This window comes from Bradyrhizobium sp. BR 10261 (assembly GCF_019455395.1).
In the GTDB taxonomy this organism is placed as follows: domain Bacteria; phylum Pseudomonadota; class Alphaproteobacteria; order Rhizobiales; family Xanthobacteraceae; genus Bradyrhizobium; species Bradyrhizobium manausense.
Genome location: NZ_JACOFQ010000044.1, coordinates 1 through 48,441, shown reverse-complemented (window position 1 = coordinate 48,441; position 48,441 = coordinate 1). Strand labels below are relative to the sequence as shown.

49 protein-coding genes, 1 pseudogene and 1 riboswitch are annotated in these 48,441 nt (G+C 64.9%); of the genes and pseudogenes, 35 read left to right on the top strand and 15 right to left on the bottom strand.

Going from position 1 to position 48,441, the window contains the following annotated elements; genetic code table 11:
* The 6 genes and pseudogenes from HYH07_RS33560 to HYH07_RS33535 all read left to right on the top strand — a co-directional run.
* Positions 1–261: pseudogene (locus HYH07_RS33560) on the top strand (class I SAM-dependent methyltransferase); the annotation flags it as partial.
* Positions 261–1,028 carry a peptidoglycan editing factor PgeF gene (gene pgeF / locus HYH07_RS33555; RefSeq protein WP_220006474.1) on the top strand — a complete coding sequence of 256 codons (768 nt, stop codon included), beginning with the start codon at positions 261–263 and terminating at the stop codon, positions 1,026–1,028. The pseudogene HYH07_RS33560 and the gene pgeF, both read left to right, overlap by 1 nt.
* A 162-nt stretch (positions 1,029–1,190) precedes the next feature.
* Positions 1,191–1,820, top strand: coding sequence for a hypothetical protein (locus HYH07_RS33550; protein WP_220006473.1), 630 nt, complete (start codon positions 1,191–1,193; stop codon positions 1,818–1,820).
* Between the two features lie 204 nt (positions 1,821–2,024).
* Positions 2,025–2,978 (top strand): ribose-phosphate pyrophosphokinase, encoded by a 954-nt coding sequence (locus tag HYH07_RS33545; RefSeq protein ID WP_057741970.1) that lies wholly within the window; start codon positions 2,025–2,027, stop codon positions 2,976–2,978.
* A 193-nt stretch (positions 2,979–3,171) separates the two neighbouring features.
* A complete protein-coding gene (locus HYH07_RS33540) occupies positions 3,172–4,200 on the top strand; it encodes a putative zinc-binding metallopeptidase (RefSeq protein WP_220006472.1) in 1,029 nt (342 codons plus the stop codon).
* Positions 4,197–5,231: an ATP-grasp domain-containing protein gene (locus tag HYH07_RS33535; protein WP_220006471.1), complete on the top strand. Its 1,035-nt coding sequence runs from the start codon at positions 4,197–4,199 to the stop codon at positions 5,229–5,231. Before HYH07_RS33540 ends, HYH07_RS33535 begins: the two co-directional genes overlap by 4 nt.
* A gap of 263 nt (positions 5,232–5,494) precedes the next feature.
* On the opposite strand, the gene HYH07_RS33530 is transcribed toward HYH07_RS33535, so the two are convergent.
* Positions 5,495–6,043 (bottom strand): 6,7-dimethyl-8-ribityllumazine synthase, encoded by a 549-nt coding sequence (locus HYH07_RS33530; RefSeq protein ID WP_220006470.1) that lies wholly within the window; start codon positions 6,041–6,043, stop codon positions 5,495–5,497.
* A 74-nt stretch (positions 6,044–6,117) separates the two neighbouring features.
* Positions 6,118–6,276, bottom strand: a riboswitch (FMN riboswitch).
* A gap of 411 nt (positions 6,277–6,687) precedes the next feature.
* On the opposite strand from HYH07_RS33530, the gene HYH07_RS33525 reads away from it, so the two are divergent.
* Together HYH07_RS33525 and proC are read left to right on the top strand one after the other, a co-directional pair.
* On the top strand, positions 6,688–7,188 hold the full coding sequence (locus HYH07_RS33525) for a YbjN domain-containing protein (RefSeq protein ID WP_220006469.1): 501 nt from the start codon (positions 6,688–6,690) through the stop codon (positions 7,186–7,188).
* 204 nt (positions 7,189–7,392) lie between these two features.
* The gene (proC, locus tag HYH07_RS33520; protein WP_220006468.1) at positions 7,393–8,217 is read left to right on the top strand and encodes a pyrroline-5-carboxylate reductase; all 825 of its coding nucleotides are present in this window, start codon (positions 7,393–7,395) and stop codon (positions 8,215–8,217) included.
* Between the two features lie 146 nt (positions 8,218–8,363).
* Here proC and HYH07_RS33515 read toward each other — a convergent pair whose 3' ends face one another.
* The 4 genes from HYH07_RS33515 to HYH07_RS33500 all read right to left on the bottom strand — a co-directional run bounded on the left by HYH07_RS33515 (position 8,364) and on the right by HYH07_RS33500 (position 11,978).
* Positions 8,364–8,756 (bottom strand): thioesterase family protein, encoded by a 393-nt coding sequence (locus HYH07_RS33515; protein ID WP_220006467.1) that lies wholly within the window; start codon positions 8,754–8,756, stop codon positions 8,364–8,366.
* A gap of 113 nt (positions 8,757–8,869) precedes the next feature.
* Positions 8,870–9,136: a tautomerase family protein gene (locus HYH07_RS33510; RefSeq protein WP_228749940.1), complete on the bottom strand. Its 267-nt coding sequence runs from the start codon at positions 9,134–9,136 to the stop codon at positions 8,870–8,872.
* Between the two features lie 55 nt (positions 9,137–9,191).
* A complete protein-coding gene (gene hisS / locus HYH07_RS33505) occupies positions 9,192–10,712 on the bottom strand; it encodes a histidine--tRNA ligase (RefSeq protein ID WP_220006476.1) in 1,521 nt (506 codons plus the stop codon).
* 183 nt (positions 10,713–10,895) lie between these two features.
* Entirely contained in the window at positions 10,896–11,978 is a 1,083-nt protein-coding gene (locus HYH07_RS33500) for a branched-chain amino acid aminotransferase (RefSeq protein WP_220006466.1), read from the bottom strand.
* 340 nt (positions 11,979–12,318) lie between these two features.
* Between HYH07_RS33500 and HYH07_RS33495 the strand changes: the two genes are divergently transcribed.
* The 3 genes from HYH07_RS33495 to HYH07_RS33485 are packed head-to-tail and all read left to right on the top strand — an operon-like array spanning position 12,319 to position 14,993.
* A complete protein-coding gene (locus tag HYH07_RS33495; protein ID WP_220006465.1) occupies positions 12,319–12,858 on the top strand; it encodes a MarR family winged helix-turn-helix transcriptional regulator in 540 nt (179 codons plus the stop codon).
* Positions 12,855–13,586, top strand: a complete 732-nt coding sequence (locus tag HYH07_RS33490; RefSeq protein ID WP_220006464.1) for a response regulator — start codon at positions 12,855–12,857, stop codon at positions 13,584–13,586. The genes HYH07_RS33495 and HYH07_RS33490 overlap by 4 nt, the downstream gene beginning before the upstream one ends.
* Before the next feature lie 18 nt (positions 13,587–13,604).
* Positions 13,605–14,993, top strand: coding sequence for an ATP-binding protein (locus tag HYH07_RS33485; RefSeq protein WP_057741618.1), 1,389 nt, complete (start codon positions 13,605–13,607; stop codon positions 14,991–14,993).
* A gap of 96 nt (positions 14,994–15,089) precedes the next feature.
* Here the strand turns inward: HYH07_RS33485 and HYH07_RS33480 are convergent, their stop codons facing one another.
* On the bottom strand, positions 15,090–15,620 hold the full coding sequence (locus HYH07_RS33480) for a DUF3617 family protein (RefSeq protein WP_220006463.1): 531 nt from the start codon (positions 15,618–15,620) through the stop codon (positions 15,090–15,092).
* Positions 15,621–15,668: 48 nt separating this feature from the next.
* Positions 15,669–15,974 carry a hypothetical protein gene (locus HYH07_RS33475; protein ID WP_220006462.1) on the bottom strand — a complete coding sequence of 102 codons (306 nt, stop codon included), beginning with the start codon at positions 15,972–15,974 and terminating at the stop codon, positions 15,669–15,671.
* Positions 15,975–16,156: 182 nt separating this feature from the next.
* On the opposite strand from HYH07_RS33475, the gene HYH07_RS33470 reads away from it, so the two are divergent.
* The 4 genes from HYH07_RS33470 (at position 16,157) to HYH07_RS33455 (ending at position 18,940) form a co-directional block, all read left to right on the top strand.
* Positions 16,157–16,618: a hypothetical protein gene (locus tag HYH07_RS33470; protein ID WP_220006461.1), complete on the top strand. Its 462-nt coding sequence runs from the start codon at positions 16,157–16,159 to the stop codon at positions 16,616–16,618.
* A gap of 134 nt (positions 16,619–16,752) precedes the next feature.
* Positions 16,753–17,454, top strand: a complete 702-nt coding sequence (locus HYH07_RS33465) for a ribonuclease T2 family protein (protein WP_220006460.1) — start codon at positions 16,753–16,755, stop codon at positions 17,452–17,454.
* A 156-nt stretch (positions 17,455–17,610) separates the two neighbouring features.
* Positions 17,611–18,471: a 23S rRNA (adenine(2030)-N(6))-methyltransferase RlmJ gene (locus tag HYH07_RS33460; protein ID WP_220006459.1), complete on the top strand. Its 861-nt coding sequence runs from the start codon at positions 17,611–17,613 to the stop codon at positions 18,469–18,471.
* 253 nt (positions 18,472–18,724) lie between these two features.
* Positions 18,725–18,940 carry a cold-shock protein gene (locus tag HYH07_RS33455; RefSeq protein WP_027534220.1) on the top strand — a complete coding sequence of 72 codons (216 nt, stop codon included), beginning with the start codon at positions 18,725–18,727 and terminating at the stop codon, positions 18,938–18,940.
* Positions 18,941–19,026: 86 nt separating this feature from the next.
* Here the strand turns inward: HYH07_RS33455 and HYH07_RS33450 are convergent, their stop codons facing one another.
* Positions 19,027–19,650, bottom strand: a complete 624-nt coding sequence (locus HYH07_RS33450; protein WP_220006458.1) for an outer membrane protein — start codon at positions 19,648–19,650, stop codon at positions 19,027–19,029.
* A gap of 244 nt (positions 19,651–19,894) precedes the next feature.
* Here HYH07_RS33450 and uvrC point away from each other — a divergent pair, with 244 nt between their 5' ends.
* From uvrC to HYH07_RS33405, 9 genes are all read left to right on the top strand, one after another.
* A complete protein-coding gene (gene uvrC / locus HYH07_RS33445; protein ID WP_220006457.1) occupies positions 19,895–21,967 on the top strand; it encodes an excinuclease ABC subunit UvrC in 2,073 nt (690 codons plus the stop codon).
* Positions 21,968–22,059: 92 nt separating this feature from the next.
* A complete protein-coding gene (pgsA, locus tag HYH07_RS33440) occupies positions 22,060–22,677 on the top strand; it encodes a CDP-diacylglycerol--glycerol-3-phosphate 3-phosphatidyltransferase (protein ID WP_057741644.1) in 618 nt (205 codons plus the stop codon).
* Entirely contained in the window at positions 22,674–22,925 is a 252-nt protein-coding gene (gene moaD, locus HYH07_RS33435; RefSeq protein WP_220006456.1) for a molybdopterin converting factor subunit 1, read from the top strand. The genes pgsA and moaD overlap by 4 nt, the downstream gene beginning before the upstream one ends.
* Positions 22,926–22,928: 3 nt before the next feature.
* Positions 22,929–23,411, top strand: coding sequence for a molybdenum cofactor biosynthesis protein MoaE (locus HYH07_RS33430; protein ID WP_057741652.1), 483 nt, complete (start codon positions 22,929–22,931; stop codon positions 23,409–23,411).
* A complete protein-coding gene (prmB, locus tag HYH07_RS33425; RefSeq protein WP_220006455.1) occupies positions 23,411–24,370 on the top strand; it encodes a 50S ribosomal protein L3 N(5)-glutamine methyltransferase in 960 nt (319 codons plus the stop codon). Before HYH07_RS33430 ends, prmB begins: the two co-directional genes overlap by 1 nt.
* 79 nt (positions 24,371–24,449) lie before the next feature.
* Positions 24,450–25,037, top strand: a complete 588-nt coding sequence (locus tag HYH07_RS33420) for a phage holin family protein (RefSeq protein WP_220006454.1) — start codon at positions 24,450–24,452, stop codon at positions 25,035–25,037.
* Complete coding sequence (locus HYH07_RS33415) at positions 25,037–26,167, top strand: YihY/virulence factor BrkB family protein (RefSeq protein ID WP_220006475.1); 1,131 nt, start codon at positions 25,037–25,039, stop codon at positions 26,165–26,167. Before HYH07_RS33420 ends, HYH07_RS33415 begins: the two co-directional genes overlap by 1 nt.
* 153 nt (positions 26,168–26,320) lie before the next feature.
* Positions 26,321–27,814, top strand: a complete 1,494-nt coding sequence (locus HYH07_RS33410) for an EAL domain-containing protein (RefSeq protein WP_220006453.1) — start codon at positions 26,321–26,323, stop codon at positions 27,812–27,814.
* Positions 27,815–27,829: 15 nt separating this feature from the next.
* Entirely contained in the window at positions 27,830–28,684 is an 855-nt protein-coding gene (locus HYH07_RS33405; protein ID WP_220006452.1) for a TIGR01459 family HAD-type hydrolase, read from the top strand.
* A 138-nt stretch (positions 28,685–28,822) separates the two neighbouring features.
* Here the strand turns inward: HYH07_RS33405 and HYH07_RS33400 are convergent, their stop codons facing one another.
* The gene (locus HYH07_RS33400; protein WP_027551917.1) at positions 28,823–29,218 is read right to left on the bottom strand and encodes a response regulator; all 396 of its coding nucleotides are present in this window, start codon (positions 29,216–29,218) and stop codon (positions 28,823–28,825) included.
* A 229-nt stretch (positions 29,219–29,447) separates the two neighbouring features.
* Here HYH07_RS33400 and HYH07_RS33395 point away from each other — a divergent pair, with 229 nt between their 5' ends.
* The 7 genes from HYH07_RS33395 to arfB all read left to right on the top strand — a co-directional run bounded on the left by HYH07_RS33395 (position 29,448) and on the right by arfB (position 38,489).
* Entirely contained in the window at positions 29,448–30,419 is a 972-nt protein-coding gene (locus HYH07_RS33395) for a bifunctional riboflavin kinase/FAD synthetase (protein WP_220006451.1), read from the top strand.
* A gap of 218 nt (positions 30,420–30,637) precedes the next feature.
* Positions 30,638–33,646 (top strand): isoleucine--tRNA ligase, encoded by a 3,009-nt coding sequence (gene ileS / locus HYH07_RS33390; RefSeq protein ID WP_220006450.1) that lies wholly within the window; start codon positions 30,638–30,640, stop codon positions 33,644–33,646.
* Positions 33,647–33,654: 8 nt separating this feature from the next.
* Positions 33,655–34,149, top strand: coding sequence for a signal peptidase II (gene lspA / locus HYH07_RS33385; protein WP_220006449.1), 495 nt, complete (start codon positions 33,655–33,657; stop codon positions 34,147–34,149).
* Positions 34,150–34,259: 110 nt separating this feature from the next.
* Positions 34,260–34,988: a hypothetical protein gene (locus HYH07_RS33380; protein WP_220006448.1), complete on the top strand. Its 729-nt coding sequence runs from the start codon at positions 34,260–34,262 to the stop codon at positions 34,986–34,988.
* A 196-nt stretch (positions 34,989–35,184) separates the two neighbouring features.
* On the top strand, positions 35,185–36,579 hold the full coding sequence (locus HYH07_RS33375) for a pitrilysin family protein (RefSeq protein ID WP_220006447.1): 1,395 nt from the start codon (positions 35,185–35,187) through the stop codon (positions 36,577–36,579).
* Positions 36,576–37,952 carry a pitrilysin family protein gene (locus HYH07_RS33370; protein WP_220006446.1) on the top strand — a complete coding sequence of 459 codons (1,377 nt, stop codon included), beginning with the start codon at positions 36,576–36,578 and terminating at the stop codon, positions 37,950–37,952. Before HYH07_RS33375 ends, HYH07_RS33370 begins: the two co-directional genes overlap by 4 nt.
* A 120-nt stretch (positions 37,953–38,072) precedes the next feature.
* Complete coding sequence (gene arfB, locus HYH07_RS33365; protein WP_220006445.1) at positions 38,073–38,489, top strand: alternative ribosome rescue aminoacyl-tRNA hydrolase ArfB; 417 nt, start codon at positions 38,073–38,075, stop codon at positions 38,487–38,489.
* A gap of 57 nt (positions 38,490–38,546) precedes the next feature.
* Here the strand turns inward: arfB and HYH07_RS33360 are convergent, their stop codons facing one another.
* Entirely contained in the window at positions 38,547–38,855 is a 309-nt protein-coding gene (locus tag HYH07_RS33360; RefSeq protein WP_220006444.1) for a hypothetical protein, read from the bottom strand.
* A 292-nt stretch (positions 38,856–39,147) separates the two neighbouring features.
* Between HYH07_RS33360 and mutL the strand changes: the two genes are divergently transcribed.
* Positions 39,148–40,962: a DNA mismatch repair endonuclease MutL gene (gene mutL, locus HYH07_RS33355; protein WP_220006443.1), complete on the top strand. Its 1,815-nt coding sequence runs from the start codon at positions 39,148–39,150 to the stop codon at positions 40,960–40,962.
* Positions 40,963–41,147: 185 nt separating this feature from the next.
* Here mutL and rsmD read toward each other — a convergent pair whose 3' ends face one another.
* Both rsmD and HYH07_RS33345 read right to left on the bottom strand, forming a co-directional pair.
* Complete coding sequence (rsmD, locus tag HYH07_RS33350; RefSeq protein WP_220006442.1) at positions 41,148–41,705, bottom strand: 16S rRNA (guanine(966)-N(2))-methyltransferase RsmD; 558 nt, start codon at positions 41,703–41,705, stop codon at positions 41,148–41,150.
* A gap of 1 nt (position 41,706) precedes the next feature.
* Positions 41,707–43,626: a pseudouridine synthase gene (locus tag HYH07_RS33345; RefSeq protein WP_220006441.1), complete on the bottom strand. Its 1,920-nt coding sequence runs from the start codon at positions 43,624–43,626 to the stop codon at positions 41,707–41,709.
* A 121-nt stretch (positions 43,627–43,747) separates the two neighbouring features.
* Between HYH07_RS33345 and HYH07_RS33340 the strand changes: the two genes are divergently transcribed.
* Positions 43,748–44,206, top strand: coding sequence for a nucleoside deaminase (locus HYH07_RS33340; protein ID WP_220006440.1), 459 nt, complete (start codon positions 43,748–43,750; stop codon positions 44,204–44,206).
* 145 nt (positions 44,207–44,351) lie between these two features.
* Here the strand turns inward: HYH07_RS33340 and HYH07_RS33335 are convergent, their stop codons facing one another.
* Positions 44,352–45,254 (bottom strand): alpha/beta fold hydrolase, encoded by a 903-nt coding sequence (locus tag HYH07_RS33335; RefSeq protein ID WP_220006439.1) that lies wholly within the window; start codon positions 45,252–45,254, stop codon positions 44,352–44,354.
* 199 nt (positions 45,255–45,453) lie between these two features.
* On the bottom strand, positions 45,454–46,737 hold the full coding sequence (purD, locus tag HYH07_RS33330; RefSeq protein ID WP_220006438.1) for a phosphoribosylamine--glycine ligase: 1,284 nt from the start codon (positions 46,735–46,737) through the stop codon (positions 45,454–45,456).
* 218 nt (positions 46,738–46,955) lie between these two features.
* Here purD and HYH07_RS33325 point away from each other — a divergent pair, with 218 nt between their 5' ends.
* Positions 46,956–47,174 carry a hypothetical protein gene (locus HYH07_RS33325; RefSeq protein ID WP_220006437.1) on the top strand — a complete coding sequence of 73 codons (219 nt, stop codon included), beginning with the start codon at positions 46,956–46,958 and terminating at the stop codon, positions 47,172–47,174.
* Between the two features lie 87 nt (positions 47,175–47,261).
* Complete coding sequence (locus HYH07_RS33320) at positions 47,262–47,996, top strand: hypothetical protein (RefSeq protein ID WP_220006436.1); 735 nt, start codon at positions 47,262–47,264, stop codon at positions 47,994–47,996.
* A 12-nt stretch (positions 47,997–48,008) separates the two neighbouring features.
* On the opposite strand, the gene HYH07_RS33315 is transcribed toward HYH07_RS33320, so the two are convergent.
* Positions 48,009–48,441, bottom strand: a 433-nt coding sequence (locus HYH07_RS33315) for a DUF5131 family protein (RefSeq protein ID WP_220006435.1), incomplete at its 5' end; no start/stop codon positions are given.

Genomic DNA, 48,441 nt, shown 5'->3' with positions numbered 1-48,441 from the left:
GCCGAGAACGTCGGCGCGCGTGTGCACGGGCCGGTGACGCAGAGCGACTTCCTCAAGCGGGTCGGCATCGACACCCGCGCGGCCGCGCTGATGCAGAAGGCGACACCTGAAGTTGCGACCGACATTTCCGTGGCGCTGAAGCGGCTGACCGATACCGGGCGCGGCGGCATGGGCTCGATGTTCAAGGTGCTCGGCATCTCCGAACCAAGATTGACGGGCCTTGCCGGCCTCAGCGATCTCGAACAGGCCGGAGGCAATTGATGACCCTGACTTCGTCACTGCTGTCGGCAGTGCCCGGCCTGCGCCATTCCTTCTTCACGCGCGAGGGCGGCGTCTCCAGCGGCATCTATTCCGCGCTGAACGGCGGGCTCGGCTCCAACGACGATCAGGCCCTTGTCGCCGAGAACCGCCGCCGCATGGCCGAGCATGTCGGCGTCGCCGCCGACCGCTTCATCAGCCTGCATCAGATCCATTCGCCCGACGTGATCGTCGCCGACGCACCCTGGCCGAGCGGACCGCGGCCGAAGGGCGATGCGCTGGTCACCAAAACGCCGGGCATCGCACTCGGCGTCTCCACCGCCGATTGCGGTCCGGTGCTGTTCGTCGATCCCAACGCGCGCGTCATCGGCGGCGCTCATGCGGGCTGGAAGGGTGCGCTGACCGGCGTGCTGGAATCCACTGTTGCAGCGATGGAGAAGCTCGGTGCCACGCGCGGGGGCATCATCGCCGCGATCGGGCCCTTGATCCGACAGGAGAGCTACGAGGTCGGCAACGAGTTCGTCGCCCGCTTCATCGAGGCGGATGCGGAGAATGCGATGTTCTTCGTTCCGTCGGTGCGCGAGGGCCATGCGATGTTCGATCTCGCCGGCTTCATCCGCAAGCGGCTCGAAGCCGCCGGCATCCTGATGATCGACGACCTGGGTCTCGACACCTACGCCGACGAACGCTTCTTCAGCTATCGCCGCTCGGTGCACCGCAAGGAGCCGGATTACGGCCGGCACATTCACGCGATCGCGCTGGAGGGGTGAACACACAGGCAACCTCGTGTCATTCCGGGGCGATGCGAAGCATCGAACCCGGAATCTCGAGATTCCGGGTTCGCGCCAAGTGGCGCGCCCCGGAATGACAGCGGTGATCTGTGTCTCCCCCGCCCTAGACCTTAATCGATTTTAACGATATCGCTGCCCTCAATGAGGGAAGCGTCATCCAACTTGCGTCGTGCCGGCTCGCGCGTGCTGGCGGCCATGCTGCTGGCAGCAGCGACCGCGCTGGCCGGCTGTGCCGGTGGCAACGCGCCCGCCAATTCCTATGCGATGGCAACACCGAGCGCCGGCTCCGGGGCGACGGTGGCCTTCGAATCCATCGACGGGCCGCCGCCGCAGGTGTTCGATCGCATGGTCGGCGTGCTCGACAGCGAATCCAAGCTGCGCAGCCTCTCGATCGTTTCCCGCGAAGGGACGGCTGCCTACCGCGTGCGCAGCTACCTCTCCGCCCAAATCGTGCGCGGCAAGACCGTGATCGCCTGGGTCTGGGACGTTTACGACGCCAACCAGCAGCGGGCGCTGCGCCTCTCCGGCGAGGAACCGACCGCGGCCAAGGGCGGCAAGGATACGACCCGTGATCCTTGGACCGCGGCCGACGACCTCGTGCTGCGGAAGATCGCCCAAGCCGGATTCAGCGGACTTTCCAATATGATCAACGGGACGCCGGATGCCCCTGGCTCGGTTCCGGGCCTGCGCGGCCCCGCGATAGCAAGGGTGACGCCTGGGGCTCCGGCGCCGGACATGCCGGCCACGGCGCTCGGCTACGCCCAGCAATAACCATCGCGAAACCACGACCTCAAGTCTTGACCAAGTCTTGGCCAAACCGTTGGCCCGACTCAGGATTTCAGAGGGAAAACGTAGCATCCCGGGTTGCCATTGCGGCCTCTCGCCTGATATTTCCTCGCCCGTCGTAACCGTGCTGCCAGTGGGTATTCTCAGATGTTGAACGTCGTATCCAGCAAAGCGCGGGAGGAAGCGTCCATGTCGGCCAAGAACGGCTCCATCAAGCTTGTCGCCGGCAACTCCAATCCGGCCCTCGCCCAGGCCATCGCGCAGGGCCTCGACGTGCCGCTGACCAAAGCGGTGGTCCGGCGCTTCGCAGACATGGAGATCTTCGTCGAGGTCCAGGAGAACATCCGCGGCTCGGATGCCTTCATCATCCAGTCGACCTCGTTTCCGGCGAACGACAATCTGATGGAGCTCTTGATCATCACCGACGCGCTGCGCCGCTCATCGGCGCGCCGCATCACCGCAGTGATCCCCTATTTCGGCTATGCCAGGCAGGACCGCCGCTCCGGCTCGCGCACGCCGATCTCGGCGAAGCTCGTTGCCAATCTGATCACCCATGCCGGCGTCGACCGCGTCATGACGCTCGACCTGCATGCCGGCCAGATCCAGGGCTTCTTCGATATCCCGACCGACAATTTGTTCGCGGCCCCCGTGATGGTGCGCGACATCCGCGAGCGCTTCGACCTTGGCAAGGTGATGGTGGTCTCGCCGGACGTCGGCGGCGTGGCCCGCGCCCGCGGGCTTGCCAAGCGTATCAACACCCCGCTCGCGATCGTCGACAAACGCCGTGAACGTCCGGGTGAGTCCGAAGTCATGAACGTGATCGGCGACGTCTCCGGCTACAGCTGCATCCTGGTCGACGACATCGTCGATTCCGGCGGCACGCTGGTGAACGCAGCCGATGCGCTGATCGCCAAGGGTGCCAAGGAGGTCTACGCCTACATCACCCACGGCGTGCTCTCTGGCGGCGCGGCCGCCCGTATCGCCGGCTCGAAGCTGAAAGAGCTCGTCATCACCGACTCGATCCTGGCGACGGAAGCGGTGACCAAGGCGCCGAACATCCGCACGCTGCCGATCGCCAGCCTGATCTCCGACGCGATCGCGCGCACCGCCGCGGAAGAGTCGGTGTCGAGCCTGTTCGACTGAACACTCGATCTTGTAGGGTGGGTTAGCGTAGCGTAACCCACCAAGTCTGGCTCCTCGTAAACCAAAGAGGTGGGTTACGCCTTCGGCTAACCCACCCTACGGTCTCGCGTTCTGACTCTCAGCGCGGGTTGTTGCCGGCTGCCGGGCATGACATCATCATGACGCCGAGTCATCTCTGCGCTCTGGATACAAGATGCCCCACCGGAAATTCGCTTGGGAAAAACTGTCGGATGACGAGTTGCTACAGCAGCGCCTCTCCAGCCTGAGGGTTACGGTCGAAGGCACCTGGCTCGAGGATTGTGTCGCCACACTGCACGAAGAGCTCGACGAGCGCGGCATCCGGCTGCGGCCGCACACATGGATCTCGAGCGAATGGTTCAGTCCGGGAGACGTGCCCGGCATCGCGATTCCCTTCTATCTCGCTCATCCGCGCCTGATGAAGCTCGAGAAGAAGATGATGTTCGACGTCGAGGGCGGCACCTGGCGCGAGTGCATGGCTATCCTCCGCCACGAGGCCGGCCATGCCATCCAGCACGGCTTCCAATTGCAGCGGCGCCGGCGCTGGCAGCAACTGTTCGGGCCGTCGTCGAAGCACTATCCGCGCTACTACCGGCCCAATCCGGCGAGCCGGCGCTACGTCCAGCATTTGCGGCTGTGGTACGCGCAGAGCCACCCGGACGAAGATTTCGCCGAGACATTTGCGGTGTGGCTGCGCCCGCGCTCGAACTGGCGGACGCGATATGAGGGCTGGCCGGCGCTGAAGAAGCTCGAATATGTCGACGAGCTGATGGGCGAGATCGCTGGAAAACGTCCGCTGATCACGACGCGCGAGCGCGTCGATCCCCTCAGCCAGCTCAGCCAGACGCTCGAGGAGCACTACAAGAAGAAGCAGGCGTTCTACGCTTTCACGCCGCCGAAGACCTACGACCGCGACCTGTCGCGGCTGTTTTCCACCGATCCACGGCATCATCGCTCGAAGCCTGCTTCGAGCCTGATCAGGCGGCACCGCGCCCAGATCAGACGGCTGGTCGCGCGATGGACCGGCGAGAACCAGCTCACGCTCGATGCCGTGCTCGACGACATGATCTCCCGCTGCCGCGAGCTGGACCTGCGCGCGGTGGGATCCGAACAGAAGCTCGTTCTCGATTTCACTGTCCTCGTGACCGCCAAGACGATGCACGCGCTGTTCGGCCCGTCTCGGCGCAAATGGATCGCGCTATGAGACGACTCCGTATTCTCGTGCTGATGCATCCGGATTTCATGCCTCCGGACTCCTCCGATGGATACACGCCGCAGGAAATCAACAACTGGAAAACGGAATACGACGTCGTCAGCACATTGCGCGCGGCCGGTCATGAGGTCCGTCCGCTCGGCGCGCAGGAGGAAATCAGGCCGGTCCGTGTAGCAATCGAGGAGTTCAAGCCGCACGTGGTCTTCACGCTGCTGGAGGAATTCCACTACAACGTCGCCTACGACCAGCACATCGCCAGCTACCTCGAACTGATGAAGGTGCCTTATACCGGCTGCAATCCGCGCGGCCTGATCCTGGCGCGCGGCAAGGACCTGTCCAAGACGCTGGTGCATCACCGCCGCATCGCCGCACCCGCCTTCGCCGTCTTCCCGATGCGCCGCAAGGTGAAACGACCAAAACATCTTGCGCTGCCGCTGATCGTCAAGGCGCTCAACATGGATGGGTCCGTCGGCATCTCGCAGGCCTCGATCGTCGACACCGACGAGAAGCTCGCCGAACGCGTCGCCTTCATCCACGAGCGGGTCGAGACCGCCGCGATCGCCGAGCAATTCATCGAGGGGCGCGAGCTCTATGTCGGCGTGCTCGGCAACAATCGGCTACGCGTGTTGCCGGTGTGGGAATTGAAATTCGGCAGCATGGGCGGGCGCAGCTCACGGCATATCGCCACCGAAAAGGCCAAGCACGACACCGACTATCAGGAACGCCTCGGCATCGTCGACGGGCCGGCGAAAGACCTTGCGCCCGAAGTCACCGCGCGGATCCAGCGCGCCGCGAAACGCATCTACCGGGCGCTTGGCCTCGATGGCTATGCCCGCATCGATTTCCGTCTCGCCGCCGACGGCACGCCGTATTTCATCGAAGCCAATCCCAACCCCGAGATCGCCAAGAGCCAGGAATTCGCCACCGCGGCCCAGCACGACGGGCTGAAATACGGGGATCTGCTCCATCGCATCCTGGCGCTCGGAATCAGCCGGGCGAAGGCGGGCGTGTCGCTGGGGTGAGGGCTTAGCACGGTTGGTCGCTCCTGCCGCCGCCGGCTTTGCGGACGGCGGCAGGATTGACAACCGGCTACGTGTGACGAGCTGTTTCATCCGTCATCCTGAGGCGCGAGGGGCGCGATGCGGAGCATCGTGCCGGGAGCCTCGAAGGATGTACGGGCGAGATGCAGCGGGGCCGTCGCCCTTCGAGGCTCGCCGAAGAGGCGAGCACCTCAGGGTGACGGATTGCGCTCCTCGGGATGAGAAGCGCGACCCGTTGTGCCGCGTCACACGATCCCCGCCGCGACCTGGCCGCGCAGGCGCTCGAGACCGAGCAACGTCTCGGCACAGGCGGCCGCGACCTCGACGCCCTTGATGGCAAAGTGCCTGCGGAAGAAATCGTAATGCACCTCGGTCTCGTGGAATTGCTGCGGCGTCAGCACGGCCGAGAACACCGGCACCTCGGTGCGGAGCTGCACGTCCATCAGCGCCTTGATCACGGTGTCGGCGACGAATTCGTGGCGATAGATGCCACCGTCAACGACGAGGCCAGCGGCGACGATCGCGGTGTAGCGCCGCGTCTTGGCGAGCACCTGGGCATGCAGCGGGATCTCGAACGAGCCCGGCACCTCGAACACGTCGACATGGGTGAGATGGCGCGCCTCCGCTTCCTTCATGAAGGCGATGCGGGCTTCCGCGACCACGTCGCGGTGCCAGCAGGCCTGCACGAAGGCCACCCGCTGCGGTTTTGCAAAACGCGGATGCTCGGTCGCCGTTGGAACCGGCGGCTGGGTCTGGGAAGTGCCTGTCTGGGGATCTTGCAACATCTGATTCATGGCTTTCCTTCAAGGGACCAGAATCAGGGCACACGGAACGACAAACAGCCGCACCTTGCGATGCGTCTGCCACCGACCGTTCTCTTTCATCCGGACTTTAACCGTCGGCTTCGGAGTTGCACCGAATCTGCTGACCCTTCCCTTCAGCAAAGACCTAGGGGAAGGCGCTCGCGGGCTTAGGCCTTTCGGCCCTTACCGCCGGTGGGGACTTTCACCCCGCCCTGAGAACATCGGCCGCCCGGGATTGAGCGACCTGGGCGGAAATATGCCGCCGGTCCGGGGCCGCAGGCAAGCCTGTTCCCTAGCCAAAACCGCATGGTCCCATGCCGCCAGGGCGGTGCAGCCCTCGCGCCGCGGAATTAACGGCTGGCGATTTTCGGGAATCCGATTCCGGTTTGTTCTCAATCGTTAACAATTATGGCCGAGATGAGCTGTGGACGAACGAGTCATGGCTTGTGGACGGACTCGCGACCCAGTTGCGCAGATTCCGCAAATCACATCAGTTGATCCGCGACAAGCCCGCGCTGATCCCGGGATCTCAACAGCGGCTCCCAGGGATCGCCTTCAGCGAAAATTGAGGGAGCGCGCGCCGGACCAACCGCGTGCGTATCAAAGACAACAAGAAGGCAAGAGGTCGAGACGGCATGTCCCTGCTCGAAGGTACCATCGATTCCCGAAATCACCCGCTTGCGGTGGTCGAGGATATCGCTGCCAGCAACAACTGGCCGTTCGAACGCTCCGGCGAGGACGAGCTGACCATTGTCTCAAAGGGACAATGGACCGACTACCAGATCTCCTTCACCTGGATGGGTGAGATCGAGGCGCTGCATCTGGCCTGCGCGTTCGACATGAAGATTCCTGCCGCGCGACGCGGCGAGGTGCAGAAGCTCGTTGCCGCCGTCAACGAGCAATTGTGGATCGGCCATTTCGACCTCTGGACCAACACCGGCATGATCATGCACCGCCAGGCCCTGGTGCTGCCGGGCGGCCTCACCGCCTCGACGGCGCAATGCGAAGCCATGCTCGCCGGCGCCATCCACGCCTGCGAGCGTTACTTCCCGGCGTTCCAGTTCGTGGTGTGGGCCGGCAAGACCACCGCGCAAGCCATGGATGCGGCGATGTTCGATACTGTGGGCGAGGCGTAGGGGCCTCCAAGACGTGAGATGGGCCCCCTGACAAGCGCGCCCAAAGCGCGCGCAGATCCGGGATCCATACCGCGTGATCTCGCTTGTGGCACGCGGCTTGTTGCTCGGCTCTCCATCCACTAGAACCAGTCGTGGTTATGGGTCCCGGCCCCCGTGCGCAATTGCGCACTAGGCCGGGACGACACCGAATTTGTGGTGACCACAATGGCAAACAGCACTCTCCAGAACATCACCGGCACCATCCTGCTTGCCGGCGCCGGCAAGATGGGCGGCGCGATGCTGACCGGATGGCTGGCCGGCGGGCTCGATCCGCGCCGCGTCGCGGTGGTCGATCCGCATCTCTCGCCGGAGATCACCGCGCTCGCCGCCAGGGGCGTTGCGCTCAATCCTGATGCGAAGGCGGCGGGTTTTGTCGAGACGATGGTCGTCGCGGTGAAGCCGCAGATGTTTCGCGAGGCCGGCGCCAAGCTGAGGGCGTTCGTCTCGGACAAGACCTCCGTGGTCTCGATCATGGCGGGAACCACGATTCTCTCGCTCGAAGAGGTCTGCGGCGGCGCTGTGGTGCGCGCGATGCCGAACACGCCGGCCGCGATCGGCCGCGGCATCACGGTCGCGGTTGCTGCGAAGAATGTCAGCGCGGGTCAGCGCGCCGTCGCCGATGCGCTGCTGCGGTCCACCGGCTCGGTCGAGTGGGTCGAGGATGAAGGCCTGATGGATGCGGTGACCGCCGTCTCAGGCTCAGGGCCCGCCTATGTGTTCCTGCTCGCCGAAGAGCTCGCGCGCGCCGGTGTGGAAGCGGGATTGCCCGAAGCGCTGGCAACCAAGCTCGCGTGCGAGACGGTCGCCGGCTCCGGCGAGCTGCTGCACCAGTCGGATCTTCCCTCCGCGACGCTGCGCCAGAACGTCACTTCGCCCGGCGGCACCACGGCCGCCGCCCTCGGCGTGCTGATGGGCGAGCCGGGCCTGCGCGACCTGATGATCCGCGCCATCGCGGCGGCGACGAAGCGATCGAAGGAATTGGCGAAGTAAACAGGTGCCGTAGCTGCGTAGGGTGGGTTAGGCGAAGCCGTAACCCACCTCTTCTGTTTCTGGGGCGACAGAAGTGGTGGGTTACGCTAGCGGACCGCGCTTCGCGCGACCGCGAGCTAACCCACCCTACGGCATCGCGCCCCTGGCTAGGCGCCGAGGCGCTTGTTGAACAGCTCGACATTGACGAGACCGCGCGCGTGGCGGCCTTCGCCCAGCTTGCGCGCGCCTTCGAATGCCTCGACCTCGAAGCGGATCACGCGGCGCTCCACGGCGATCACTTTCGCAATGGTCCGCACCGTCGCGCCGACCAGCGCAGCGGCGAGATGGCGGATGTCGACCTCGGTGCCGACGGTGACCCAGCCCGGCTGGAGCGCCGAGCGAATCGCATCGCCCGAGGTCATCTCCATTTCCAGGATCATCATCGGGGTCGCGTAGACCATGGGCATGCCCGGCACGAAATGCCCGACTGTGCGCTCGGCCGGCACGACCAGCGTGCGCTCGGCGCTCATGCCGATCTTGATGAGATCGCGTGCGTCCATGGCTGCCTGCTCGTCATTCCGGGGCGCGCGACGCGCGAACCCGGAATCCAGAGATTGTCGATCGAGATTCCGGGTTCAGCCCTGACGGGCTGCCCCGGAATGACGCTAACGCGTTACTTTTTCGCCGCCGCCGCGCGCTCCACGAATGTCTTGCCACCCTTCATCTTGTGGCGGAGCGGGGCTTCGTTGATCTGGATGACGACGGCCTCGGCATCGACGCCGAGATTCTTCACCAGCGCCTGGGTTATGTCGCGCATCATGCCAGCCTTCTGCTCGTCGGTGCGGCCTTCGGCCATGCTGACGGTGATCTCAGGCATTGTTGTCTCCCTGCTGCTTCGAATTGCCGTTTCGTCATTGCCGGGCTTGACCCGGCAATCCATCATTTTGAAGATGGATGCGCGGGTCAAGCCCGCGCAATGACGAATAGGCGAATGGCTAGCCCCAGCTCACGTCATGGCGCGCGAGGACCTCGCGCACTTTTGCAACGAGATCGGCCTCGCTGCACGAGAACTGCGCCGGCCGCGTCTCGCGCCATTCCTGGTTGGAGGCGATCGCGGCCGCGGCCTTGGCGCCTTCGATCAGATCCTTGATCTGGAGCTCACCGCGCGCCTTTTCATCCGAGCCCTGGATGATCACGCAAGGAGAATTGCGGCGGTCGGCATATTTGAGCTGGTTGCCCATGTTCTTGGGATTGCCGAGATAGAGCTCGGCGCGGATGCCGGCGCCGCGAAGGCTCGCCACCATCTTCTGGTAGTCGGCGACGCGGTCGCGGTCGAACACGGTGACGACGACGGGGCCGACTTCCGGCCGCGTGTCGAGCTTGCCGAGCAGCGTCAGCGCGGCCTGCAAACGCGAAACGCCGATCGAGAAACCAGTCGCCGGTACCGGCTCGCCGCGGAAGCGCGAGACCAGGCCGTCATAACGACCGCCGCCGCCGACCGAGCCGAAGCGCACGGGGCGGCCCTTCTCGTCCTTGGTGTCGAGCAGGAGTTCGACCTCGTAGACGGGGCCCGTGTAATATTCGAGGCCGCGCACGACGGAGGGATCGATCTTGATGCGGTCGGCGCCGTAACCCGACGCCGTCACCAGTTTTGCAATTTCTTCCAGCTCGCTCACGCCAGCCTGACCCACCTCGCTCTTGGCGAGGTAGGTCTCCGCGGCGGCGATCGCCTCTTTCCAGTCCTCGCGCGGCCTGGTGATGGCGAGAACGACGTCAGCCTCGGCCGCACTCAAATTAGCGCCCTTCGTGAAGTCGCCCTTGCCTTCCTCACCGCCATCCCACCGGCCGGGACCGAGCAGCTTGCGCACTTCGTCAGCGGAAAACTTGTCGAGCTTGTCGATCGCGCGCAGCACGGTCAGGCGGCGCGCCGCATTCTCCTCACCCGCAAGCCCGATGGCCTCGAGAACGCCGTCGAGCACCTTGCGGTTATTGACCTTCACCACGTATTGGCCGCGCGCGACGCCGAGCGCTTCCATCGTGTCCGCGGCCATCATGCAGATCTCGGCATCCGCCGCCGGCGTTGCCGAGCCGACCGTGTCGGCATCGAACTGCATGAACTGGCGGAAACGGCCGGGGCCGGGCTTCTCGTTGCGGAAGACGTAGCCGACGCGGTAGCTGCGATAGGGCAGGACCAGACCGTCGGTGCCGTAGCGCTCGCCGACATAGCGGGCGAGCGGCGCAGTCAGGTCGTAGCGCAGCGATATCCACTGCTCGTCATCGTCCTGAAACGAGAACACGCCCTCGTTCGGACGATCCTGGTCGGGCAGGAACTTGCCGAGCGCATCGGTATATTCCATCGCCGGCGTCTCCACCGGCTCGAAGCCGTAGAGCTCGTAGACGGCGCGGATCTTCTCGACCATCTCGCGCGTCGCCCGGATCGCGGCGGGGTCGCGATCCTCGAGCCCGCGCGGCAGCCGCGCCTTCAGTTTCTGGGGTTTTTTGGGTTTTTCGGCCATGCGGGCGTTTACCAGCCGACGCGCGAGGCGGCAACTGCGGGCTTTCACCTCTTCCTCGACCGGCGTTCCCCGGATGCCGCGCAGCGCGCCGCCTCTTGGCGGCGTGGTGCGCTGCTGATCCGGGGCCCAGCAACTCGCATTCTGCGCCCCGGCTCGCGCTTCGCGCGTCCGGGACACGAGGTCTCAAAACACCTTGCGGATCCAATTGTGCGGATCGTTGGTGCGGCCGTACTGGATGTCGACGAGCTGTTTGCGCAGGCCCATGGCGACGGGACCTGCGGCGCCGCCCGAGATCTCGAAATCGCCGCTGACCGAGCGCACCTTGCCGATCGGCGAGATCACCGCCGCGGTGCCGCAGGCAAACGCTTCCTTCAGCCTGCCTGAGGCCGCATCCTTGCGCCACTGGTCCAGCGAGTACGGCTCCTCGCGCACGGTCTTTCCGGCATCGCGGGCGAGCGCGATGATGGAATCGCGGGTGATGCCGGGCAGGATGGTGCCGAGCGGCGGCGTCGAGAGCGAGCCGTCGTCGAACACGAAGAACACGTTCATGCCGCCGAGCTCCTCGATGTAGCGGCGCTCGACCGCATCCAGGAACACGACCTGATCGCAGCCGTGCTGGATCGCCTCGGCCTGCGCGCGCAGGCTCGCCGCATAATTGCCGCCGCATTTGACCGCGCCGGTGCCGCCGATCGCGGCGCGCGTGTAGTTCTCCGAAACCCAGATCGAAACAGGCGCTGGGCCGCCCTTGAAATAGGAGCCGACGGGCGAGGCGATCACCGCAAAGATATATTCGGACGACGGCTTGACGCCGAGGAAGGTCTCGCTCGCGATCATGAACGGCCGCAGATAAAGGCTGCCCTCGCCGCCCGGCATCCAGGCGCGATCGATGCGCACGACCTGCTCGACCGCCTCGATGAAGACGTCCTCCGGCAATTGCGCCATTGCCATGCGATCAGCGGAATCCTTGAAGCGGCGCGCATTGGCGTCGGGGCGGAACAGGTTCACGCCGCCGTCGTCGCGCTTGTAGGCCTTGAGGCCTTCGAAAATTTCCTGGGCGTAGTGCAGCACCGCGCCGGCCGGATCGATCTGGAAGTTGGCGCGCGCCTCGATCTTCGCCTCGTACCAGCCGCCCTTGGCCTGGTTGTAGCGGACCACCGCCATGTGATCGGTGAAGACGCGTCCGAAGCCGGGATCCACCAGCTTGGCGACCCGGTCCTTCTCGGGCGTCGGATTGGATGCGGGCTGGATGTCGAATTTCATGCTCATGTCCTTGCCTCCCGCTGCCGGTGGCGGCGCTGCTCTGGCGCCGGCCGCCCCTGTTTGGGCCCGGCTGGCTTGATGTGGTTTCTGGCCGAACCACCGCCAGCCTTGTTACGGCCGGTTTCCGTGGCCAGCATGTCCTCGGCAGGACATGCTTTTGCGGAAGGCGGAAGTCCAGTATGTTTTGCCGAAATGCCGCTCGACAATCGCACGGTAGATCTGATCCGGCCGTCGCCGCCTGTCCGGCTTCTCTCCGGCCACTGTCAGGAATGCCGCCCGATGCGAAACGATCTAAAATTTCGTGCGGGCTGATCGTTTTGTAACATTGAACCCAAGATACGTCAATATGCCTGACATAAATTTCGCTACTCCCTCACAAGACGTTGCCGCGCCGCGGCCGGCAGCAGGCGATGGAGGCAATTTGCGCTGGGATATCATCGAGCTGCTGTTCTTCGCCTATCGCGACTTCGTCGGCGACCCCGACCAGGAGCTGGAGGCGTTCGGCTTCGGCCGGGCCCATCACCGCGTCATGCACTTCGTCTACCGCTACCCGGGCCTGAAGGTCGCCGACCTGCTCGACGTCCTGCGCATCACAAAACAGTCGCTCGGCCGGGTGCTCAAGCAGCTGCTGGACGAGGGCTACATCCTGCAGAAGACCGGCGACAACGACCGCCGCCAGCGCCTGCTCTACGCGACGCCGAAGGGCGAGGCGCTGGTGCAGAAGCTCGCCGGCCTCCAGACCACGCGGATCACCAGGGCGCTTGCCGAGATGGCACCTGATGATGCCGAGACGGTCAAGCGCTTCCTGCGCGCGATGATCGACCGCGACGATCCGGACAAGGTGCTGGAGACCATCTTCGCCACCAATCAAGACGCAAAGGAGTGACCGTGCCGCTCGCTGCCACGCTCGCCCGCCCGCCGGCGCAACCGGCCGACGACGCCCCGCATCTGTTGCTGGTCGACGACGACCGCCGCATCCGCGATCTGCTCTCGCGCTTTCTCGCGGCCGAAGGTTATCGCGTCACCACCGCCGCCAGCGCGGGCGATGCCCGCGCCAAACTGCTCGGGCTGCATTTCGACCTGCTGATCCTCGACGTGATGATGCCGGGCGAGACCGGCTTCGATCTCGCCCGCTTCATCCGCACATCGTCCTCGGTGCCGATCGTGATGCTGACCGCGCGGCATGAGGCCGAGGCCCGCATCGAGGGCCTGCAGATCGGCGCCGACGATTATGTCGCAAAGCCGTTCGAGCCGCGCGAGCTGGCGCTGCGCATCAACAACATCCTCAAGCGCGCCGCGCCGCCGGTCCAGGTCGCGGCAGTGGAGAAGATCGCCTTCGGCCCGTACGTCTATCACCTCGATCGCGGCGAGTTGCGCCAGGGCGAGGAGGTCATTCATCTCACCGACCGCGAGCGCGAGATGCTGCGCATTCTCTCGGAGACGCCGGGCGAGACCGTGCCGCGCAGCGCGCTCACGGGCAATGGCAGCGTCAACGAGCGCGCCGTCGACGTGCAGATCAACCGCCTCAGGCGCAAGATCGAGACCGATCCCGCCAATCCGTTGTTCCTGCAAGCGGTGCGCGGCATCGGCTACCGGCTGGTCGCCTCGCCATAGTCAAGTGAAGCGCGCCAGATGAGCACGATCGACACCGGCCTGACGCTGCTGAAAAGCGCCGCGGGGCGCGTCTCTGCCGCCAATGGCTGGATGGGCAATGCGTTCAAGGGCTGGATGCCGACCGGCCTCTATGCGCGCGCATTGCTGATCATGATCGTGCCCATGGTGATCCTGCAATCGGTCGTCGCCTTCGTGTTCATGGAGCGGCACTGGAACACGGTGACGCGCCGCCTCTCCGCAGCCGTGGTGCAGGACATCGCCGCGCTGATCGACGTCTACAAGGGCTATCCCCAAGACAAGGATCGCGACCAGATCCGCCGCATCGCGCAGCAGCGTCTCGGCCTTGTGGTGGACTTCCTCCCCGCAGGCGACATGCCGCCGCCGGGACCAAAGCCGTTCTTCTCGCTGCTCGACCAGACGCTGTCGGTGCAGCTCGGCCGACAGATCGGACGCTCGTTCTGGATCGACACGGTCGGCCGTTCCAACCTCGTTGAGATCCGCATCCAGCTCGACGATGCCGTGATGCGCGTGTTCGCGCAGCGTAGCGCCGCGTACGCCTCGAACTCGGAGATCTTCCTGTTCTGGATGGTCGGCACGTCCTCGATCCTGCTGATCGTGTCGGTGCTGTTCCTGCGCAACCAGATCAAGCCGATCCTGCGGCTGGCGGACGCCGCGGAGAGCTTCGGCAAGGGCCGCGAGGCGCCGAACTTCAGGCCGCGCGGCGCGCGCGAGGTGCGGCGCGCGGCGGGCGCCTTCCTCGAGATGAAGTCGCGCATCGAACGCGCGATGGAGCAGCGCACCGCGATGCTTGCCGGCGTCAGCCACGACCTGCGCACCATCCTGACCCGCTTCAAGCTCGAGCTGGAGCTGATCGGCGACAGTCCGGAGCTCGAGGGCATGCGCAAGGACGTCGACGAAATGTCGATGATGCTGGAGGATTACCTCGCCTTCGCCCGCGGCGATTCCGGCGAGCAGTCGCAACCGACCGACATGGCGCAGGCGCTGGAAGAATTGCGCAGCGACGCCGAACGCCACGGTCACGCCGCGACCGTGACATTCACCGGGCTGCCCGTGGTGACGGTGAAGCCGGCCTCGTTCAAGCGCTGCCTCGCCAACCTGGTCACCAACGCCGCGCGCTACGGCAAGGCCATCGCCATCTCCGGCCAGCGCGACCACCGCTATCTGACCGTCACGGTCGACGACGACGGCCCAGGTATCCCCGCGCATCTGCGCGAAGAAGTGTTCAAGCCGTTCCTGCGGCTCGACAACGCCCGCAACCAGGACGAAGGCGGCACCGGCCTTGGCCTTGCGATCGCCCGCGACATCGCCCGTTCGCATGGCGGCGACATCACGCTGGCCGACAGCCCGATGGGCGGGTTGCGGGCGAGCGTGAGGATACCCGTTTAGCTGCCGTAGCCCGGATGAAGCGAAGCGCAATCCGGGATTCTTGTTCGCGACGCCCGGATTTCGCTATGCTCCATCCGGGCTACGATCTCACCGCCTTCACTTCGGCAGCAGCGCTTTCAGCTTGTCGACGTCGCGTATGTTCATCTTGAAGCCGCCGGGCATCACGATGTCGCCGGGCTTCTGGTCCGGCTTGCAGGCGCCGAGCCATTTCGCTTCCAGCGTCATGGAGGTGTCGCGCCCCGCGGTGCCGGCGGCGCCGCCTTGCGCATGGGACGAAGTCTTCACGGTGTAGGCCGAGTTGAAATCGCCTGATATCTCGGCATGCGAGGTCGTGTTGATGCCGGCGACGCTGCACTCGGAATCGCTGATATAGCCCGTCGCGGTTTTCTTGACGTCCTGCTTGGAGCAGATCTGCTTGGCCATCGGGGAAACGTTGTTGGCCATCTCCTTGTCGACGCTCTCGTCGGTGCAATGCTGCATGGTCATCTCCGGCATCGCCGAGCCTGACCTGACCATCTTCATTTCCCAGAGGCCGGCCTTGCGCACCGGCAGATCGTCGGCCAAGGCGCTTCCTGCCGACACCAAAAGACAAGCGACTGATCCGAGCAAAGCAAGCTTGCGCGTCATAGGAGAGACTCCCGGCCGAGACGTCGTGGCTAGCGTTTCGAAAGCGCCTTAGTAGAGCGTGCGGATCGGCCGGTCGGCAGCGCCGTAGGGCACCCAGCGGCAGGAAAACGAGATGTAGCCGCCCTCATAGGCCTGCACTGCGAGGAATTTCACCACCTTGCCATAGCGCGCGCAGTGATCGACCGCGACCTGACGCGCATCGACCTGCGTCGCCATCGAATAGGCGATGATGCCGCCGGTGTCGTTGCCCTTGAACGGCGGCACCGGCAGGATATCGGCGCGCGCCGACTGGCTCGCCATCATCCCCGAGACAACCAGGCTGGCAAGAAGGCCCGCAGCCGCAATGATTCGCATTCCCGTCACTCCGATTGGTTGCCCCCAGCTTACGGTGCGGGCGCGGCGGTGAAAAGAACGGAAGGCCTGCCAGATGCGACGTTGTGATCAACTCCTGGCCGAGTGTTGCCGCGCTGCACTTGACCTCCCCCGGCCTTCGCGGCACCGTCCAGCCTCCGCAAGACCAGCTGTCCGGATTGCCCATGCGCGCCCCCTCCCCGAAATCGTTCCGCTTTGCCGCCGTCCTCGGCCTCATGTTGGGAGCGCTGTCGCTCGGTGAGGCCAAGGCGGCCAATCCGCTCGAGCTGAATTTCTGGCTGAGCGGACCGCGCTACGACGGCCGCGTTGCCGAATGCGACAAGGCGCTGCCGACGATCTCGACCCAGTTCTGGGAGAAGGAAAGCTCGTTCTGGAATTCGCCGCTGCAGATCACGGGATTCGCAAACGTTCACGAGACCGCCTTCCGCCCCTGGGCATCGGACAACATTCCGCGCCGCTACTGCACCGGCGAGGCCATGCTCACTGATGGCAAGATGCGCCGGGTGCACTTCTCGATCATCGAGGATGGCGGCTTTGCCGGTTACGGCCAGGGTGTCGAATGGTGCGTGGTCGGGCTCGACCGCAACTGGGCCTACAATCCGTCCTGCCGCGCCGCCAAGCCTTGAACTGAAGAGCCTTAAGCCGAAGCGCCTGATTCGGCCTGATCAAGCGACCTGAGCGGCGGTCGCCCGAAATTTGTTCTTGAAATGTTCTGGATGGCTGCTAGGCTGATTGCACAGTCTAGTTGAGGGGCGTCGCCATGTTTCATTTTAGATTGCATTCGTTCTCCCGCCTCCTGATCTCGCTGACCCTTGCGGCGGGGCTGGTTTCGCTGGCGGGTGGCGCGAGAGCCCAGGACAAGCGGCAGAACGCACCCGGCGAGTTCGACTTCTATGTGCTGTCACTGTCGTGGTCACCGTCCTTCTGCGAGGAAGCGGCAGAGCGCGGTCGCAGCGGCGGGCGTTCGAACATCCAGTGCGAGGGACGGCCCTATTCCTTTGTGGTGCACGGGCTGTGGCCACAATATGAGAGCGGCTTTCCGGAATATTGCCAGCGGCCGTCACCGCGGCTGAACCGCAACATCGTCTCCTCGATGCTCGATCTGATGCCCGCGCCAGGCCTGATCTTCAACGAGTGGGACAAGCACGGCACCTGCTCCGGGCTCGACGGCCGGAACTATTTCGAGACGATCCGCAAGGCGCGCGCCGCGATCAAGATTCCGCCCGAGTATCTTGACCTGTCGCAGGCCAAGACGGTGGCCCCCGGCGAGGTCGAGGAAGCCTTCATCAAGGCCAATCCGGGCCTGAGCAACGCAGCCGTCTCAGTCACTTGCAACCGGACCCGGCTCTCCGAGGTTCGCATCTGCCTCAGCAAGGACCTGCAATTCCGCGCCTGCGAGGAGCTCGAACGCCGCAGCTGCCGCCGCGACCAGGTGACGATGCCGCCGATCAGGGGTGGTTAGCCCCGTCATTGCGAGGAGCTCGCGACAAAATTACGAAGCAATTTTGCGCTGATGCGACGAAGCAATCCAGACCGTCTCGGCGGAAAGATTCTGGATTGCTTCGCTGCGCTCGCAATGACAAGGGGTGAGATCACATCCGACAATTTGGTCCGCCCCATGAACTACCGCCACGCCTTTCACGCCGGCAACTTCGCCGATGTCATCAAGCACATCGTGCTGGCGCGTATTCTCACCTATTTGCAGGACAAGCCGGCCGCCTTCCGGGTCATCGACACCCATGCGGGTGCTGGCCTCTATGATCTCGACAGCGACGAGGCACGCCGCAGCGGCGAGTGGCTGACGGGAATCGCGCGGCTGATGCAGGCGCGCCTGTCGAACGAGACGGTGGCCCTGACCAGGCCCTACATGGACATCGTTCGCGCCTTCAATCCGAAGGGCGAGCTCAAGGCCTATCCGGGCTCGCCCCTGATCGCCCGCGGCCTGATGCGGCCGCAGGACCGTCTCGTGGCCTGCGAGCTCGAGCCGAGAGCCCGCAAGGCGCTGATCGACGTGCTGCGGCGCGACGAACAGGCGCGCGTGGTCGATCTCGACGGCTGGATGGCGCTGCCGGCTTTCGTGCCGCCGAAGGAGCGGCGCGGGCTGGTGCTGATCGACCCGCCCTTCGAGGCGAAAGACGAGTTCGAAAGGCTGAGTGAAGCCTTCTCCACGGCCTTCGCGAAATGGCCGACCGGTATCTATGTGATCTGGTATCCCGCCAAGTCCAGGCGCGCCACCGATACGCTGGCGCAACACGTGGCCCGCACCGCAGCTGCAGCAAAGACGCCTGGAAAATGTCTCCGCCTCGAATTCAGCGTCGCGCCGCAACTTGACGGCGCGGCCCTCACCTCGACAGGACTTCTGATTGTCAATCCGCCCTACACGCTGCAAGGCGAGCTCAGGACGATCCTGCCCGAGCTGGAAATGCCACTCGGCCAGGGCGGGGCTGCCAGATACCGGTTGGAGGTGCCGAGGCCGTAACACCCCGGCATTCATGGGAAAAATATGCAGTAGCGGTAGTCAATCTGCAGAGAACCGTATTATGCTGTTTCCGTGACTGGCTTTACGTTCCGCTTCCGCGAATGGTTGCGGCGGAGTGAAGGCCCAAAAAAGATCCCGGTCGGACCGATGGGTCCGCCCGAGGATGGCCAGCTCTCCCGGGCTTCGTAAGGCCCGGTCATGTCGTGACGCGCGTCTGCGTTGCGACGGAGGAGCAATGAGGGGGAGTTTCCCGATGGCCAATACGGGAACGGTCAAGTTCTTCAACGGCGAACGCGGCTACGGCTTCATCAAGCCGGACGACGGCGGTCGCGATGTCTTCGTTCACATCACCGCTGTGGAGCGGGCGGGACTGAAGGACCTTGCCGAAGGACAGCGTATCACGTTCGAAGTCGAGCCGGACAAGAAGGGGAAGGGGCCGAAAGCGGTCAATCTCGTGATCCTTTCGTAGCGACCCGACCTAAAAAAACCTGACGCAAAAAAGTCCCGGCCGCGAGCGGCCGGGAGGCTGTTGTCCGGTATTTTCTTATTCCGCTATCAGAAGTGATAGTTCACGCCTGCGCGCACAACGCTGGCGCTATAGCCATTTGACACGCCTGTAATTGCGAACTGGCTCGACGACAGATCGATGTAGAGATATTCGAGCTTCGCGCTCCAGTTCGGCGCAAGGCCGACTTCGGCACCGACGCCGGCGGTCCAGCCGGCCGTCGTGTGCGATTCCGTCCAGCCGAAAGTCTGCGCGCGCAGCTCACCGAAGGCGAGGCCGGCGGTGCCGTAGACCAGAACGTTGCTGAAGGCGTAGCCGGCGCGGCCGCGCAGGGTGCCGAACCAGGGATTGGAGAACTTCCACGGCGCGAAGGTGTCATCGGCACCTGCGGCCTGGATGTCGCCCTCGACGCCGAACACCCAGGGACCGTTCTGGAAGTTGTAGCCCGCCTGCACACCGCCGACGAAGCCGGAGGGCTTTGCGGGATTGTTGCTCACCGAGCCCCATTCGTAACCGAGATTGGCGCCGAGATACGGGCCGGCCCAGCTATAGGCATTGAGCGGCTGATTGACCGTATAGGGCGCTCGCTGCCCGTAATTGAGATCGGCGGCCCCTGCCGAAGCCGTCCAGCCGGCCGCAACCAACGCAGCCGCGCCCACAACGAGCCTCTTCATTCCACACTCCAACGCAACTGCCGTAACCGGACGCGATGCCCGCACCGCCGGGCCAGGCCAATGGTTACGGAACCACCACTATTTCGCGTAGGATTTATCGAGAGTTTTAAGTTAAAGGGCTGTTAAGACCCCTTACCGCGCTGTTAACAGACTTAAGGAAGCGTTACCGGGAACTGCGCGCCCTCCTGTGTGCGCGTCATGGCCGGAACTTCAAATCGGTCCCCCCAGCGCCTAAATTCCCACAATGGTTCACGATTCCCCCGACAAGCCGGGCGAGGCACGCGCGCGCAAAACGCGACAGGCCGCGTCAGACGCCCCACCCCAGGACACGGCGCAGGACACGGCGCCGCCGGACCTCGATCCCGCCACCAGCGGCGGCGACGACGAGGACGATGCGCGGCTGCCCGATATTCTGGAAGAGAGCGGCGCGATCGGCGACGAGCCGCTGGCCTCAGGTCACGAGGCGATCGAGCGCGCGGTCCGGCTCGCGCCGACCTCGCCCGGGGTCTATCGCATGCTCAGTGCGAACGCCGACGTGCTCTATGTCGGCAAGGCCAAGAACGTCAAAAAGCGCCTGTCGAGCTACGCGCGCCAGAGCGCGCCGCTGCCGGCGCGCATCCTGCGCATGATCGCGGCCACGGTGACCGTGGAGATCGTCTCGACCACGACCGAGACCGAAGCGCTGCTGCTGGAAGCCAATTTGATCAAGCAGCTGCGGCCGCGCTTCAACGTGCAGCTGCGCGACGACAAGTCGTTTCCTTATATCCTGATCACCGGCGACCACTGGGCGCCGCAGATCCTCAAGCATCGCGGCGCGCAGACCCGGCCCGGGCGCTATTTCGGCCCGTTCGCCTCCGCCGGCGCGGTCAACCGGACCATCACGGCCTTGCAGCGCGCGTTCCTGATCCGCTCCTGCACGGACTCCTTTTTCGAGAGCCGCACCAGGCCCTGCCTGCTCTACCAGATCCGCCGCTGCGCCGGCCCCTGCACCCGCGAGATCGACTTTGGCGGTTATGCGACGCTGGTGCGCGAAGCCACCGACTTCCTCTCCGGCAAGAGCCATGTGGTGAAGCAGGAGCTTGCCGCCGAGATGGAGAAAGCCGCCGGTGAGCTCGAGTTCGAGAGTGCAGCGCTCTATCGCGACCGCCTCGCCGCGCTGTCGGCGATCCAGTCGCAGCAGGGCATCAATCCGCGCACGGTGGAAGAAGCCGACGTGTTCGCCATCCATCAGGAAGGCGGCTTCTCCTGCGTCGAAGTGTTCTTCTTCCGCACCGGCCAGAACTGGGGCAACCGCGCTTATTTTCCGCGTGCCGAGAAGAGCTATACGCTTGAGGAGGTGCTCGGCTCCTTCCTCGCCCAGTTCTACGACGACAAGCCGCCGCCGAAGACCATCCTGCTCTCGCACGAGATCGAGGAGATGGAGCTTCTCGCCAACGCGCTGTCGCTCAAGGCCGGCCACAAGGTCGAAGTGACAGCGCCCAAGCGCGGCGAGAAGAAGGAGCTCGTCACCCACGCGTTGACCAATGCGCGCGAGGCGCTCGGCCGCAAGCTCGCCGATACTGCAACCCAGAGCCGCCTGCTCGACGCCATGGCCACGACGCTGAACCTGCCGCATGCGCCTAAGCGCATCGAGGTTTACGACAACAGCCATATCCAGGGCACCAATGCGGTCGGCGCCATGATCGTCGCGGGCCCCGATGGCTTCGTGAAGAACCAGTACCGCAAGTTCAACATCAAATCGGAAGGGATCACGCCGGGCGACGACTTCGCCATGATGCGCGAGGTACTGGAGCGCCGCTTCAAGCGCCTGATCAATCCACCCGAGGAAAGCGCGGCCAAAGCCAGGGACGACGACTTCCCGCAATGGCCCGACCTCGTGATCATCGACGGCGGCCGCGGCCAGCTCAATGCTGTCAGGGAAATCTTTGCCAATCTCGGCCTGACCCAGGTCTCGCTGATGTCGGTCGCCAAAGGGCCGGACCGGGATGCCGGCCGCGAGACCCTGTTCATGCCGGAGCGCGAGGCGATCAAGCTGGAGCCGCGCGATCCCGTGCTCTATTTCATCCAGCGCCTGCGGGACGAGGCCCACCGCTTCGTCATCGGTTCGCACCGCAAGCTGCGCAAGAAGGATATTCGCGAGGCCGGTTTGCAGGAGATTCCGGGCATCGGCCCGTCACGCAAACGTGCCTTGCTGCATCATTTCGGAACCCTGAAGGAGATCGAACGGGCCTCGATCGCCGATCTCGGCAAGGTTCCTGGGGTGAGCGCCGAGAGCGCCCGCAGGATATTCGACTATTTCCATCCCCAGCCGGGGTGAACTAAAGGGGCGGTAGTCATATGGTCGTCGCATCCTGTACCCATCTGGGACGGACGGTTGACCTTCAGGCTTGAGCGGTATTGGTAGGACGGATGAACATCGCCACGACACGAGGGACGACCAGCCGCGCGATGTCCCTCCCGAACATCCTGACCTATGGCCGGATCGCCGCGATCCCGGTCGTGGTCGGATGCATCTATGCGCAGTCGATCATGGACTATCCGTTGTGGCTGCGCTGGGTCGCGGTCGCGATCTTCATCGGCGCGGCGGTCACGGATTATCTCGACGGCTATTACGCCCGCATCTGGAATCAGCAATCGGCGTTCGGCCGGATGCTGGACCCGATCGCCGACAAGCTGCTGGTCGCCTCGTGCCTCCTGATGCTGGCCGCCGACGGCATCATCCATGGCTGGTCGCTGTGGGCTGCCATCGTGATCCTGTGCCGCGAGATCCTGGTCTCGGGCTTGCGTGAATATCTGGCGGCGCTGCGCGTCAGCGTGCCCGTGACCAAGCTCGCCAAGTGGAAGACGACTGTACAGCTCGTCGCCATCGGCTTCCTGCTCGCCGGTCCCGCCGGCGACGAGGTCGTCCCCGTGGTCTCGCTGATCGGCCTCGGCCTGCTGTGGGCCTCGGCGATCCTGACCATGTACACCGGCTACGATTATTTCCGCGCCGGCATCCACCACCTCATCAAGGAGGATGAGGGATGAAGGTGAAGTATTTCGCCTGGGTGCGCGAGCGCGTCGGCAAAGCCGAGGAGACGATCGACCCGCCCGCGACCGTACGCACCGTCGAGGAGCTGATCGCCTGGCTGTCCGCTCAAAGCGAAGCCTACGCCTATGCCTTCGAGAAGCCGAAGGTGATCCGCACCGCGATCGACCACGCCCATGTCAAGGCGGACGCCGCCATTGCCGGTGCCCGCGAGATCGCGTTCTTTCCGCCGATGACCGGCGGCTAGGCCATGAGCTCCGCCGCCACCACCTGCCCCGTCGCCATCCGCATCCAGCAGGACGATTTCGACATTGCGCGCGAGATCGCGGTCCTGACCAAGAGCCGCACCGACATCGGCGCGGTCGTCAGTTTCTCCGGCATCTGCCGCGCCGACGAGGACAGCTCGAAGATCGCGGCACTGACGCTCGAACATTACCCCGGCATGGCTGAAGCAGAGATCAAGCGCCACGTCGACGAGGCCATCTCACGCTGGCCGCTGAATGGCGTCACGGTCATTCATCGGGTCGGGCGGTTCGAGCCCGGCCAGAACATCGTGCTGGTGCTCACCGCCTCCCAACACCGAAGGGCGGCGTTCGAAGCCGCCGAGTTCCTGATGGACTATCTCAAGACCAGCGCCCCGTTCTGGAAGAAGGAAGAGAGCGCCACCGGCACCGGCTGGGTCGAGGCCCACGCCCGTGACGACGAGGCCGCTGCACGCTGGACCAAATCCTGATGGCGAAAGTTGCGAAAAAGACCGCGCGCGGCCGCGCCGCGCCGAAGCTTGCGAAAGTGGGGCCCGGCGAGCTTCTCACTCTGCTCGACTTCGTGCGCTATGCGGTGAGCCGCTTTGTCGAAGCCAAGCTCGCTTTTGCCCATGGCACGACCGATCCGGTCGCCGAGGCCGCCTTCCTGGTCTGCGAAGCCCTGCATCTGCATCCCGACCAGTTCGAGAGCTTTGCCCATGCGCGCGTCACCGCGGCGGAAGGCAAGACCCTGCTCGATCTGATCCATCGGCGCGTCACGACGCGCAAACCGGCCGCCTATCTCGTCAACAAGATCTACATGCGCGGCCTGCCCTTCTATGTCGACGAGCGCGTCATCGTTCCGCGCTCCTTTATCGGCGAGCTCTTGGATTCGCATTTCGGCGGCGACGGCGAGGTGGGCTCACTCATCGACGATCCCGCCGCCGTCGAGCGCGTGCTCGATCTCTGCACCGGTTCGGGATGCCTTGCGATCCTCGCCGCGTATCATTTCCCTCATGCCACGGTCGACGCAGTCGACATCTCCAAGGGCGCGCTTGAAGTCGCCGCACGCAATGTCGGCGACCATGGCCTCGATGAGCGGATCACGCTCCACCGCGGCGATCTGTTCGCGCCGCTCGGGGATAACAAATACGACCTGATCATTACCAACCCGCCCTACGTCGATGCCGAAGGCATGGCGGCATTGCCGCCGGAATGCCGGGCCGAGCCGAAGCTCGCCTTCGACGGCGGCGCCGACGGTCTTGATGTGGTCCGCCGCATCCTGCGCGATGCGCCGGATCATTTGACGGGCGATGGCGGCTTGATCTGCGAGATCGGCCGCGGCCGCGAGCTGGTCGACGAGGCCTTTCCGGAACTGCCCCTGCTCTGGCTCGATACCGAGGATTCCGAGGGCGAGGTGTTCTGGATCGCGGCCGCCGATCTCGGCTGATCCAACGCGCGCAACGGAACAAGTCAAATTCCGCCACGTTCATTCCCCGACGAACTTCTCGCTCTCGGAGGGTGTCCGCATGCTCGCGCCATCGGGTGAATTGCTGCGCGCCGGCATGGCGCTGAAACTCAACCATCTCAAGCGCGCCGCGCGGTCCTACCTGCGTGATCGCGCCAGCCAGACTACCGGACGGGTGACGTCCTATGCGGTTGCGGCGGCATTGTTCGCGGTGGCCGGCCTATTCGTGATCGCCACCTTCTTCGTCGGCCTGGTCGCGCTGTATCGCTGGGTCGGCATCACCTACGGGCAATTCTGGGGCTTTGCTGCCGTCGCAGCGGTGCTGCTGGTGCTGGCAGCAATCTGCGCCGGGGTGGCGATGGCGCAATTGAACCGCCGGACCAAGCCGATCGTGCCGCTCGCCAGCCGGATGCGCGTGGCGATTGCGACGCCACGGATCCCGCGCGGAACGATCAAGCAGGCGGTGAAGGAAGTGGCGACGACGATACCGCTGGCGCCGCTCGCACCGGGCGAACACGGCCATGAGAGCAATGATTCTTCGGCTCGCACCATCAGGCCCGTGCAGCTTGGCCTGATGCTTGCGGCCCTCACTTTGGTCGGCTTCACCGCGGCGCGCCGGCGGCGCCCCGCGCGCAGACAGGATGCATGATGCCGGCGCGGCAGACCGAGCAGCTCGACAGCTGGCTGCTGGTGGCCGCCACAGCCGTGTTCGTGCTGACCGCAGAGCGCTATTTTCAGGAGTCCGGGTTCATCCGCCGGGGACCACCCCAAGATCGTCGCAACAACGAGGCGAATTCACCGGAAACGAATCCGGCAAGCGCGGCCATGCAGCCCGGCCGTGGCCGCAGCTCGACCAGCCCTTTCAAAATCCCCTGGGCCGGCTGGAAGGACATTTTCTGGCGCACCTATCAGCGCATCGACGACGATCGTCTGCTGGCGACCGCCGGCGGCGTGGTGTTCTTCGGACTGCTCGCGATCTTTCCCGCGGTGACCGCGCTGGTCTCCTCCTACGGACTGCTCGCCGATCCCTCGACCATCAGCGGCAATCTCCAGACGCTCGCGACGATGCTGCCGGAGGGATCGTTCCAGATCGTCGCGGACCAGGTCGCGCGCGTGGTCTCCAAGGGCAATACGGCGCTCGGCGCCACCTTCCTGTTCGGCCTCGTGCTGGCGATCTGGAGCGCCAATGCCGGGGTCAAATCCATCTTCGACGCCCTCAATGTCGCCTATGAGGAACGCGAGAAGCGCAGCTTCATCAAGCTTAATCTGGTGTCGCTGGCCTTCACGGTCGGCGGCATCGTGGCGCTCTTGCTGATGGTGGCCGCTGTCGTCGCCTTCCCGCTCGCGCTCGATCATCTCGGCCTTGCACCGGAGAGCAAGTTGATCGTGGCGCTGGCGCGATGGCCGCTGCTGTTTCTCATCCTCCTGGTGGCGCTCGCCATCCTCTACCGCTTCGCGCCGAGCCGCGACGCGGCGCGCTGGGAGTGGCTGAGCATCGGCGCGGTCACGGCCGCCCTGCTCTGGATCGCGGGCTCCGCGCTGCTGTCCTGGTATCTGTCGGCCTTCGCCAATTACAACGCGACGTACGGTTCGCTTGGAGCTGCGATCGGCCTGATGATGTGGATGTGGATGTCGGCAATCGTCATCATGTTCGGTGCCGAGCTGAACTCGGAGATCGAACGGCAAACCCTGCGCGATACGACGACCGGGCGGCCCAAGCCGCTCGGCAGCCGCGAGGCGGTCTCGGCCGATACAGTCGGCGCCGCCGCACAGTCCTGACGAACACCCGCACGCCTGCGCAGTGCTATCCCCTCGAATCAACAATGATGTTAAGGTCATGCACGCTTGGGGGAGCATGAGGCGCGACGGGTGCGTATGGCAGCCCGTGTTTTCCCGGGTGAGGCAGGCAGCTCTTGAGGCGTAACGCGCGGCATGATTCGCATTTCGACGATCTTCATCGCCATCTGCATGGTCCTGGTCGCGGCATCGCTCGGGCTCGTGCTCTACTCGGTCGCCGGCATCAACGGAACCGAATCGGCAATCGTGGCGCTGACCGCGCTGACCTTCCTGATCCTCTACAACGCGGTGTCGATGCGGCTGCGCGACCGCAGCGACGTCGGCGGCCAGATCGCCGACTTGTCGCGCGGCACCGCCGACCTCGCCCGCCAGGTGGCCGAGTTCGGGCGGCGGCTCGCCGCGATGGAGGGCCGCATCGCCTCGTCCAACTCGACCAATTCCGATCGGGTCCAGTCGGTGGTCGGCGAGATCAACGAGCTCGGCGGGCTGGTCCGGCAGCTTGCTGCCACGGTGTCGACCCATGAGGACCTGCTGGCCGGTCATGCGCCGGCCCCTGCTCCGGTCGCAAGGCCGGCGGTGGAAGCACCGATCGACCTGATTGCGCCCTTTGATGAGCGGCCGGCCGCTCCTCCGCCGGTCCCTACCGCACCGCCGCGGCCGACGCCGCCGGCTGTCCCGCCCCAGACCGCCAGCGCCGTTCATGCCGTCAACGGCCGCAATCAGACCCAGATGCTGGCGACGTTGCGCGGCGCCATCGACGAGAACCGCATCGACATCTTCCTGCAACCGATGGTGACGCTGCCGCAGCGCAAGGTCCGGTTCTACGAAGCCGTGACCCGGCTGCGCGACGAGCGCGATCAGCTGATTGCCGCCGAGGAGTTCATCAGCCTCGCCGAGGCCTCCGGGTTGATCGGGCGGATCGACAACATGGTGTTGCTGCGCTGTGTCCAGGTGCTGCGCCGGCTGATGGTGCGCAACAAGGATGTCGGCGTGTTCTGCAACGTCGCGGCTTCGACGCTCGGCAATTCCACCACCTTTGCGCAATGCCTCGATTTCCTCGAGGCCAATCGCGCGCTGGCGTCGTCGCTGGTGCTGGAGTTCAAGCAATCGACCTTCCGCGCGCTTGGTCCGGCCGAGACGGAGAATCTGGCGGCGCTGGCGCAGCGCGGCTTCCGCTTCTCGATCGACCATGTCACGGACCTCAGGATCGAGCCGCGCGAGCTTGCCGACCGCGGCGTCCGCTTCATCAAGGTTCCGGCGTCACTCCTGCTCGACCCGAAGCAGGCCTCGACTTCGGACATTCACCCCTCCGACCTGTCCGACCTGCTCGGCCGCTTCGGGATCGATTTGATCGCGGAGCGGATCGAGGGCGAGCGCGCAGTGGTCGACCTGCTCGACTATGATGTGCGGTTCGGCCAGGGCTTTTTGTTCGCGCCGCCCCGGCCATTGCGGCCTGAGGGGGCATCTGCTACCGGCGGGACCTCGCCGAACCAAGCGCAAGACATTCAGGGATCCAATGGCCCCGGTACCTCAAGCCCAGGCACGACGTCAGGCGCAGTATCAGCTGCGCCGCCTGTCGCCCCGTCGCAGCGCATCACCGGCAACGCGGCGCTCGCGCGCCGCATCTGATCGGCCGCGCGCGTCATGACCACGCTGCATTTTGCCCAAAGCCTGCGCGAGCTCGTAAGTGGAGTGGATGTCGTGCTCAGCGACATCTGGGGCGTGGTCCATAACGGCCTGGAATCCTTCCCCGAGGCCTGCGAGGCGCTGCACACTTATCGCAGCCATGGCGGTACGGTGATCCTGATCACCAACGCACCGCGCCCGGCCGATTCCGTGCAGCGGCAATTGCGCAAGCTCGGCGTCGCCGACGAAACCTACGACGCCATCGTTTCCTCCGGCGATTTGACGCGGCTCTATGTCGCCGAGCATCCCGGCCGCAAGATGTTCTGGCTCGGCCCCGAGCGCGACAATTCGATCTATCGCGGCCTCGATGCGACGACTGCGCCGCTGGAAGAGGCCGACTACATCGTCTGCACCGGCCTCTATGACGACGAGACCGAGACCGCAGAAGATTATCGCGGCATGATGCTGACAGCGCGCGAACGCAAGCTGACGCTGGTCTGCGCCAACCCCGATATCGTGGTCGAGCGCGGCGACCGGCTGATCTATTGCGCCGGCGCCATTGCCGAGCTGTACCGCGAGCTCGGCGGCGAAGTGATCTTCTACGGCAAGCCACACCGGCCGATCTATGAGCGCGCGATGGCGCTGGCCGGCGAACGCCAGGGCCACCCGATCGACCGCAAAAAGGTGCTGGCGATCGGCGATTCCGTCCGGACTGACCTCACCGGCGCGCGCGAATTCGGCATCGATTGCCTGTTCGTCACCCGCGGCATCCATGCCGAGGAATTCGAGGGCCTCGACCAGCTCGATCCGAAGTCGGTGCTGGAATTGTTCGGCCACCCGCCGAAGGCGCTGATGCACGAATTGAAGTGGTAGGAACTATCGTGCCCCGGACGCAGCGCGGAGCGCTGCAGGCCGGGGCCCAGAAGCTGCAGTGATGTCGTGGGATAGACTGGGTCCCGGCTCAGCGCCGCGTCACTGACGTGCCGCGCCTTGTCCGGGACACGATCGCGCTTACGCGCTCGCCATGTCCGGGAAGACCGCCTCGATCTTGGTCTTCAGCGTCGCCGCGTTGAACGGCTTGACGATGTAATTGTTCACGCCGGCCTTCTTGGCCGCGATCACGTTCTCGGTCTTCGATTCCGCCGTGATCATGATGAAGGGCGTGGTGGCGAGGTTGGGATCTGCGCGCACTTCGCGGAGTAGGTCGTAACCCGTCATAGGCTCCATGTTCCAGTCGGAGATCACGAGCCCGTACTTCTTGCCGCGCATCTTGTTCAGCGCCGCCGAGCCGTCGCTGGCATCATCGATATTATCGAAGCCAAGCTGCTTCAGCAGATTCCGGATGATACGGATCATGGTGCTATAGTCATCCACCACCAGAACCGGCATCGACAAATCAACCGCCATCTCGACTCCCCCAACGCATACCCAGGAATATTCAAATTCGGACCTGACAGGCGGGGCCCCCCAGTTCCATCTCCCAAGCAGTAGCATCAAGGCGTTAAACAGCGCGTTAACTGCGGCGGCCCACGAGCGATCGAAATCATGTCCGGTGCGGCAGCCGCCCCCCGCTTGACTTCATCGGCCGGGTCACGCCACGGTCGCGGCCGGTCCCGCCGGTTCGAGAATTCTCCTGATGGCCCCGCAATTTACCGTTATCCGCGATTCCACGCCGGATTCCGCCATCCTGAGGGGCGCGGTGGTCGCCATGGGCAATTTCGACGGGGTCCATCTCGGCCACCGGGCCGTCATTGCGGCGGCCCTGGAAATGGGCCGGGCGCATGGCCGCCCTGCCCTGGCGCTGACCTTCGAGCCGCATCCACGCCGGTTTTTCAGCCCCAACACCCCGCAATTCCGCCTGACGGACGAGCGCGCCAAGCTGCGGTTGTTGGCCGGGACCGGGCTCGCCGGCGCCGTGGTCATGACCTTCGACAAGGCGAGAGCCGGGACCAGTGCGCAAGATTTCATTCACCATGAGCTGATCGGGCGCCTTGGCGTCAGCGGCATTGCGGTCGGTTACGACTTCCATTTCGGCAAGGGGCGGGTCGGCTCGCCGAGCCTTTTGGTCAACGAGGCACCCCGCCTCGGCATCGAGGTCGACGTGCAGCCGCATGTCGATATCGACGAGCGGCCGGTTTCCTCCAGCGCCATCCGGATCGCACTCGCCGAGGGGCTGATCGACGAGGCCACCACCATGCTGGGCGCGCCCTGGTTCATCACCGGCGAGGTCATCCATGGCGAAAAGCGCGGCCGCGACCTCGGCTATCCCACCGCCAACATCCGGCTCGATGCCAATTGCGGCCTGAAGCACGGCATCTACGCCGTGCGGGTCGGCCGGGGATCCGAGCGGCTGGACGGGGTGGCGAGCTTCGGCCGCCGCCCGACCTTCGATAATGGCGCGCCGCTGCTGGAAATCTTCCTGTTCGACTTCAAGGGCGACCTTTACGGGCAGGCGCTGGACTGCGCCTTTGTCGGCTTCATCCGCGAGGAGCTGAAATTTGGCGATATCGACGCCCTGATCCGCCAGATGGACGAGGATTCCGCCCGGGCCCGCGCCATGCTGGCGGCCGCCCCGGACGCGTTTCCACGGCTCGGGACCGTCGATTGAGGGCCAAAACCGGCCCGCCGGACCTTTGCGCTTCTACCTTTTGCGCTTCCCTTGGCCCCCTGCTATGGAGAGCCCATGTTTGCGCGGCGCATCATAGGGATTAGCAGCCCGGCTTCCGCCTGAGCCTCAAGGCTCGGCGCAAGACCGGGATTTTGTCGTTTCACCCCGCGATTCCGCATCGCCATCCGTTCCCGCGCCATTCCGAGCCAGTCAGCCTCATGTCCGAAAAGCCGCAAAAGTCCGCAAAGTCCGAAGCCAAGGACTATTCGAAAACCCTGTTCCTGCCGCAGACCGAATTCCCGATGCGCGCCGGCCTGCCGCAGCGCGAGCCGGAGATCCTCAAGCGCTGGTACGAGATCGGCCTCTACGAGAAGCTGCGCGAGACCGCGAAGGGCCGCGACAAGTTCGTGCTGCATGACGGCCCGCCCTATGCCAACGGCAACATCCATATCGGCACGGCGCTGAACAAGATCCTCAAGGATCTCGTCACCAAGAGCCAGCAGATGCTCGGCTTCGATTCCAATTACGTGCCCGGCTGGGACTGCCACGGCCTGCCGATCGAGTGGAAGGTCGAAGAGGAGAACTATCGCAAGAAGGGCAAGCAGAAGCCCGACTTCCGCGACAGTGCCGCGATGATCGATTTCCGTAAAGAGTGCCGCGCGTATGCAACGCACTGGCTCAACGTGCAGCGCGAGGAGTTCAAGCGTCTCGGCGTGATCGGCGACTGGGCCCATCCCTACGCTACCATGAACTATCCGGCCGAAGCCCAGATCGCGCGCGAGCTGATGAAGTTCGCCGCCAACGGCACGCTCTATCGCGGCTCCAAGCCGGTGATGTGGAGCGTGGTCGAGAAGACCGCGCTCGCCGAGGCCGAGGTCGAGTACGAGGACTACACGAGCGACATGGTCTGGGTGAAATTCCCGGTGACCTCGCCGGCGCATGGCGCCCTGGCATCGGCCAGTGTCGTGATCTGGACCACCACGCCCTGGACCTTGCCCGGCAACCGCGCCATCTCGTTCTCGCCGAAGATCGCCTATGGCCTCTACAAGGTGACGGATGCGCCTGCGGACAATTGGGCCAAGACCGGCGATCTCCTGATCCTGGCCGACGCGCTCGCCGAGGAAGTGTTCAAGCAGGCGCGCGTGACCGCTTTCGAGAAGGTCCGCGATATCCCCGGCGACACCATGGACGCGATCGAATGCGCCCATCCGCTCAAGGGGCTAGGCGGCGGCTATGAATTCACCGTGCCTCTGCTCGCCGGCGACCACGTCACCGACGACACCGGCACCGGCTTCGTGCACACCGCGCCGAGCCACGGCCGCGAGGACTTCGACGTCTGGATGGCGAATACCCGCGAGCTCGACGCCCGCGGCATCAACAGCGCGATCCCCTACACCGTCGACGAGAACGGCGCCTATACCGACCAGGCGCCGGGCTTCACCGGCAAGCGGGTCATCAACGACAAGGGCGAGAAAGGCGACGCCAACGAGGCCGTGATCAAGGCGCTGATCGAGGGCGGCAAGCTGCTCGCGCGCGGCCGGCTCAAGCACCAATATCCGCATTCCTGGCGCTCGAAGAAGCCGGTGATCTTCCGCAACACGCCGCAATGGTTCATCGCGATGGACAAGGATATTGCGGGTGGCGGCAAGACCAAGCCCGGCGACACCCTGCGCGCCCGTGCGCTGCACGCGATCTCGGTGACGCAATGGGTGCCGCCGTCAGGCGAGAACCGCATCACCGGCATGATCGAGGCCCGCCCCGACTGGGTAATCTCGCGCCAGCGCGCCTGGGGCGTGCCGATCGCCGTATTCGTCCGCGAGAAGGGCGACGGCTCCGCCGAGATCCTCCAGGACGAGGCCGTCAACACCCGCATTGGCGATGCCTTCGAAAAGGAAGGCGCCGACGCCTGGTACGCGACGGGGGCGCGCGAGCGCTTCCTCGGACCGCGTGCCCATGAGGATTGGCAGAAGGTCGACGACATCCTCGACGTCTGGTTCGATTCCGGCTCGACCCACGCCTTCGTGCTGAAAGACCCCGTGCATTTCCCCGGCCTTGCCGGCATCAAGCGCAAGGTCGACGGCGGCACTGATACCGTGATGTATCTGGAAGGCTCGGACCAGCATCGCGGCTGGTTCCACTCCTCGCTGCTGGAGAGCTGCGGCACACGCGGCCGCGCGCCCTACGACATCGTGCTGACCCACGGCTTCACCCAGGCCGAGGACGGCCGCAAGATGTCGAAGTCGCTCGGCAACACCATCGAGCCGCAGGCCGTCATCAAGGAATCCGGCGCCGACATCCTGCGGCTCTGGGTCTCGTCCTGCGACTACACCGACGATCAGCGCATCGGGCCCGAGATCCTGAAGAACACGGTCGAGACCTACCGCAAGCTGCGCAACACCGTGCGCTGGATGCTCGGCACGCTGCATCACTACAAGCCCGCCGACGCCATCGCGCCCGCCGAGATGTCGGAGCTCGAGCGGCTGATGCTGCACGAGCTCGCGCTCCGCGCAGAATTGGTCCGCAAGGCCTATGAGACGTTCGACTACAAGAGCGTGGTCGCGACCTTGTCCGCCTTCATGAACAGCGAGCTGTCAGCGTTCTACTTCGATATCCGCAAGGACACGCTGTATTGCGATCCGCCGTCCTCGCTGACGCGCAAGGCGGCGCTGACCACGATCGACCTGCTGTGCAATTCGATCCTGAAATGGCTGGCGCCGATCCTGAGCTTCACCGCGGAAGAGGCCTGGCGCATGTACAGGCCGGATGCCGAACCGTCGGTGCATCTGACGCTGTTCCCGGAAGGCCTGGAACAGCTGCGCGACGACAAGCTCGCCGCGAAATGGGAAACCATCCGCAATGTCCGCCGCGTCGTCACCGGCGCGCTCGAGCTCGAACGCGCCGCCAAGAACATCGGCTCCTCGCTGGAGGCCTCGCCGGTGATCTATGTCGCCGACCGCGACATGCTGGCGACATTGTTCGACACCGATCTCGCCGAGATCTGCATCACCTCGAATTACGAGGTGCGCGAGGGCGAGGCGCCGGCCAATGCGTTCCGTCTCGATGCGGTGCCCGGCGTCGCGGTCGTGGTCGAGAAGGCCGTCGGCACCAAATGCGCCCGCTCCTGGAAGATCTCGCCCACGGTCGGCGAGGACGCTGAATATCCCGACGTCACCCCGCGCGACGCCAAGGCGCTGCGCGAATGGAAGGCGTTGGGCGCGAGCTTTTGATCCGGTCGATGACCCCGCTCCGCGCCGGCATCATCGCGGCCGTGGTGACACTCGTGGCCGATCAGGCCTCGAAGCTCTGGCTGCTGAACGGGTTTGACCTCGCCCGCAAGGGTGTGGTGAAGGTAACGCCGTTCTTCGACCTGGTGCTGGCCTGGAACATCGGGATCAGCTTCGGCTGGCTGCAGAACGACGGCCAGTCGGCGCAGATCGCGCTGATGGCGGTGAAGGTCGTGGCGGTGATTGCGCTGGCGATCTGGATGGCGCGGTCGCAGACCCGGCTCGCCACCGTCGCGCTGGGGCTGATCATCGGCGGCGCCATTGGCAATGGCATCGACCGTTTCGCCTATGGCGCAGTGGTCGATTTCGCCCTGTTCCACATCGAAATCGGCGGAAATACCTACAATTGGTACGTCTTCAACCTCGCTGACGTGGCCATCGTTGCTGGGGTGGCGGCCCTATTGTATGATTCCTTCCTTGGGGTACCCGCCGCAAAAGCGCCCTGATCCCGGCCGATACGGGCCGCAGGCGGAACCTTGCTTGGCGAGGCGTGGCCGCGCGAGACGCGGCAAGATTGCTACAATCAAGACTGCCACAATATGGAACAGGTACAGGTATGCGCAGCTTCGAGACCAGCGGTTCGATGGGTCGAGACTCCCGACGGGGACTTTGGCTGGCGCTGAAATTGTCAGCTGTCGCATTCGGCATCGGTCTCGTCATGGCGGCGGGCCCGGTCCGCGCCGGCGACGACGATGACGACGACGACATGACCTTCGAAGAGAAGCTCATCGACAATCTGATGTCGGGCCTCGGCGCCAAGAGCATGGAGAAAAAGGGCATCGAATACCGCGAACGGTCGCCGCTGGTGGTTCCGCCCAAGCTCGACCTGCCGCCGCCCGCCGGCACGGAAGCCAAGAATGCGCCGAACTGGCCGAAGGATCCCGACGAGAAGCGTCGCCAGGAGGCCATCGCCCAGCGGAAGAAGGTGAGCGGCACCAAGGCAAACGAGTTCTGGAAAATTGGCCAGCCGCTGTCGCCCGCCGAGTTAAACGCCCACAAATCGGGCCCCCAGCAGGCCAACAATGATCCGCCCCCGCCCGGCAGCAACCCGAACAGCCCGACCATGAGCCCGGCCGAGATGGGTTACACCGGCGGTCTGTGGAAATTGTTCAAGGGCAGCGGGCCCGAATCCAAGCAGTTTACGAGCGAGCCGCCGCGCCAATCGCTGGTTGAGCCGCCGCCCGGATATCAGACGCCCTCGCCGAGCTACGCCTATGGCTCCGGAGAGGACACGACGCGCAAGACCTATTTCGACGTCCGGGAAGGTAAGGAGAAGGTGCAGTAAGCTCCTTGTCCGTCGCCCGCAGGCGCGCACATGCCGCAATCGTCCGGTGTAGGCCGGATGCGGCAGATGACCTATTTTTAAGTACAACTCGACCGCGTTCTCTGCTTCGTGACCCGAAGCCCAAAGCCGCGCGGTGTAGCATGCCGTGCTTTCACGCCTGGACATCATTAGGATCCGGGCTTTCACAAGGATCGTGATGTCCTCACACCGATCGATTGCCTGCCTGTTCGCCGCGCTGCTCTCGACGTCTGCCCTCAACGTCGGCAGCGCATTCGCCCAGACGACGGTCACCTCGGCACCGCCCGCGAGCTTCACGCTTCCCAACGGCCTCCAGGTTGTGGTGATCCCGGATCACCGCACGCCCGTGGTCACCGAGATGATCTGGTACAAGGTCGGCTCGGCCGACGAGACGCCCGGCAAATCCGGTCTCGCCCACTTCCTCGAACATTTGATGTTCAAGGGCACGTCGAAGCATCCCGTCGGCGAATTCTCCCAGACCGTGCTCCGCGTCGGCGGCAACGAGAACGCCTCGACCTCGGTCGACTACACCAACTACTACCAGCGCGTGCCGAAAGAGCAGCTCCCGACCATGATGGAGTTCGAGGCCGATCGCATGACCGGGCTGGTGCTCAAGGACGAGAACGTGCTGCCCGAGCGCGATGTCGTGCTCGAAGAGTACAACATGCGCGTTGCCAACAGCCCCGACGCGCGCCTCAATGAACAGATCATGGCGGCGCTCTATCTCAACCATCCCTACGGCCGTCCGGTGATCGGCTGGCACCAGGAGATCGAGAAGCTCAATCGCGAGGACGCGCTGGCCTTCTATCGCCGGTTCTACGCGCCGAACAATGCGATCCTGGTCATCGCCGGCGATGTCGAGGCCGCCGAGGTGCGCCCGCTGGTCGAGCGCAATTTCGGTCCGATCCCGTCGCAACCGTCGATCCCTGCCCGTCGCATTCGTCCGCAGGAGCCGGAGCCCGCGGCGCCGCGCACCGTCACATTGTCCGACCCGCGCGTCGAGCAGCCGAGCCTGCGCCGCTATTATCTGGTGCCCTCGGCGACGACGGCCGCGGCTGGCGAAAGCGCTGCGCTCGACGTGCTCGCACAGCTGATGGGCGGCGGCAGCAACTCCTATCTCTACCGCGCGCTCGTCGTCGACAAGCCGCTCGCGGTCTCGGCCAGCGCCAGCTATTCCAGCATCTCGCTCGATCCGACCCAGTTCGCGATCTCGGCCTCGCCGAAATCAGGTGTAAGCTTTACCGAAGTCGAGCAGGCGATCGACCGCGTGATCGCCGACGTTGCGCAGAACCCGATCCGCGCCGAGGATCTCGAGCGGGTCAAGACCCAGCTCATTGCGGAAGCGATCTACGCTCAGGACAATCAGGCGGTGTTGGCGCGCTGGTATGGCGGCGCACTGACCACGGGCCTGTCGATCGAGGATATCCGAAGCTGGCCCGACCGCATCCGCGCCGTCACCGCCGAGCAGGTCCGTGAGGCTGCGCAAAAATGGATCGAGAAGAATCGCTCGGTGACCGGCTATCTGATCAAGGACACCAGCACCGCCGCCAAGCGCGAGGAGAAGCGTTCGTGATCTATCCTATCCTTCGCGCGCGCCACGTCGCGCTTTCCTTCGTCACCGGCGCTGCGCTCGCGCTCGCCGCGGTCTCGCCGTCGCAGGCGGCAGCAAAGATCCAGCACCTGGTGTCGCCGGGCGGCATCGAAGCATGGTTCGTCCAGGACGCGACCGTGCCGCTGATTGCCATGGAATATTCCTTTGCCGGCGGCTCGGCGCAGGATCCCAAGGACAAGCCCGGCGTCGCCAATCTGGTCGGCGACCTGCTCGACGAAGGCTCGGGCGATCTCGATTCCAAGACCTTCCATGAGCGGCTCGAACGCCGCGCCATCGAGCTCTCGTTCAGCGCCACCCGCGATACCTTCCGCGGCAGCCTGCGCATGCTGCGCGACAACAAGGACGAGGCCTTCGACCTGCTCCGGTCCGCGCTGACCTCGCCGCATTTCGATACGGCCGATGTCGAGCGCGTCCGCTCGCAGGTCGTCTCGGGCCTGCGCCGCGACACCACCAATCCGAGCTCGCTCGCGAGCCGCAAATTCCTGGAGATGACCTTCGGCGATCATCCCTATGGACGACAGACCAACGGCACGCTGGAGAGCGTGCCGACCATCACGGTCGCGGACATGAAGGATTATGTCGGCCGCATCCTCGCCCGGGACACGCTGAAGATCGCCGTGGTCGGCGACGTCGATCCGGCGACCTTGGGCAAACTGCTCGACCACACGTTTGGCAGCTTGCCTGCCAAAGCCACTCTGATGCCTGTTCCCGACGTCGAGGCTGCGAAGCCACCGCAGCGCGCCTTCGTGCCGCTGGACGTGCCGCAGACCGTGATCACCTTCGGCGGCCCCGGCGTGATGCGCAATGATCCGAATTTCATGGCGGCCTATGTCGTCAACCATATCCTCGGTGGCGGCGGCCTGTCCTCGCGGCTTTATCGCGAAGTCCGCGAGAAGCGCGGACTGGCTTATTCAGTGTTCGAATCGCTGCTGTGGATGGAACATTCGGGAATCTTCATCGGCAACACAGGCACCCGCGCCGACCGTGCCGGCGACACCATGGATGCCATCGAGAAAGAGGTCCGCCGTATCGCCGACGAGGGTCCGAGCCAGAAGGAGCTTGACGAGGCCAAGTCCTACCTCAAGGGCTCGCAGATGCTGGTGCTTGACACCTCCTCAAAGCTCGCGCAGGCGCTGTTGCAATATCAGCAGGACAAGCTGCCGATCGATTATATCGAGAAGCGCAACGCCATCGTCGATGCTGTGACCCTGGACGATGCCAAGGCCGCAGCCAAGCGGCTATGGAGCCAGGGGCTCCTGACGGTCATCGTCGGCCGCGCACCGCAGGCTGCTGCGCAGCCGGCGGCGGCGGGACCGGCGACGAAGTCGAACTGACGTCCGCTGATGTTTCCTGAAATGGCCGGGGCTCGTCCCGGCCATCTGCGTTTCCGCCATCCCACCATTGCCGAACATGGATGTTCCGCGATATGTCGGGGCATCACGAATGGTGCCATCATGCTGCGGATATCCCGCGATCTCGTCATCGACGAGGACGACATCGAGATCGGCTTTGTCCGCGCCTCCGGCCCGGGCGGGCAGAACGTCAACAAGGTCTCGACCTCGGCGCAACTGCGCTTCGACACGCGCAAGCTGACCATCCCGGAGGATGCGATGATCCGGCTCGCCCGCATCGCCGGCCAGCGCATGACCAAGGACGGCGTGATCGTGATTCACGCCCAGCGCTTTCGCACCCAGGAGCGTAACCGGCAGGACGCCATCGACCGGCTCGTCGAGATCCTCACCGAGGCCATGGTCCGGCCGACGCCGCGCCGCGCGACGCGGCCGACCTTTGCTTCCAAGCAGCGGCGCCTCGACGGCAAGAAGCGCCGCAGCGACGTCAAGGCCGGCCGCGGCGGCCGCTTCGACGATTGATCGAAAAAACCTCCGGCCGACACGCGACCGGAGGTCCGTTCACTCAGATCTCGCGCGTCAGTAGCGCTTGCCGTTGGTGGTTGCCCCGCCCGCAGCCGAGCCGTCGGTTGCGCTCTTGTGCGCGGCACTTCCTGTCGTCCCGACCGTGCTCTTGGTGCTCCTGGCCGGCTTCATGCCTGTCTGGCTCGCACCGCCCGACTGTGCTTCCAGCTCCTCCTCGCTGTTGCCTGCGACGCCGCCCTGCGTCGTCTTGCCTTGCGCGCCGCCTCGCAACTTGCTGTCCGATGACATTCCTTGCGCCAGGACGGGGCCCGCAAGCAGAGCGGAAAGTGCGCAAGCGATCACTGAGGTCTTCACCAACTTCATCCATGTCTCCTGGATTTTATTCGCGATGAGCGGTTCGGCCGTTCCCCACGCCGTTCGTCTGGACCGGACCGCGCCATCGCGCAAAGAGCTGAACGGCGCGTTCGCGATGCAATCCCGACCGTGTGGTCATCGTTTAGGGATTTCGCGGCGCTTTCGCGGAATCGTGCTCCTCATATGCGGCGGCAAGGAACACGCGCGTGCGGAAAATCCAGGTCTGATATGTGGGTAGCGGGACTTATCCCATGCATTTGCGTTCCGGCGGGGATAAACTGCGCCGTCATTGAGCGAATCCATGCCCGTCCGCCAGCTTCCAGAACAGGTCGTCAACCGCATCGCCGCCGGCGAGGTGGTCGAGCGCCCGGCGAGCGTGGTCAAGGAGCTCGTCGAGAACGCCATCGATGCCGGCGCGAGCCGGATCGACGTCTTCAGCGATGGCGGCGGCCGACGGCGGATCGGCATTACCGACGACGGCAGCGGCATGACCGCGAAGGACCTCGCGCTCGCGGTCGAGCGCCATGCGACCTCCAAGCTCGACGACGAGGATCTGCTCCAGATCCGCACGCTCGGGTTCCGTGGCGAGGCACTGCCTTCGATCGGCTCGGTGGCGCGGCTCTCGATCACGACGCGGCATGCCAGCGAGCCGCATGCCTGGGCGCTCACTGTCGAGGGCGGCGAGAAGTCCGAGATCATGCCGGCCGCGCTCGCGCACGGCACCCGCGTCGAGGTCAACGACCTCTTCTACGCGACGCCGGCGCGGCTGAAATTCCTGAAGACCGATCGTACCGAAGCCGAAGCGATCCGCGAGGTGGTGCGACGCCTCGCGATGGCACGGCCTGACGTCGCGTTCACCCTCGCGGGCGAAGAGCGCGTGCCTGTCACCTGGGCCGCCGCGCTGCCCGGCGCGGCCGGACGGCTGACGCGGCTTGGCGACATCCTGGGCGCTGAGTTCCGCAGCCATGCCTTCGAGGTCCATGCCGAGCGCGACGGCGTCGTCGTCGCCGGCTATGCCGCGGCCCCCGCGCTGACCAAGGCCAATGCGCTCGGACAATATCTGTTCGTCAACGGCCGGCCGGTGCGCGACAAGCTGATCCTGGGAGCGGTGCGCGGCGCCTATGCCGATTATCTGCCGCGCGACCGCCATCCGGTGCTGGCGCTGTTCGTGACGCTCGACCCGCGCGAGGTCGACGCCAATGTGCATCCGGCCAAGACCGAGGTGCGCTTCCGCAATGCCGGCCTCGTGCGTGCGCTGATCGTGCACGGACTGAAGGAGGGTCTCGCGCGCGAAGGACGCCGCACCGCGGCCAATAGCGGCGAGAGCGCCTTGTCCTCGTTCCGTCCCGCCTTCACGCCGCCACGACCGGCAAGCTGGGACTGGCGGGCTTCGCCGTCTGCACCGGTTGCTTCGACGCCGACATTCGACGGCTCCGCCGCGCCCGCTTTTGCCGAGCGCGCGCAGGCTGCGTTCGATGTCGGTGCGCCGAGCGCTGATGTGCGGTTCGACCCACAGCCTGTTGCCGATCTCGTCGACCGCCCGCTCGGCGCGGCGCGCACGCAGCTGCATGAGACATACATCGTGTCGCAGACCCGCGACGGCCTGATCATCGTGGACCAGCACGCCGCGCATGAGCGGATCGTCTACGAGCGCCTCAAGGCGTCACTCGCCGAGAACGGCGTGCAGAGGCAGATCCTGTTGATCCCCGAAATCGTCGAGATGGACGAGGCCACGGTCGAGCGGCTGCTCGAGCGCAGCGAGGAGCTTGCTTCCTTCGGTCTCGCGATCGAATCCTTCGGCCCCGGCGCGGTCGCGGTGCGCGAGACGCCCTCGCTGCTCGGCAAGACCAATGCGGGCGGCCTCTTGCGCGATCTCTCCGAGCACATGGCCGAGTGGGACGAGGCGCTGCCGCTCGAACGCCGCCTGATGCACGTCGCCGCTACCATGGCCTGCCACGGCTCGGTCCGCGCCGGCCGCCGCTTGCGGCCCGAGGAGATGAACGCACTGCTCCGCGAGATGGAGGAGACGCCGAACTCCGGCCAGTGCAACCACGGCCGGCCGACATACGTGGAGCTGAAGCTTGCAGATGTGGAGAAGCTGTTCGGGCGGCGATAGGCCGACGGTCTCGTAGGGTGGGCAAAGGCGCAACGCGCCGTGCCCACCATCTTTCCGTGATCGAGATAGGTGGTGGGCACGCTTCGCTTTGCCCATTCTACGGCAGTGTCGTAGGGTGGATTAGCCGAAGGCGTAATCCACCGCTTCTGTCTCGGCGGAGAGAGATAGTGGCGGATTACGCTGCGCTAATCCGCCCTACGCAGAAACACGAACTCCGTGTCGTCATACGCCCGCCGCTCCAGCTCTTCAAAACCCTCCGGCGTCGCGAACTGCGCGGCCTTCGCCTCCTCCACCACCAGCAGCGCGCCAGGCGTCAGCCAGCCACCATCGCGCAAGCTCACGAGTGCCTTCTCCGCAAAGCCCTTGCCGTAGGGCGGGTCGAGAAACACCAGTGAGAACGGCTCGACGGGATGCGCGGGGCCGAGGTCGGTCGCATCGCGGCGATAGACTTTGGTGACACCACCAAGGCCGAGCGACTCGACGTTGTTGCGCAGCAGCGCCCGCGCCTCCGCGCCATTGTCCACGAACAGCGTGAACTTCGCACCGCGCGAGGACGCCTCGATGCCGAGCGCTCCGGTGCCGGCGAAGAGGTCGAGCACGCGCGCGTCGGGAATCGGATCGTCATAGGCGTGCACGAGGATGTTGAACACGGACTCGCGCAAGCGATCCGCCGTGGGACGGATGTCGCGCGAAGACGGTGAAGCGAGATTGCGCCCCTTCAAGCGACCCCCGACGACACGCAAGCTAGTCCTCCCGCGGCGTCAGATCGCGCTTGCCGTGATAACCGCGCTTGGGACGGCGCGGCGGGCCGTAGCCGTTCGCCTCTTCCTCGTTGCGCTCGCGCGCCTCCTCGCTGCCGGTGCGCTGCACCAGCACGCGGCGGCCCTTGCGGTCGGCGATCACGGCGCGCTTGGACGTCTTGGGACCGGATGCATCACCGTCGGCAGGTTTCTTCGGTACGTCGAACTGCGCCCCCGACTTCTCGATCACCTTGTCGCCGAGCTGCTCGCGCAATACGCGCGCGCGGACTTCCTCGACCTGGCCCTCGGGCACTTCGCCGAGCTGGAACGGGCCGTAGGACACGCGGATCAGACGGTTCACCTCGAGCCCGAGATGGGCGCAGACATTGCGCACCTCGCGGTTCTTGCCTTCGCGGATCGCGAACACCAGCCAGACATTGGCGCCCTGGTCGCGCTCCAGCGTCGCCTCGATCGGACCGTATTTCACGCCGTCGACCTCGATGCCGTTCTTGAGCTGGTCGAGCTGCGCCTGGGTGATGTCGCCATGGGCGCGAACGCGGTAGCGCCGCAGCCAGCCGGTGTCGGGCAGCTCGAGCGTGCGCGCGAGACCACCGTCATTGGTGAGCAGCAGCAGACCCTCGGTGTTGAAATCGAGCCGGCCGACCGAGATCAGGCGCGGCAACCCTTCGGGCAGATTGTCGAACACGGTCGGACGGCCCTCGGGGTCGTCATGCGTCGTCATCAGCCCGCGCGGCTTGTGATAGAGGAACAGCCGCGTGCGCTCGCGCTCCGGCAAGGGCTTGCCGTCTACCAGAACGACGTCGTTCTTGGTGATGTCGAGCGCCGGCGAGTTGATGACGCGGCCGTTGACGGTGACGCGTCCCTGCGTGACCATCTCCTCGGCATCGCGGCGCGAGGCGAGACCCGCACGTGCCAGCGCCTTGGCGATCCGCTCGCCGGCCTTCTTGGGCTTCGGGGCCTCTTCGCGGCGCGGACGCCCTTCGAAATCACGCTCGCGCTCGCGATAGGCGCCGCGGCCGCCGAAGGCCGGACGCTTCTCGAAGATGCGGCCGTCGTCCTCGTTGTCGCGGCGCGGACGGTCGCGGAAGCGGCCTTCGCTGCGCGGATGCTCCTGCCAGTCCATGCGGCCTTCCGGCCGCTCGCGCGGACGATCGAATTTCGGACGCTCTCGGAACGGACGGTCACCCGACCCACGATCGTCGCGCGAGCGCGCGATGCGCGGACGGTCCTCGCCGCGGCCGCTGTCGCGACGATCATCGCGCTGACGCCAGGGTTTTTCCTCGCTGCGATCGCGGCCGCCGAAATCCCTATCGAAGGACTTGCGCGGACGGTCGCCACGTGGGCGATCGTCGCGCTTCTGCCACGGCTTTGAATCGCTGCGCTCGCCGCGGTCGCGCGAAAACTTCCGCTCGCCGTCGAACTTGCGTTCCGGACGATCGCCACGCGGGCGCTTGTCGCCGAACTTCTTGTCGCCGAAGCGACCGGCGGGACGCGCATCGTCGCGATCGCGGCTGCGCGGCGGACGGTCGTCGCGGCCATAGGACGGACGATCTCCGCGCGGCTTGAAGGAGCGCTTCTCGCCATCGCGCGATCCACGATCGGAGAAGGGGCGGTCGCCACGCGGCTTGAAGCTGCGCTCGCCGCGGCCCTCACTGCTGCGATCGTCGCGCCTGAAGCGGGGACGGTCGGAAAAATCGCGGCGCGGGGCGTCGCCCTCCTCGCGGCGGCGGAAGGGGCGGCTGTCGCGGTCGCCGCGGGGCGGGCTTCTGTCGCGATCGCCTTTGCCTTCAAAGCCGCGCTTGGCGAATTTCTTCTCGGGGCCACGGGGCTTGCCGCTGCGGCCGCCTTTGGGCGGGCCTCGCCGGCCGCGGGAATCGTTGTCTTTGTCGCTGTCGCGAGGCATGAATGATCTCACTTACGGGGGTGGCCAGACGCATTATGCGCGCTCGTTTCGAGCCGCATGCTCAGGCAAATCAGGGTAAAGCACTTCTGCTGAAGGCGCAGCTACTAGCAGGTTTCTTCGGATGATACGAGGCTTGAAAGCCACCTCTTTCATGGATTTGGCGCTCAAAACGGCCGAAAATGCCGGAAAGGCGGGCGAAGTTCCTGTTGGCTGCGTGGTGGTCCGGAATTACGAGGTCATCGCCACCGCCGCCAACCGGACGCTGACCGATTACGACCCCACGGGCCACGCCGAGATCATTGCGCTGCGCGAGGCGGCGAAGAAGATCGGCAGCGAGCGGCTGGTCGACTGCGACCTCTACGTGACGCTGGAGCCCTGCACCATGTGTGCGGGCGCGATCTCCTTTGCAAGGGTCCGGCGGCTCTATTACGGCGCGGCCGACCCCAAGGGCGGCGCGGTGGAGTCAGGCGTGCGGTTCTTTGCCTCCCCGACCTGCCACCACGCCCCGGATGTCTATTCCGGGGTCGGCGAGAGCGAGGCGGCGCGGCTGCTCAAGGAGTTCTTTCGCGAGCGGCGTTAGGGGATACGCACTCCACTGTCATGCCCCGGCTCGACCGGGGCATCCAGCACGCCGCGGCCTGCCGGCTCAACCATATCCGTCACGGAGTACTGGATCGCCCGGTCGAGCCGGGCGATGACAGTTGCGGGTGTGGCGGGCAGCGACGCTAAGCCAAGAAGAAGTCCTGCAGCGCCTTGGCGGTCACGTCGGGGTTCTCCTCGGTGAGGAAGTGGCCGGAGTCGACCGGCATGCCGTCGACGTTGGTGGCCCATTGCTTCCAGATGTCGAGCGGGGTTGCGGCGGCCTGGGCGATCCCGGCGTTGCCCCACAGCGCCAGCATCGGCACGGTGATCTTCTTGCCCGCTTCGAAATCGGCCTTGTCCAAATCGTAGTCGATATAGGCGCCGGCGCGGTAGTCCTCGCACATCGCGTGAATGCGGGCGGGATCGCGGAACGGGGCGATGTAGTGCGCAAGCGCGCGCGGATCGATCGCATCCAGCGTCTTCGACTTGGTCTGGCTCGCCATCTTGAAGCGCAGGAAGAATTCGCCCTGCCCGGAGATCAGCGTCTCCGGCAGCGGGGCCGGCTGGGCCAGGAAGGTCCAGTGGTAGATCTTCAGCGCATAGGCGCGGTTCATCCGCTCCCAGTAATTATAGGTCGGCAGGATATCGAGCACGGCGAGCTTCGACAGCCGGCCGGGATGATCGAGCGCCAGCCGATATGACACGCGGCCGCCGCGGTCGTGGCCGGCCAGCGCGAAGTGGACGTGGCCGAGGCGCTCCATCATCTCGACCATCGCCTTGGCCATCGCGCGCTTGGAGTATGGCATGTGCAGCGCATCGCTCTCGGGCATGTCGGACCAGCCATAGCCAGGCAGGTCGGCGATGATCAGCGTGAACTGCTCGGCCAGCTCAGGCGCGACGCGGTGCCACATCACATGCGTCTCGGAGAAGCCGTGCAAGAGCAGCAGCGGCGGCCCCTTGCCACCGACGCGGGCGAAGATGCGGCCGAACGAGGTGTCGGTCCATTCGGAGGCGAAGCCGGGATAGAGGTCGGCGAGATCGGACATCTTCTGCATCCTTGTCTGGTCAGTCGCGGGGGCCCGACGAAGCAAAAGTCGAAAACAACCCCATGCACAGTAGCGGTATTATCAGCGGGGCGGCTAACCCCATCTGCTGATTGCGCATTTCTGCAATGTCGAGATGGGGCCCACAGCTCGAGATTCCGGATCGGCGCGCGTGGCGCGCGCCGTCCGGAATGACGCAAGGCTAGCTGCGCGCCTTCTCGGCTTCCACAGCCTGCCAGCCGATGTCGCGGCGGCAAAAGCCCTCCGGCCAGCGTATCAGGTCGACGGCCTGATAGGCGCGCGCCTGCGCCTCCGTCACGGTCGCGCCCAGCGCGCAGACATTGAGCACGCGGCCGCCATTGGCGAGGATGGCGCCGTCCTTCGCGACGGTGCCGGCGTGGAAGATCTCGACGGTGTCGACCTTGGCCGCGTCATCGAGCCCCTCGATCCGCGTGCCCTTCTGATAGTCGCCGGGATAGCCTTTTGCCGCCATCACCACCGTCAGTGCCGACTCCTTGTACCAGCGCAGGTCAAAATTCTTCAGCTGGCCGTCGCAGGCCGCAAGCAACGCCGGCACGATGTCGCTCATCATGCGCAGCATCAGCACCTGGCATTCAGGGTCGCCGAAGCGGACGTTGAACTCGAACAGCTTTGGGCCCTGCGTCGTCAGCATGATCCCGGCGTAAAGCACGCCGCGGAACGGCGTGCCGCGCTGCTTCATGCCTGCGACCGTCGGCAAGATGATTTTCGCCATGATCGCGTCGTGGATCGCCGGCGTCACCAAAGGCGTCGGCGAATAGGCGCCCATGCCGCCGGTGTTCGGGCCGACGTCGTGGTCGAACACGCGCTTGTGGTCCTGCGCCGAGGCGAGTGGAATCGCGGTCTCGCCGTCGCAGAGCGCGAAGAAGCTGATCTCGCGGCCCGCCAGAAATTCCTCGATCACGACTTCGGCACCGGCCTCGCCAAAGGCGCCCTCGAACATCATGGCGATGGCGTCCTCCGCCTCGCGCACGGTTTTGGCGACGACCACGCCCTTGCCGGCGGCAAGGCCGTCGGCCTTGACCACGATCGGCGCGCCCTGGCTCTGCACATAGGCGCGCGCGTCATCCGCGTTGGTGAAGCGCTGGTAGGCGCCGGTGGGAATGCCGAACTCGGTGCACAGCGCCTTGGTGAACCCCTTGGAGCTTTCGAGCTGGGCCGGGATCTTGTTCGGCCCGAACGCCTTGATGCCGATAGCTGTGAGATCATCGACGATGCCGGCCGCCAGCGGCGTCTCCGGGCCGACCACCACCAGCTCGACCGCGTTCTTTTTGCAGAAGTCGATCACGGCGGCATGGTCGGCGACATCGAGCGCCACGCATTCCGCCTCGCGCGCGATGCCGGCATTGCCGGGCGCGCACCAGAGTTTGGTCACCAGGGGAGAGGCTGCGATCTTCCACGCCAGAGCATGTTCGCGGCCGCCGGAACCAAGCAGGAGAATGTGCATCGAAGGCTCGGAAAATGAGGGGTTTTGCTGGGGCCGGAGGTCGCACGAATCGGGGTGAGGCTCAAGGGGGGTGGGGCGGACTCCCCCGGCATTCCGGGTCGCGGCGAAGCCGAGGGCCCATAGCCTCACCCAAGCCAGTAAAATATTTTCGGTCCAGGGCGGCTTGGGCGGATTGCCGCGTATAAATAATATATCATCAACAATAATAGGAATTATCAATGAACCAACCCGCCAAAACCGTCCTTGTGATCACTATCGCATCCGCGCTCACCGTTGGACCCGCAATTAACTACCCTCTTTTTAGCTCGGCAGAGATGTCGGTGTCCGCCGCCGCGATTGCGGCCAACTCGTCGGTGACAACCGCGACTTTCAATACGATTACGGACGAGCAAATTGAAATAGTCAGTCCAGTCCGCGACCAGAAAACACAATCCTGACGCGATGTACGGCAACGCCGATGCCGGATGAAGCGCTCAGGATCGTGATGCGGGGCTCCGAAAAGAAGACCGCGCGGCGATTGCCTCTTGACCTCGACCCGAGACATTCCCGAAAATCTGTACAGTCTCCACAGCGCCGAAGAGCTGCTGCGTCAGAAGGCACGCAGCATGGTCGCCGCCGATCCTCGGCTGCAGTTGCACCTCGCGGTGACAGAAGCGGCGATGGACTTGGCCGACAGCCTGCGCAAATTCGACACCCACGATGAAGACCTAAAGGTCGCCATGATCCTTGGCATGCGGACCTTCAACGCGTTCGGGGCAAGCATCAAGCTGTCGCTTTCTGGCTATCATCAAAACAGCGCACTCATTCTGCGCGACGTCATGGAAACAGCTTTTTTGCTCGACTTGTTCGCTGGCGAACGCCCGCTCATCGAGCGCTGGCGGTTCGCCGACAAGAAGGCGCGCATAAGGGAGTTCTCTCCGGTAAAAGTTCGGGAGGCGCTCGACGCCCGCGATGGCTTTACGTCGAAGAAGCGCGCTGAGATGTACGAACTCTTGTCTGAACTCGCGGGTCACCCCAACATGAAGTCGTCTTGGATGATGCGACCGCAAAAAGACGGCGAGGCAGTGATCGGCCCGTTCGTTGAGGCAACGGCGCTGGAAGCTGTCATCTCTGAAATAGGACGGCTCGCGGTGCAGGTCGGTGAGCAGCTCGACAAGTTCTTTCCTGCAAATTGGGGGCTGGAGACGCGCGTTGGCTTTGCCAAACTGAAGCGGTCATGGCTAGAGACGTTCTATCCGACCACGACGGCGGAGCCATAACGGCCGAGACCTTCAGGGCGCAACGGCGCGCGGCATCTCATCAAACGTGCGGCCCCGATAGTGCCTACCGGTGCTCTTTTTGCGAACGCCGCCCCACTGCTTGAAGAAAAAGGCCGTCTTCGCCTTGCGACATGCCGCCTCAATCTCCGCGACCCACTGCTCGGCCATCGGACGCGAACGCGGGCCGCTCTCGCCACCGACTATGGCCCATTGAATGCCGTTCAGATCGGCATCAGCCACCGAACCGAGTAAGGGTTCAAATGAGACAAACCTGACGGCAGCACGGACCTTGCGAAGTTCATCAATGCGACTGAGATAGTCTGTGCTCTCGACGCTCGTACCGAGCCATACGTTCGGCAGCACCGGCAATGATGCGGTGATGACGGCCATCCGATCCGGCCGCTTGGTCAGAATTTGATAGGTGTGCTGCGGCGTCGCCTGCATC

Bases quoted from the DNA above. Each gene is read 5' to 3' on its own strand.
- HYH07_RS33405 (WP_220006452.1), top strand. From the start codon at position 27,830: ATGACCACGCTGCATTTTGCCCAAAGCCTGCGCGAGCTCGTAAGTGGA.
- HYH07_RS33375 (WP_220006447.1), top strand. From the start codon at position 35,185: ATGTCCTCACACCGATCGATTGCCTGCCTGTTCGCCGCGCTGCTCTCG.
- HYH07_RS33550 (WP_220006473.1), top strand. From the start codon at position 1,191: ATGAGGGAAGCGTCATCCAACTTGCGTCGTGCCGGCTCGCGCGTGCTG.
- HYH07_RS33535 (WP_220006471.1), top strand. From the start codon at position 4,197: ATGAGACGACTCCGTATTCTCGTGCTGATGCATCCGGATTTCATGCCT.
- HYH07_RS33360 (WP_220006444.1), bottom strand. From the start codon at position 38,855: ATGAAGTTGGTGAAGACCTCAGTGATCGCTTGCGCACTTTCCGCTCTG.
- HYH07_RS33495 (WP_220006465.1), top strand. From the start codon at position 12,319: ATGCCTGACATAAATTTCGCTACTCCCTCACAAGACGTTGCCGCGCCG.
- prmB (WP_220006455.1), top strand. From the start codon at position 23,411: ATGGCGAAAGTTGCGAAAAAGACCGCGCGCGGCCGCGCCGCGCCGAAG.
- HYH07_RS33540 (WP_220006472.1), top strand. From the start codon at position 3,172: ATGCCCCACCGGAAATTCGCTTGGGAAAAACTGTCGGATGACGAGTTG.
- HYH07_RS33325 (WP_220006437.1), top strand. From the start codon at position 46,956: ATGAACCAACCCGCCAAAACCGTCCTTGTGATCACTATCGCATCCGCG.
- proC (WP_220006468.1), top strand. From the start codon at position 7,393: ATGGCAAACAGCACTCTCCAGAACATCACCGGCACCATCCTGCTTGCC.
- pgsA (WP_057741644.1), top strand. From the start codon at position 22,060: ATGAACATCGCCACGACACGAGGGACGACCAGCCGCGCGATGTCCCTC.
- uvrC (WP_220006457.1), top strand. From the start codon at position 19,895: ATGGTTCACGATTCCCCCGACAAGCCGGGCGAGGCACGCGCGCGCAAA.
- HYH07_RS33545 (WP_057741970.1), top strand. From the start codon at position 2,025: ATGTCGGCCAAGAACGGCTCCATCAAGCTTGTCGCCGGCAACTCCAAT.
- HYH07_RS33420 (WP_220006454.1), top strand. From the start codon at position 24,450: ATGCTCGCGCCATCGGGTGAATTGCTGCGCGCCGGCATGGCGCTGAAA.
- HYH07_RS33380 (WP_220006448.1), top strand. From the start codon at position 34,260: ATGCGCAGCTTCGAGACCAGCGGTTCGATGGGTCGAGACTCCCGACGG.
- HYH07_RS33475 (WP_220006462.1), bottom strand. From the start codon at position 15,974: ATGCGAATCATTGCGGCTGCGGGCCTTCTTGCCAGCCTGGTTGTCTCG.
- HYH07_RS33400 (WP_027551917.1), bottom strand. From the start codon at position 29,218: ATGGCGGTTGATTTGTCGATGCCGGTTCTGGTGGTGGATGACTATAGC.
- HYH07_RS33415 (WP_220006475.1), top strand. From the start codon at position 25,037: ATGCCGGCGCGGCAGACCGAGCAGCTCGACAGCTGGCTGCTGGTGGCC.
- HYH07_RS33460 (WP_220006459.1), top strand. From the start codon at position 17,611: ATGAACTACCGCCACGCCTTTCACGCCGGCAACTTCGCCGATGTCATC.
- HYH07_RS33515 (WP_220006467.1), bottom strand. From the start codon at position 8,756: ATGGACGCACGCGATCTCATCAAGATCGGCATGAGCGCCGAGCGCACG.
- HYH07_RS33500 (WP_220006466.1), bottom strand. From the start codon at position 11,978: ATGAGCATGAAATTCGACATCCAGCCCGCATCCAATCCGACGCCCGAG.
- HYH07_RS33465 (WP_220006460.1), top strand. From the start codon at position 16,753: ATGTTTCATTTTAGATTGCATTCGTTCTCCCGCCTCCTGATCTCGCTG.
- HYH07_RS33430 (WP_057741652.1), top strand. From the start codon at position 22,929: ATGAGCTCCGCCGCCACCACCTGCCCCGTCGCCATCCGCATCCAGCAG.
- HYH07_RS33485 (WP_057741618.1), top strand. From the start codon at position 13,605: ATGAGCACGATCGACACCGGCCTGACGCTGCTGAAAAGCGCCGCGGGG.
- HYH07_RS33530 (WP_220006470.1), bottom strand. From the start codon at position 6,043: ATGAATCAGATGTTGCAAGATCCCCAGACAGGCACTTCCCAGACCCAG.
- HYH07_RS33395 (WP_220006451.1), top strand. From the start codon at position 29,448: ATGGCCCCGCAATTTACCGTTATCCGCGATTCCACGCCGGATTCCGCC.
- lspA (WP_220006449.1), top strand. From the start codon at position 33,655: ATGACCCCGCTCCGCGCCGGCATCATCGCGGCCGTGGTGACACTCGTG.
- HYH07_RS33340 (WP_220006440.1), top strand. From the start codon at position 43,748: ATGATACGAGGCTTGAAAGCCACCTCTTTCATGGATTTGGCGCTCAAA.
- arfB (WP_220006445.1), top strand. From the start codon at position 38,073: ATGCTGCGGATATCCCGCGATCTCGTCATCGACGAGGACGACATCGAG.
- HYH07_RS33410 (WP_220006453.1), top strand. From the start codon at position 26,321: ATGATTCGCATTTCGACGATCTTCATCGCCATCTGCATGGTCCTGGTC.
- HYH07_RS33335 (WP_220006439.1), bottom strand. From the start codon at position 45,254: ATGTCCGATCTCGCCGACCTCTATCCCGGCTTCGCCTCCGAATGGACC.
- HYH07_RS33510 (WP_228749940.1), bottom strand. From the start codon at position 9,136: ATGGATTGCCGGGTCAAGCCCGGCAATGACGAAACGGCAATTCGAAGC.
- ileS (WP_220006450.1), top strand. From the start codon at position 30,638: ATGTCCGAAAAGCCGCAAAAGTCCGCAAAGTCCGAAGCCAAGGACTAT.
- purD (WP_220006438.1), bottom strand. From the start codon at position 46,737: ATGCACATTCTCCTGCTTGGTTCCGGCGGCCGCGAACATGCTCTGGCG.
- HYH07_RS33470 (WP_220006461.1), top strand. From the start codon at position 16,157: ATGCGCGCCCCCTCCCCGAAATCGTTCCGCTTTGCCGCCGTCCTCGGC.
- HYH07_RS33480 (WP_220006463.1), bottom strand. From the start codon at position 15,620: ATGACGCGCAAGCTTGCTTTGCTCGGATCAGTCGCTTGTCTTTTGGTG.
- hisS (WP_220006476.1), bottom strand. From the start codon at position 10,712: ATGGCCGAAAAACCCAAAAAACCCCAGAAACTGAAGGCGCGGCTGCCG.
- mutL (WP_220006443.1), top strand. From the start codon at position 39,148: ATGCCCGTCCGCCAGCTTCCAGAACAGGTCGTCAACCGCATCGCCGCC.
- HYH07_RS33345 (WP_220006441.1), bottom strand. From the start codon at position 43,626: ATGCCTCGCGACAGCGACAAAGACAACGATTCCCGCGGCCGGCGAGGC.
- HYH07_RS33450 (WP_220006458.1), bottom strand. From the start codon at position 19,650: ATGAAGAGGCTCGTTGTGGGCGCGGCTGCGTTGGTTGCGGCCGGCTGG.
- HYH07_RS33525 (WP_220006469.1), top strand. From the start codon at position 6,688: ATGTCCCTGCTCGAAGGTACCATCGATTCCCGAAATCACCCGCTTGCG.
- moaD (WP_220006456.1), top strand. From the start codon at position 22,674: ATGAAGGTGAAGTATTTCGCCTGGGTGCGCGAGCGCGTCGGCAAAGCC.
- pgeF (WP_220006474.1), top strand. From the start codon at position 261: ATGACCCTGACTTCGTCACTGCTGTCGGCAGTGCCCGGCCTGCGCCAT.
- HYH07_RS33455 (WP_027534220.1), top strand. From the start codon at position 18,725: ATGGCCAATACGGGAACGGTCAAGTTCTTCAACGGCGAACGCGGCTAC.